Source organism: Actinokineospora auranticolor (assembly GCF_002934265.1).
Lineage (GTDB): Bacteria > Actinomycetota > Actinomycetes > Mycobacteriales > Pseudonocardiaceae > Actinokineospora > Actinokineospora auranticolor.
Map to the genome: position 1 here is coordinate 57,672 of NZ_PTIX01000004.1, position 57,671 is coordinate 115,342.

General features: G+C 73.0%; 37 protein-coding genes and 1 pseudogene (2 of these 38 cut by a window edge). 34 read left to right on the forward strand and 4 right to left on the reverse strand.

The genetic code is table 11. The features are described 5' to 3' along the window. The 14 genes and pseudogenes from CLV40_RS40715 to CLV40_RS08915 all read left to right on the forward strand — a co-directional run. Positions 1–3,041: pseudogene (locus CLV40_RS40715) on the forward strand (amino acid adenylation domain-containing protein); it begins 6,294 nt to the left of the window's first position. Between the two features lie 274 nt (positions 3,042–3,315). Next, the gene (locus tag CLV40_RS08855) at positions 3,316–15,498 is read left to right on the forward strand and encodes a non-ribosomal peptide synthetase (protein WP_104478729.1); all 12,183 of its coding nucleotides are present in this window, start codon (positions 3,316–3,318) and stop codon (positions 15,496–15,498) included. A gap of 20 nt (positions 15,499–15,518) precedes the next feature. Continuing rightward, complete coding sequence (locus CLV40_RS08860) at positions 15,519–21,110, forward strand: non-ribosomal peptide synthetase (RefSeq protein WP_104478730.1); 5,592 nt, start codon at positions 15,519–15,521, stop codon at positions 21,108–21,110. Then, entirely contained in the window at positions 21,107–21,325 is a 219-nt protein-coding gene (locus CLV40_RS08865; protein ID WP_104478382.1) for an MbtH family protein, read from the forward strand. Before CLV40_RS08860 ends, CLV40_RS08865 begins: the two co-directional genes overlap by 4 nt. A 158-nt stretch (positions 21,326–21,483) precedes the next feature. Continuing rightward, positions 21,484–22,629, forward strand: a complete 1,146-nt coding sequence (locus CLV40_RS08870) for a cytochrome P450 (RefSeq protein ID WP_104478731.1) — start codon at positions 21,484–21,486, stop codon at positions 22,627–22,629. A 28-nt stretch (positions 22,630–22,657) separates the two neighbouring features. Further along, the gene (locus CLV40_RS08875; protein ID WP_104478383.1) at positions 22,658–23,854 is read left to right on the forward strand and encodes a cytochrome P450; all 1,197 of its coding nucleotides are present in this window, start codon (positions 22,658–22,660) and stop codon (positions 23,852–23,854) included. 37 nt (positions 23,855–23,891) lie between these two features. Then, on the forward strand, positions 23,892–24,929 hold the full coding sequence (aroF, locus tag CLV40_RS08880) for a 3-deoxy-7-phosphoheptulonate synthase (protein WP_104478384.1): 1,038 nt from the start codon (positions 23,892–23,894) through the stop codon (positions 24,927–24,929). Positions 24,930–25,061: 132 nt separating this feature from the next. Next, a complete protein-coding gene (locus CLV40_RS08885) occupies positions 25,062–26,282 on the forward strand; it encodes a cytochrome P450 (RefSeq protein ID WP_104478385.1) in 1,221 nt (406 codons plus the stop codon). A 100-nt stretch (positions 26,283–26,382) separates the two neighbouring features. After that, positions 26,383–27,855 carry a tryptophan halogenase family protein gene (locus CLV40_RS08890; RefSeq protein WP_104478386.1) on the forward strand — a complete coding sequence of 491 codons (1,473 nt, stop codon included), beginning with the start codon at positions 26,383–26,385 and terminating at the stop codon, positions 27,853–27,855. 43 nt (positions 27,856–27,898) lie between these two features. Then, on the forward strand, positions 27,899–29,080 hold the full coding sequence (locus tag CLV40_RS08895) for a glycosyltransferase (RefSeq protein WP_104478387.1): 1,182 nt from the start codon (positions 27,899–27,901) through the stop codon (positions 29,078–29,080). Between the two features lie 37 nt (positions 29,081–29,117). Next, positions 29,118–30,350, forward strand: coding sequence for a glycosyltransferase (locus tag CLV40_RS08900; RefSeq protein ID WP_104478388.1), 1,233 nt, complete (start codon positions 29,118–29,120; stop codon positions 30,348–30,350). Positions 30,351–30,387: 37 nt separating this feature from the next. After that, positions 30,388–31,608 (forward strand): glycosyltransferase, encoded by a 1,221-nt coding sequence (locus tag CLV40_RS08905; RefSeq protein ID WP_104478389.1) that lies wholly within the window; start codon positions 30,388–30,390, stop codon positions 31,606–31,608. A 58-nt stretch (positions 31,609–31,666) separates the two neighbouring features. Then, positions 31,667–32,491: a PIG-L deacetylase family protein gene (locus CLV40_RS08910; protein WP_104478390.1), complete on the forward strand. Its 825-nt coding sequence runs from the start codon at positions 31,667–31,669 to the stop codon at positions 32,489–32,491. Between the two features lie 60 nt (positions 32,492–32,551). Beyond that, positions 32,552–34,327 (forward strand): ArnT family glycosyltransferase, encoded by a 1,776-nt coding sequence (locus tag CLV40_RS08915; RefSeq protein WP_104478391.1) that lies wholly within the window; start codon positions 32,552–32,554, stop codon positions 34,325–34,327. A gap of 94 nt (positions 34,328–34,421) precedes the next feature. Here the strand turns inward: CLV40_RS08915 and CLV40_RS08920 are convergent, their stop codons facing one another. After that, on the reverse strand, positions 34,422–35,708 hold the full coding sequence (locus CLV40_RS08920) for an aminotransferase-like domain-containing protein (protein WP_104478392.1): 1,287 nt from the start codon (positions 35,706–35,708) through the stop codon (positions 34,422–34,424). Positions 35,709–35,978: 270 nt separating this feature from the next. Between CLV40_RS08920 and CLV40_RS08925 the strand changes: the two genes are divergently transcribed. The 16 genes from CLV40_RS08925 (at position 35,979) to CLV40_RS09000 (ending at position 54,388) form a co-directional block, all read left to right on the forward strand. Continuing rightward, on the forward strand, positions 35,979–36,809 hold the full coding sequence (locus CLV40_RS08925; RefSeq protein WP_104478732.1) for an alpha/beta fold hydrolase: 831 nt from the start codon (positions 35,979–35,981) through the stop codon (positions 36,807–36,809). Then, positions 36,806–38,569, forward strand: a complete 1,764-nt coding sequence (locus CLV40_RS08930) for a non-ribosomal peptide synthetase (protein WP_104478393.1) — start codon at positions 36,806–36,808, stop codon at positions 38,567–38,569. Before CLV40_RS08925 ends, CLV40_RS08930 begins: the two co-directional genes overlap by 4 nt. Positions 38,570–38,583: 14 nt before the next feature. After that, positions 38,584–39,774: a cytochrome P450 gene (locus CLV40_RS08935; protein ID WP_104478394.1), complete on the forward strand. Its 1,191-nt coding sequence runs from the start codon at positions 38,584–38,586 to the stop codon at positions 39,772–39,774. Between the two features lie 32 nt (positions 39,775–39,806). After that, entirely contained in the window at positions 39,807–40,871 is a 1,065-nt protein-coding gene (hppD, locus tag CLV40_RS08940; RefSeq protein WP_104478395.1) for a 4-hydroxyphenylpyruvate dioxygenase, read from the forward strand. Further along, the gene (locus tag CLV40_RS08945) at positions 40,868–42,004 is read left to right on the forward strand and encodes an alpha-hydroxy acid oxidase (RefSeq protein WP_104478396.1); all 1,137 of its coding nucleotides are present in this window, start codon (positions 40,868–40,870) and stop codon (positions 42,002–42,004) included. The genes hppD and CLV40_RS08945 overlap by 4 nt, the downstream gene beginning before the upstream one ends. Positions 42,005–42,121: 117 nt before the next feature. Beyond that, complete coding sequence (locus CLV40_RS08950; protein WP_104478397.1) at positions 42,122–43,501, forward strand: cation:proton antiporter; 1,380 nt, start codon at positions 42,122–42,124, stop codon at positions 43,499–43,501. A gap of 119 nt (positions 43,502–43,620) precedes the next feature. Then, a complete protein-coding gene (locus tag CLV40_RS08955) occupies positions 43,621–45,045 on the forward strand; it encodes an NDP-hexose 2,3-dehydratase family protein (protein WP_104478398.1) in 1,425 nt (474 codons plus the stop codon). 1 nt (position 45,046) lies between these two features. Further along, the gene (locus CLV40_RS08960) at positions 45,047–46,024 is read left to right on the forward strand and encodes an NAD-dependent epimerase/dehydratase family protein (protein ID WP_104478399.1); all 978 of its coding nucleotides are present in this window, start codon (positions 45,047–45,049) and stop codon (positions 46,022–46,024) included. Further along, a complete protein-coding gene (locus CLV40_RS08965) occupies positions 46,021–47,130 on the forward strand; it encodes a DegT/DnrJ/EryC1/StrS family aminotransferase (protein ID WP_104478400.1) in 1,110 nt (369 codons plus the stop codon). The genes CLV40_RS08960 and CLV40_RS08965 overlap by 4 nt, the downstream gene beginning before the upstream one ends. Before the next feature lie 70 nt (positions 47,131–47,200). After that, positions 47,201–47,818 carry a dTDP-4-dehydrorhamnose 3,5-epimerase family protein gene (locus CLV40_RS08970; protein ID WP_104478401.1) on the forward strand — a complete coding sequence of 206 codons (618 nt, stop codon included), beginning with the start codon at positions 47,201–47,203 and terminating at the stop codon, positions 47,816–47,818. A gap of 23 nt (positions 47,819–47,841) precedes the next feature. Next, on the forward strand, positions 47,842–48,906 hold the full coding sequence (locus CLV40_RS08975) for a glucose-1-phosphate thymidylyltransferase (RefSeq protein ID WP_104478402.1): 1,065 nt from the start codon (positions 47,842–47,844) through the stop codon (positions 48,904–48,906). 112 nt (positions 48,907–49,018) lie between these two features. Further along, positions 49,019–50,119: a 3,5-dihydroxyphenylacetyl-CoA synthase DpgA gene (gene dpgA, locus CLV40_RS08980; protein WP_104478403.1), complete on the forward strand. Its 1,101-nt coding sequence runs from the start codon at positions 49,019–49,021 to the stop codon at positions 50,117–50,119. Next, on the forward strand, positions 50,113–50,769 hold the full coding sequence (gene dpgB / locus CLV40_RS08985) for an enoyl-CoA-hydratase DpgB (protein WP_104478404.1): 657 nt from the start codon (positions 50,113–50,115) through the stop codon (positions 50,767–50,769). The genes dpgA and dpgB overlap by 7 nt, the downstream gene beginning before the upstream one ends. 35 nt (positions 50,770–50,804) lie before the next feature. Continuing rightward, positions 50,805–52,061 carry a (3,5-dihydroxyphenyl)acetyl-CoA 1,2-dioxygenase DpgC gene (gene dpgC, locus CLV40_RS08990; protein ID WP_104478733.1) on the forward strand — a complete coding sequence of 419 codons (1,257 nt, stop codon included), beginning with the start codon at positions 50,805–50,807 and terminating at the stop codon, positions 52,059–52,061. 72 nt (positions 52,062–52,133) lie between these two features. After that, on the forward strand, positions 52,134–53,642 hold the full coding sequence (locus CLV40_RS08995; protein WP_104478405.1) for a hypothetical protein: 1,509 nt from the start codon (positions 52,134–52,136) through the stop codon (positions 53,640–53,642). A gap of 35 nt (positions 53,643–53,677) precedes the next feature. After that, positions 53,678–54,388 carry an SDR family oxidoreductase gene (locus CLV40_RS09000; RefSeq protein ID WP_104478406.1) on the forward strand — a complete coding sequence of 237 codons (711 nt, stop codon included), beginning with the start codon at positions 53,678–53,680 and terminating at the stop codon, positions 54,386–54,388. Here the strand turns inward: CLV40_RS09000 and CLV40_RS09005 are convergent. Beyond that, a complete protein-coding gene (locus CLV40_RS09005) occupies positions 54,355–54,840 on the reverse strand; it encodes a winged helix-turn-helix transcriptional regulator (RefSeq protein ID WP_104478407.1) in 486 nt (161 codons plus the stop codon). The genes CLV40_RS09000 and CLV40_RS09005 overlap by 34 nt on opposite strands. An 80-nt stretch (positions 54,841–54,920) precedes the next feature. Here CLV40_RS09005 and CLV40_RS09010 point away from each other — a divergent pair, with 80 nt between their 5' ends. Beyond that, entirely contained in the window at positions 54,921–55,568 is a 648-nt protein-coding gene (locus tag CLV40_RS09010; RefSeq protein ID WP_104478408.1) for a DUF899 domain-containing protein, read from the forward strand. Here the strand turns inward: CLV40_RS09010 and CLV40_RS09015 are convergent. Then, positions 55,562–55,933 carry a winged helix-turn-helix transcriptional regulator gene (locus CLV40_RS09015; RefSeq protein WP_245931177.1) on the reverse strand — a complete coding sequence of 124 codons (372 nt, stop codon included), beginning with the start codon at positions 55,931–55,933 and terminating at the stop codon, positions 55,562–55,564. The two genes, CLV40_RS09010 and CLV40_RS09015, sit on opposite strands and share 7 nt — an antisense overlap. A 4-nt stretch (positions 55,934–55,937) precedes the next feature. Between CLV40_RS09015 and CLV40_RS38765 the strand changes: the two genes are divergently transcribed. The 3 genes from CLV40_RS38765 to CLV40_RS09025 are packed head-to-tail and all read left to right on the forward strand — an operon-like array spanning position 55,938 to position 57,255. Next, complete coding sequence (locus CLV40_RS38765; protein ID WP_219823951.1) at positions 55,938–56,306, forward strand: Rossmann-fold NAD(P)-binding domain-containing protein; 369 nt, start codon at positions 55,938–55,940, stop codon at positions 56,304–56,306. Beyond that, positions 56,303–56,683, forward strand: coding sequence for a hypothetical protein (locus CLV40_RS38770; protein ID WP_219823936.1), 381 nt, complete (start codon positions 56,303–56,305; stop codon positions 56,681–56,683). The genes CLV40_RS38765 and CLV40_RS38770 overlap by 4 nt, the downstream gene beginning before the upstream one ends. A gap of 32 nt (positions 56,684–56,715) precedes the next feature. Continuing rightward, on the forward strand, positions 56,716–57,255 hold the full coding sequence (locus CLV40_RS09025; RefSeq protein ID WP_146107973.1) for a hypothetical protein: 540 nt from the start codon (positions 56,716–56,718) through the stop codon (positions 57,253–57,255). A 37-nt stretch (positions 57,256–57,292) separates the two neighbouring features. Here the strand turns inward: CLV40_RS09025 and CLV40_RS09030 are convergent, their stop codons facing one another. After that, a protein-coding gene (locus tag CLV40_RS09030; protein ID WP_245931178.1) for a lamin tail domain-containing protein crosses the window boundary here: on the reverse strand, positions 57,293–57,671 show its end. Its footprint extends 998 nt past the window's final position; only the last 379 of its 1,377 coding nucleotides appear in the window; its start codon lies beyond the right edge, outside the window; it ends in the stop codon at positions 57,293–57,295.

Genomic DNA, 57,671 nt, shown 5'->3' on the forward strand with positions numbered 1-57,671 from the left:
AGATCACCCAGCAGACGCAGTTCGTCGACGGGCCCCTGGACGCGCGGCGGTTCCGGGCGTCGTGGCAGGCGCTGCTGACCCGGCACGCGGCGCTGCGGGCGTGCTTCCACCCGCGCAAGTCCGGCGAGCCGGTGCAGCTCGTGTTCCGCGAGGTGCCGCTGCCCTGGACCGAGGTCGACCTGTCCCACCTGCCCGAAGCGGACGCGCTGGTCGAGGTGACCGCGATCGCGGAGCGCGAGCGCGCGAGGAACTTCGACCTCGCGAAACCCCCGCTGCTGCGGCTGGCGCTGGTCCGGCTCGGCCCGCTGCGGCACTGCCTCGTGACGACCGCCCACCACCTGGTCATGGACGGGTGGTCGCGCGCGATCCTCGAGTCGGACCTGCTCGCGATCTACGCGGCGGGCGGCACCGCCTCGACGCTGGGCGCCCCGGGCTCCTACGGGGACTACCTGGCCTGGCTGGACCGGCAGGACAAGCAGACCGCCCGGGAGGCGTGGCGCGCCGAGCTGGCGGGTGCCGACGGCGCGGCCCTCGCCCTGCCGGACCGGCCGGGTGGGGCCCCGGCACGCCACGCCCTGGCCCGGGTCCGGCACTCCCCGGAGTTCACCGCCACCCTCACCGAGTTCGCCCGCGGTCGCGGGTTGACGCTGAACACGCTGGTGCAGGGGGCCTGGGCAGTGGTGCTGGCCCGGTTGACGGGTCGGACCGACGTGGTGTTCGGCGCCGTCGTCTCGGGGCGCCCGGCGGAGCTGCCCGGTGTGGAGCAGACCGCGGGGCTGTTCATCGGCACCGTGCCCGTGCGGGTGCGGTTGGCGGGCGGGCAGTCGGTGCTGGGGCTGCTGGCGGAGATCCAGGAGCGGCAGTCCGCGCTGATCTCGCACCACCACCTCGGGCTGCCGGAGATCCAGAAGCTCGGCGGGGCGAACTTCGACACGGTCGTGGGGTTCGAGAACTACGCCGACCCGGCCGCCGCCGCGGCGTCCCCCGGCGACCTGCGCCTGACCCTGCGGGAGTACCACCAGGCGACGCCGTACGCGATCACGCTGGTGGTCGTCCCCGGCGCGGGCCTGGGGATCGACCTGCTGCACCGCACCGACGCGGTCGACGCCCGGCTCGCCGAGCGCCTGCACCGCGGGCTCACCCGCGTGCTGGAGCGGGTGGTCGCCGAGCCCGACGCGCTGGTCGGCGCGCTGGACGTGTTCGGTGACACCGTGCCCGAGCCCGGGCCGGTCGAGGCGGCGGTGCCCGGTTCCGCGCTGGAGCTGTACCGCGCGCAGGTGGACCGGGCGCCCGACGCGCCCGCGGTGCTGGCCGGGGGCCGGGTCTTCTCGTACGCGGAGCTCGACGAGTGGGCGGGCAGGCTCGCGGGCGCACTGGCGGCCCGGGGCGTGCGGCGCGGTGACCGCGTCGGGGTGGTGCTGGAGCGGTCGGTCGAGCTGCTGGTGACCTGGATCGGCGTGTGGCGGGCGGGTGCGGTGTTCGTGCCGGTGTCGCCGGACTACCCGGCGGACCGGGTGGCGTTCATGCTGACCGACGCCGCGGTCACCGCGGTGGTCTGCGCGGCGGACACCGAGCGGGCGGTGCCGGAGGGCTACTCGCGGCTCGTCGTCGACGAGGCCGTGGCGGGCGAGGCGCCTTCGGTTCCCGTCGGGGCGGACGACCCGGCCTACGTCATGTACACGTCCGGGTCGACCGGAACGCCGAAGGGCGTTGTGGTCCCGCACGGGGCCGTGGCGTCGCTGGCCGCCGACCCGGGATGGGGCGTGGGGCCCGGGGACACGGTGCTGGTGCACGCACCGCACACCTTCGACGCGTCGGTGTTCGACGTGTGGGTGTCGCTCGCCCTGGGGGCGCGGATGGTCGTCACCGGGCCGGGGCCGGTCGACGCGGCGCGGCTGGCCGCGCACGTGGCGGAGGGCGTCACCGTGGCGATGTTCATGCTGGGGCAGTTCCGGACGCTGGCGCTGGCGTCACCGGAGTCCTTCGCGGGGCTGCGCCGGGTGTGGACCGGTGGCGACGTCGTGGCGCCCGAGGTGGTGGACCGCGTGCGCTGGGTGTCCCCGGGCCTGCGCGTCGACCACATCTACGGCCCGACGGAGAACACGGTCATCGTCGCCTGGTGGCCGATCGAGCCGGGTGACCGGCTGGGGCCGGTGCTGCCGATCGGCGGGCCGTTGGCGGGCAGGCGGTTGTACGTGCTGGACGCCTTCCTGCGCCCGTTGCCGCCGGGCGTCCCGGGTGAGCTGTACATCGGGGGCGCGGGCATCGCGCTCGGCTACCTCAACCGCCCGCCGCTGACCGCGCAGCGGTTCGTCGCCGACCCGTTCGCCGCGGGTGCGCGGATGTACCGCACCGGCGACGTCGTGCACTGGAACGAGGACCGCGAGCTGGTGTTCGTCGGTCGGGCCGACAACCAGGTCAAGATCCGCGGCTTCCGCGTCGAGCCGGGCGAGGTGGAGGCGGTGCTCGGGGGCCTGCCGGGCGTCGACCACGCGGTGGTGGTGCCGCTCGACGGCCGCCTGGTCGGCTACGCGGTGTCCGATGTGGACCTGGACCCGGCGGCGCTGCGCGAGCGGCTCGTCGAGGTGCTGCCGGAGTACATGGTGCCCTCGGCGGTGGTGGTGCTCGACTCCCTGCCGGTGACGCGGAACGGCAAGATCGACCGGGCGGCGCTGCCCGCCCCGGACTTCAGCGGGCTCGTGTCGGACCGCCTGCCCGCCACCGAGGTCGAGCAGGCGCTGTGCGCGCTGTTCGCCGAGGTGCTCGGTCTGGACCGGGTCGGCGCGGATGACAGCTTCTTCCAACTGGGCGGTGACTCGCTGCTGTCGATGCAACTGGCGGCGCGGGCACGGCGCGACGGGTTGACCTTCGGCGCGCGGGAGGTGTTCGAGCACCGGACGCCCGCGGGGATCGCGCTGGCCATCGACGCGGCCGTGAACGGCGCGGCGCGGGTGCGAACCGCCACGTCCGACGTCGCGCTCCTCGACCTGGACCAGGCCGAGATGGACGAGTTCGAGGCGGAGTTCGACGACACCCGCTGACTTCGCGGGGCGGTGGCGGTCTGGACGAGCCGGATCGCCGATTTGTCCGACCGCACAAGGCTTTGCGCGCGATCACGGCGGGCGCGTTGGACATGTTGTCCGCGCCCGCCCGGCGGGCGGATGATTCCGGCACGGGGATTTCCCGCGTCCGCCTTCGGCCCGTTCGGCCCGCCACAGCGGACGCGCTCGACGGGCTCGACGGGATCGAGATCGAGGGATTCGAGGCCGGGTCCGCTGGTGGACTCCTGGCCCTTCGCTGATCAGGGAGATGTTGATGGCTCAGTCGCGGATCGAGGACATCTGGCCGCTGTCGCCGTTGCAGGCCGGGTTGCTCTTCCACGCGGTCTACGACGGCGAGGGCCACGATGTCTACATCGGACACTGGATCCTGGACCTGGACGGTCCGGTGGACACGGGGCGGCTGCGCGCGTCGTGGGCGGCGCTGCTGGACCGGCACGCCCCGCTGCGCGCCTGCTTCCGGCAGCGCAAGTCCGGTGAGACGGTGCAGATCATCGCCCGGCGCGTCGAGCTGCCGTGGCGCGAGGTCGACCTCGCCCACCTCGACGACCCCGCGCCCGCCGTGCGCGAGCTGGCCGAGGCGGACCGCACCACGAGGTTCGACCTGGCCACCGCGCCGCTGCTGCGGCTGACCCTGGTCCGCCTCGCCGACGACCGCCACCGCCTGGTCCTGACCTGCCACCACACCGTCGTCGACGGCTGGTCGCTGCCGGTCATGATCGACGAGCTGGCGAAGCTCTATGCCGCGGGCGGCGACCCGGCGGTCCTCCCCGCGGTGACCTCGTACCGCGACTACCTCACGTGGCTCGGCGCGCAGGACAAGGAAAAGGCCTTGTCCGCCTGGGAAACCGAGCTGCGCGGCGTCGACGAGCCGACCCTCGTGGCGCCCGCCGACCCGGGCCGGGCGCCCGGCGTCCCGGAGAGCGTCGAGGTCGACCTGCCCGCGGACCTCACGCGGTCGCTCGGCGAACTGGCCCGCGGCAACGGGTTGACCCTGAACACGGTCGTGCAGGGCGCGTGGGCGCTGGTGCTGGCGCAGCTGGCCGGGCGCGCCGACGTGGTGTTCGGCGCGGCGGTGTCGGCGCGCCCGCCGGACCTGCCCGGCGTGGAGGGGATGGTGGGGCTGTTCCTCAACACCGTGCCCGTGCGCGTGCGGCTGCGCGGTTCGACACCGGTCGTCGACCTGCTGGCGGAGTTGCAGGAGCGGCAGTCGGCGCTGATCCCCGACCAGTTCGTGGGGCTGTCCGACATCCAGCAGGCGGCGGGCCCCGGCGCGGTCTTCGACACGCTGATCGTCTTCGAGGGCTTCCACCACGCGCCCGCCGAGTCCGCCGACACCTTCGGCATCCGGGTCAACCAGGGCCGGATCGCCGCCCACTACCCGTTGACGCTGGTCGCCGTCCCCGGCGAATCGATGCTCATCAAGCTGGACTACCTGACGGAGCTGTTCGACCAGGCCGCCGCGCTCGCCATCGTCGAGCGGTTCACCGGTGTGCTGCGCGCGTTGACGGCCACGGGCGACGCCACGGTGGCCGACATCGAGGTGACGACGGCCGCCGAGCGCGGGCTGGTGCTCGACGAGTGGGGTGCGTCGTCCACCGCGGCCCCGGCCGTGCCCGCGCTGGAGCTGTTCGGCCGCCAGGTCGCGAACCGCCGCGACGAGGTCGCGGTCGTCGACGGCGACCAGGCGCTGACCTACGGGGAACTGGCCGAGTACGCCGAGCGGCTCGCGGGGTGGCTGAGCGGTCGCGGCGTCCGGCCCGGTGACCGGGTGGCCGTGGTGATGGACCGGTCGCCCGACCTGATCGCGACGCTGCTCGCGGTGTGGCAGGCGGGTGCGGCGTTCGTGCCGGTGGACCCCGCGTACCCCGTGGAGCGCGTGAAGTTCATGCTCGCGGACGCCGAACCCGCCGCGGTGGTGTGCGTGAAGGCGTACCGGGACACCGTGCTGGACGGCGGCCTCGACCCGGTCGTCCTCGACGACCCCGAGACGCGGCAGGCGGTGGCGCGGTGCGCGCGCCTGTCGGTCGGTGCGAGCGCCGATGCCTTGGCGTACGTGATGTACACGTCCGGGTCGACGGGCACGCCGAAGGGCGTCGCGGTGTCGCACGCGGCTGTCTCGGCGCTGGTCGGGGAACCGGGTTGGCGGGTGCGGTCCGACGACGCGGTACTGGTGCACGCCTCGCACGCGTTCGACATCTCCCTGTTCGAGATCTGGGTGCCGCTGCTGTCCGGTGCCCGGCTGGTGCTGGCCGGTTCGGGTGCGGTCGACGGCGCGGCGCTGGCCGGGTACGTGGCGCGCGGCGTCACGGCCGCGCACCTGACCGCCGGTGCTTTCCGGGTGCTGGCCGAGGAGTCGCCGGAGTCGGTCGCCGGTCTGCGCGAGGTGCTGACCGGTGGTGACGCGGTGCCGCTGTCGGCGGTGGAGCGGGTCCGGCTGGCCTGCCCCGGCGTGCGGGTGCGGCACCTCTACGGGCCGACGGAAGCCACGCTGTGCGCGACGTGGTGGCTGCTCGAACCCGGTGACGAGACGGGGTCCGTGCTGCCGATCGGACGGCCGTTGGCGGGTCGGCGCGCCTATGTCCTCGACGCGTTCCTGCGTCCTGTGCCCGCGGGGGTCGCGGGTGAGCTGTACGTGGCCGGAGCCGGTGTGGCGCGGGGATATCTGGGCCGCCCGGTGCTGACGGCCGAGCGGTTCGTCGCCGACCCGTTCGCCCCCGGTGCGCGGATGTACCGGACCGGCGACCTGGCGTACTGGACCGACCAGGGCACCCTGGCGTTCGCCGGTCGGGCCGACGACCAGGTGAAGATCCGCGGCTACCGGGTGGAGCCCGGCGAGGTGGAGGTGGCCCTCGACCGCCTGCCGGGTGTCGGTCAGGCCGTGGTGGTGGCGCGGGCCGAGCAGCTGATCGGCTACGTGGTGGCCGAGGCCGGTCGCGTCGTCGACCCGGCCGGGCTGCGCGAACAGCTCGCCGAGACGCTGCCCGAGTTCATGGTCCCGGCCGCGGTGCTCGTGCTGGACGAGTTGCCGTTGACGGTCAACGGGAAGGTGGACCGGCAGGCGCTGCCCGAACCCGACTTCGCCTCGAAGGCCGTCGGCCGGGAGCCCGCCACCGAGGCGGAGAAGGTCCTGTGTGGAGTGTTCGCCGAGGTGCTCGGGCTGGACCGGGTCGGGGTCGAGGACAGCTTCTTCGAGTTGGGTGGCGACTCGATCTCGTCGATGCAGGTGGCCGCTCGCGCGCGTCGTGACGGCATCTCGCTGACCCCGCGTCAGGTGTTCGAACTCCGGACCCCGGAGCGCTTGGCGGTGCTGGCCCAGGAGGACCGCGCGACCCAGGACTCCACAGTGGACTCCGGGGTCGGGGAGATCCCGTGGCCGCCGGTGATGCGCGCCATCGGGGACGACGCCGTGCGCCCCGGTTTCGTGCAGGCGCGAGTCGTCGTCACCCCGGCGGGCTTCGACCCCGACGCGCTGGTCACCGCCCTGCGGGCCGTGATGGACGCGCACGACCTGCTGCGGGCGCGGGTGGAGTCCGACGGGCGGCTGGTCGTGGCCGCGCGGGGTACGGTCGACGCGGCGAGCCTGGTCACCCGGGTCAAGGCCGCGGACGGCGACCTCGACGAGTTCGCCCACCGGCAGGTCGGCGCGGTCGCAGGCACGGTGGACCCGGCAGCGGGAACCGTCGTCCGGGCCGTGTGGGTCGACGCGGGGGACACGGGCCGGTTGGTGCTGGTCGCGCACCACCTGGCGGTCGACGCGGTCTCGTGGGGGATCCTGCTGCCCGACCTGCGCGCGGCCTACGACCAGGTGGTCTCCGGCGGCACCCCCGACCTCGACCCAGCGACGACGCCGTACCGGCAGTGGGCGCGGCGGCTGGCCGATCAGGCGTCGAGCGCGGGCACGGTGGCCGAGATCGACCACTGGGCTGCCACCCTCGACGGCGCCGACACCGAACTGGCGCAGCCCACCGGCCAGTCCCACTCGTGGTCGCGGACCGTGTCCGGCGTCGAGGCGTGGAACCTCGTCGGTCACCTGCCGAGCGCCTTCCACTGCGGTGTCCAGGAAGTCCTGCTCGCCGGGCTCGCGGGCGCGGTGGCGCGGTGGCGCGACGCGCCGGCCGGGGTGTTGGTCGACGTGGAAGGCCACGGCAGGCACGCCGTCGACGGTGAGGATCTGCTGCGCACCGTGGGCTGGTTCACCAGCGTGCACCCGGTCCGCCTCGACGTCACCGGTATCGACCTGGCGGGCGCGGCGGTGGGGACGGCAGCGGCCGGAGAGCTGCTGAAGTCCGTCAAGGAGCGGGTCCGCGCCGTCCCCGGTGACGGTCTCGGCTACGGGCTCCTGCGGCACCTCAACCCCGACACCGCGGGCAGGCTCGCCGACCTGCCGTCCGCGTGGATCGGGTTCAACTACCTAGGCCGGGCGGCCACCGCCACCGCGGACACCGCGTGGCAGCTCAGCGAAGGACCGCTCGGCGCGGGCTCGGACGTGGTCTTGGCGCACTCGCTGGAGATCGGCGCGGACGTCCGGGACACGCCGGACGGGCCCCGGCTGCGGCTCACCATCGACAGCCGGGGCCTCGACCCCGCCGAGGTGGAACGGCTCGGCGCGGCCTGGCTGGAGCTGCTGACCGGCCTCGCCGCGCACGCCGAGGACCCCGCCGCGGGCGGCCACACGCCATCCGACTTCGACCTCGTCGAGGTGACGTCGCGGGACCTGGCCGAGCTTTCGGTCGCCGTCCCCGCGTTGGCGGACATCTGGTCGCTGTCCCCGTTGCAGGCGGGCATGCTCTTCGAGCGGGCCGTCGCCGAGGACGGCGTCGACGTCTACCAGAGCCAGCGGATCCTCGACCTCGACGGGCCGCTCGACGCGGCACGGCTGCGCGCGGCCTGGAACCAGGTCCTCGCCCGGCACGAGTCGCTGCGGGCGTCCTTCCACCAGCTGGGCTCCGGCGAGGCGGTCCAGGTGGTCGCGGCCGACGTCGACGTCCCCTGGCGCGAGGCGGATGTGTCCGGTCTCGCCACGGTGGCTGCGGAAGCGGAGGTCAACCGGCTGCTCGCGACCGACCGGGCGGAGCGGTTCGACGTGACCGCGGCGCCCCTGCTGCGGCTGCTGCTGATCCGCGTCGCCGCGAACCGGCACCGGCTCGTGCTGACCTCCCACCACATCCTCCTCGACGGCTGGTCGACCCCGCTCGTGCTGGGCGAGGTGTCGACCGCCTACGCCGGTACGCGCATCCCGTCGACGGCACCGTCCTACCGGGACTACCTGACCTGGCTCCGCCGCCGAGACCAGGACGCGACCCGGTCGGCGTGGCGGGCCGCACTCGAGGGTTCTGACGAGCCGACCGTGGTCGACGTCGACGCGGACAAGTCGGCGGTGATGCCCGACAACCACGCCGAATCGTTGTCCGAGGACGCGACCCGGGCCCTCACCGACTTCGCCCGCGGCCACGGCCTCACGCTGAGCACCGTCGTGCACGGCGCCTGGGCGCTCGTGCTGGCGCGGCTGGCGGGCCGCACCGACGTGGTCTTCGGGACCGTGGTGTCGGGGCGGCCCGCGGACGTGCCGGACGTCGAGCGGACGGTCGGCATGTTCATCAACACCGTCCCGGTCCGGGTGCGGCTCGACGCGGGCACGCCGGTGCTGGACCTGCTCCACGACCTGCAACGCGGCCAGGTGGCGTTGACCGAGCACCAGTACCAGGGGTTGCCCGAGATCCAGAAGGCGGCGGGCCCCGGCGCGGTCTTCGACACCATCGTCATGATCGAGAACTACCCGCACACCGCCGCCGGGCTCGGCGACGGCGGCCCCGCGATCAGCGCGGTCGTCACCCGCACCGGCACCAGCTACCCGCTGACCATGAACGTCAGCCCCGGCGAGCGGCTGCGGGTCAACGTGGCCTACCGGCCCGACCGGATCACCCCGGGCACGGCGGCCGAGGTCGCCCGGCAGGTCGTGCGGGTCATCGAGCGGGTGGTGGCCGAACCCGGACTGCCCGTCGGCCGCCTCGGCGTGACCAGCGACGCGACACGCGCTTCGGTGGTGAAGCACTGGAACGCGACCGGGCGCGCCAACCGCGGTCCGTCCGTGCTGGAGCTGTTCCGGCGCCAGGTCGGCGCGTCCCCGGACGCCGTGGCTGTCGTGGACGGGAACCGCACCCTGACCTACACCGACCTGGACCGGGAAGCGGACCGGCTCGCCGGGCACCTGGCGGCCGTGGGCGTGCGGCGGGGAGACCGCGTCGGCGTGGTGCTGGAACGCGGCGCGGACCTGTTCGTCGCGCTGCTCGCGGTCTGGAAGGCCGGGGCCGCGCAGGTTCCGGTGAACGTGGACTACCCGGCGGAGCGGATCGCGCGGATGCTGGCCGACGCGCGCGCCTCGGTGGCGGTCTGCGTGACCGCGACCCGCGACGCGGTGCCGGACGGTGTCGAGCCGGTCGTCGCCGACGGCCCGGCGATCGACGGCGTTGCGCCTGTGGTCGCGGTCGGGGCGCACGACGTGGCCTACGTGATGTACACGTCCGGATCGACCGGTGTGCCCAAGGGCGTCGCGGTGCCGCACGGCAGCGTGGCGGCCTTGGCGGGCGACCCGGGGTGGTCGCAGGGCCCCGACGACCACGTGCTGCTGCACGCCTCGCACGCGTTCGACGCGTCGCTGGTCGAGATCTGGGTGCCGCTGGTCAACGGCGCCCGCGTGGTGGTCGCCGAACCGGGCGCGGTCGACGCGCAGCGGCTGCGCGCGGCCGTCGCGAACGGCGTGACCACCGTCCACCTGACGGCCGGGACCTTCCGCGTGGTGGCCGAGGAGTCGCCCGAGTCCTTCCGGGGGCTGCGGGAGATCCTGACCGGCGGCGACGCGGTCCCGCTGGCCTCCGTCGAACGGCTCCGCCGCGCGTGCCCGGACGTCCGCGTGCGCCAGCTCTACGGCCCCACCGAGATCACCCTCTGCGCCACCTGGCTCGTCATCGAGCCGGGCGTCGAAACGGGTGCCACCCTGCCGATCGGCAAGCCGCTGGCGGGCCGCCAGGCGTTCGTGCTCGACGCGTTCCTCCAGCCGGTGGCGCCGAACGTGACCGGCGAGCTGTACTTGGCGGGCGCGGGCCTGGCGCACGGCTACCTGGGCGCGGTCGCGGCGACCTCCGAGCGGTTTGTCGCCAACCCGTTCGCCGTAGGTGAGCGGATGTACCGCACCGGTGACCTGGCGCGTTGGACGGACCAGGGCGAGCTGCTGTTCGCCGGGCGGGCCGACTCCCAGGTGAAGATCCGGGGCTACCGCGTCGAACCCGGCGAGATCGAGGCCGCGCTGGTCGCCGTTCCCGATGTCGCGCAAGCGGTTGTCGTGGCGCGGGAAGGCCGGCCCGGCGAGAAGCGCCTGATCGCGTACGTGACCGCGGAAGCGGGGCAGGCGCTGGATTCCGAGGCCGTTCGCACGCACCTCGCGGCGCGGCTGCCGGAGTTCATGGTGCCCGCCGTGGTGCTCGTGCTGGACACCTTCCCGTTGACGCTCAACGGGAAGATCGACCGCGCGGCCCTGCCCGCCCCCGACTTCACCGGCAGGCCAACGGGCCGCGAACCGCGCACCGAGGCCGAACGGGTGCTGTGCGACCTGTTCGCCGAGATCCTCGGGCTGGACCGGGTCGGCCCCGACGACGGGTTCTTCGAGCTGGGCGGCGACTCGATCCTCTCGATGCGGCTGGCGGCCCGCGCGCGCCGCGAGGACTTCGTCTTCGGTGCCAAGCAGGTCTTCGAGCAGAAGACACCGGCCGGGATCGCGGCCGTCGCCGAACGCGGCGGGCCGACGCGGGCCGACTCCGCCGACGGCGTCGGCGAGGTCCCGTGGACGCCGGTTGTGCGGGCACTGCTGGAGAACGACCCCGGCGCGATGAGCCAGGGCACCCTTTCGCAGTGGGTGACCGTGGGCGCCCCCGCCGACCTGTCGGTGGCGGCGCTGATCGCCGGGTTCCGCGCGGTGATCGACGCGCACGACATGGTGCGCAGCCGAGTCGAGACCGACGGCGAAGGGCCCCGGCTGGTCGTGGCCGAGCGCGGGGCGGTAGACGCGGCGAGGCTGGTCGACCGCGTCGAGGCCGGTTCCGGCGACCTCGACGAGATCGCGGACCGCTGCGCGCACGACGCGGCCAGGCGATTGGACCCGACCGCGGGCGTGATGATCCGTGCGGTCTGGGTCGACGCGGGACCCGGCCGCCTCGGGCGGCTCGTGGTCGCGGCGCACCACCTGCTCGTCGACGTCGTGTCGTGGCGGATCCTGCTGCCGGACCTGCGAGTGGCGTACGAGGCCGTCGCCGCGGGCAGGCAACCGGCGCTCGACCCGGTCGGCGTCTCGTTCCGGCGCTGGGCCCGGACACTGGCCGACCAGGCGACGATCCGGACCGGCGAACTGGAGATGTGGACCGGGATCCTCGACGACCCGGGATCGCGGCTGGGCGAGCTGGACCCCAAGCGCGACAACGTGTCCACGGCCGGACGCAAGTCCTGGACCCTGCCCCGCGACAAGGCGGGCGCACTCGTGGAGAAGGCCACCGCGGCCTTCCACTGCGGTGTCCACGAAGTGCTCCTGGCGACCCTCGCGGGCGCGGTGGCCCACTGGCGCGGCGGATCCGCTGTGGTGGTGGACGTCGAAGGCCACGGCCGCCAGTCCATCGACGAACTGGACCTGTCCCGCACCGTCGGCTGGTTCACCGACATCCACCCGCTCCGGCTGGACGTGACCGGGGTCGACACGGCCGCCGTGATCGCGGGCGGCAACGCGGCCGGCCAACTCCTGATGCGCGTCAAGGAGAACGTGCGCGCGCTGCCCGACGGCGGCCTCGGCTACGGGATGCTGCGGCACCTCAACGACGACACGCGGCAGATCCTCGCGGCACTGCCCAAGGCGGAGATCGGGTTCAACTACCTCGGTCGCTTCCCGTCCCGTCCCGAGGGCGAGGCGCGGCCTTGGGAGCTGATCGGCACCATCGGCGGCGCGGCGGAGCCGGACACGGCCCTGCGGCACGTCGTGGAGATCGACGTCGCCGTGCTCGACGGCGCCGACGGACCCGAGATCAGCCTGACCGCGACCTGGGCGCGCCGGATCCTCGCCGACGCCGACGCGGACGCGCTCGGCACCGCGTGGCTGGCCGTGCTGGCCGGTCTCGCCGCGCACGTCGACGCCGAAGGCGCGGGCGGGCACACGCCGTCGGACTTCCCGCTCATCCCGCTGACCCAGCTGGACGTGGCGGAGGTCGAGGCCGCCGTGCCGAGCCTGCTCGACATCTGGCCGCTCTCGCCGCTGCAGGAGGGCCTGCTCTTCCACGCCGCCGACGAGCGCGGCCCGGACGTCTACGCGGGCATGCGGAAGTTCGCCCTGGACGGTCCGCTGGACGTGGCCCGCTTCCGCGCGTCTTGGCAGGTCCTGCTCGACCGGCACCCCGCCCTGCGGGCCAGCTTCCACCAGCTCGGGTCCGGTGCCGCCGCGCAGGTGATCGCCCGCGAGGTGACGCTGGACTGGTGGGAGACCGACCTGTCCCACCTGCCGGAGGCTGAGGCGCTGGCCGCGTTCGACGACCTCGCGACCCGGGTGCACGCCGAGCGGTTCGACCTGACCTCGGCGCCGCAGCTGCGCCTGCACCTGGTGCGCATCGGCGACCGCAGCCACCGGCTCGTCCTGACCTCGCACCACATCGTGGCCGACGGCTGGTCGCTGCCGCTGATCATCGTCGACGTGCTCACCGCGTACGAGGCGGGCGGTGACGGCGGGTCGTTGCCCGCCGTGACGTCCTACCGCGACTACCTCGCCTGGATCGCCCGCCAGGACAAGGCGGCGGCCCGGGAGGCGTGGCGCACCGAACTCGCCGGTCTCGACGAGGCGACGCACGTCGTGCCGCCGGAGTCGATCATCACGCCGCTGGATCCGGAGCGGGTCGCCTTCGAGCTCGACGACGAGCTGAGCGGGCGGCTGGTGGAGTTCACCCGTCGCCACGGCGTCACGGCGAACACGCTGTTCCAAGGGGTCTGGGCGCTGTTCCTGGCCCAGCTCACCGGTCGCCGGGACGTGGTCTTCGGCGCCGCGGTGGCCGGGCGCCCGCCCGAGATCCCCGGTGTCGAGTCCGCGGTCGGCCTGTTCATGAACATGCTGCCCGTCCGGGCCCGGCTGACCGGTGCCGAGCCGGTCGTCGAGATGCTCAGGGACCTGCAGGAGCGGCAGGTCGCGCTGATCCCGCACCAGCACATCGGCCTCGCGGAGCTGAACCAGCACGCGGGTCCCGGCGCGGCGTTCGACACGATCGTCGTGTTCGAGAACTACCCGCCCCCGCCGCCGAGGTCCGACGGCCCCGACGCGCTCGTCATGCGCCCCGCCGGGATCCCGAACGACACGGGGCACTACCCGCTGTCCATCCGCGGGTCCGTGGCCGGTCGCGTGCACGGCGAGTTCATCTACCGGCCGGACGTGGTCGACCGGTCCGGGGCCGAGGAGATGGTCGCGGCCATCCTGCGCGCACTGGAACAGGTGGTCGCCGAGCCGCGGACACCGATCGGGCGGATCGCGCTGATCGGCCCGGCGCAGCGCCGCCTGGTCGTGGACGAGTGGAGCGGTACCGCGGTGCCGTTGGCGGCCGAAGCGCTGCCGGTGCTGTTCCGCAAGCAGGTCGAGCAGTCGCCGGACGCGGTGGCGGTGCAGGACGCGGCGCGGAGCCTGTCCTACGGCGAGGTGCTCGACGAGGTCGAGTCGTTGGCCCGGCTGCTCGTCGGGCTGGGTGTGCGGCGCGAGACCCGCGTGGGTGTGCTCGTGGAGCGCTCGGCCGAGCTGGCGGTGACCCTGATGGGGGTGCTGTTCGCGGGCGGGGCGTTCGTGCCGGTGGACCCGGAGTACCCCACCGAGCGGATCGAGCTGATGCTGGCGAGTTCCGTGCCTGAGGTGCTGGTCTGCACGACCGCGACCCGCGCCGTGGTGCCCGCCGACTTCGCGGGCACGGTCCTGGTGCTCGACGAGCTGCCCGCCGCCGACCCGTCGGTCGACTTGCCGCCGGTGGCGCCGGAGGACGCGGCGTACGTGATCTACACGTCCGGGTCGACCGGGGTGCCCAAGGGCGTCCTGGTCACGCATTCCGGGCTCGCCAACCTGGCCTACGCGCACATCGAGCGGATGGCCGTGACGTCGTCGTCGCGGGTCTTGCAGCTGTCCGCGATCGGGTTCGACGCCATCGTCTCCGAGCTGTACATGGCCCTGCTGGCGGGCGGGACCCTGGTGCTGCCCGACGCGGCGAGCATGCCGCCCCGGGTGACGCTGGGCGACACGCTGCGCCGGTGGGGGATCACCCACCTCACGGTGTCGCCGAGCATCCTGGCGGTCGAGGACGACCTGCCGGACACCCTGCGGACCGTGCTGACCGGCGGCGAGGTGCTGCCGCCCGCGCTGGTGGACCGCTGGTCGCCGGGCCGCCGGATGATCAACGCGTACGGGCCGACCGAGACCACGATCTGCTCGACGATGAGCGCCCCGCTGTCCCCGGGGCACGAGGTGGTCCCACTTGGTGGCCCGATCCACAACGTGCGGCACTACGTGCTCGACGCGTTCCTGCAGCCGGTGGCGCCGGGGGTGGCGGGCGAGCTGTACATCACCGGTGTCGGTCTCGCCCGCGGCTACCTCGGTCGCCCGGGCCTGACCGCCGAGCGGTTCGTCGCCAACCCGTTCGCCCCCGGGGAGCGGATGTACCGCTCCGGAGACCGGTTCCGCTGGAGCCGGGACGGCCAGCTGGTCTTCGTCGGCCGGGCTGACACGCAGGTCAAGGTGCGTGGGTACCGGGTCGAGCCCGCCGAGGTCGAGGCCGTGCTCGCCGACCACGCCGGGGTTTCCCAGGTGGCCGTCGCCGTGCGCCGGGACGGGCCGGGGGAGAAGCAACTGGTGGCCTACGTCGTCCCGACGGCCGAGGCGGCGGTCGCGGCGGTCGCGCTGATGACCACCCTGCGCGCACTGGCGGCCGAGCGCCTGCCGGAGTACATGATGCCCGCGGCGTTCGTACCGCTGGACCGGATGCCCTTGACCCCCAACGGAAAGCTCGACAGCCGGGCGTTGCAGGCGCCGGACTTCGCGGGCCTTTCGTCCAAACGGGACCCGCGCACGGCCATGGAGGCGCGGCTGTGCGAGCTGTTCGCGGAGGTGCTCGGCCTCGACCGGGTGGGTGCCGAGGACAGCTTCTTCGAACTCGGCGGCGACTCGATCACCTCGATGCAGCTGTCCGCCCGCGCCCGCCGGAAGGGCCTGGAGCTGTCCCCGTGGCAGGTGTTCGACGAGCGGACCCCGGAGCGGCTGGCGCTGCTCGTCACGGAACTGGCGGCCGACGGCGCCGCGGCGGCGCCGCAGCCCGAGGTGGGCATGCTCGTCGACCTCTCCGCCGACCAGATGGACCAACTAGAGGCCGGGCTGGCCGGCGAATGACCCGCCAGGAGGAGCAGATCGTGACCGTTGACGACACCCGCGCGAAGCCGCGCTCCAGCGTGGAGGACGTCTGGCCGCTCTCGCCGTTGCAGGAGGGCATGCTCTACCACTCCGCCCTCGACACGGACGGCCTCGACACCTACACCGTGCAGACCGTCTACGGCATCGACGGCCCGCTCGACGCCGCGCGGCTGCGGGCGTCGTGGCAGGCGCTCGTGGCGCGGCACGCCGCGCTGCGGGCCTGCTTCCGCTACGTCAGCGGCGCGCGGATGGTGCAGGTCATCGCGCGGGACGCCGAGATCCCCTGGCGCGAAACGGATCTCTCCGGGCTGCCGGAGGACATCGCCGACGGCGAGGTGGACCGGCTGGCGGCCGCGGAGCTGGCCGACCGGCTGCGCATCGACGCGGCGCCGCTGACCAAGCTGCACCTGGTCCGGCTCGCCCCGGACCGGCACCGGCTCGTGCACACCCTGCACCACGTGCTGGTCGACGGCTGGTCGATGCCGATCATCCACCGCGAGCTGGCCGCGATCTACGCGGCGGGCGGCGACGCGTCCGGGCTACCCGACACGGTGTCCTATCGGGACTATCTGGCCTGGCTGGCCAGGCAGGACAAGGAAGCCGCCAAGGCCGCCTGGCGGGCCGAACTGTCCGGTGTGGACACACCGACCACGGTCGCCTCGGTCGACCCGACCCGCGTGCCGGACATCGACACCGCGATCGTCGAGCTGCCCGAGGAGCTGACGGAAGGCCTGGCGCGCCTGGCGCGCGGCCAGGGCCTCACGCTGAACACCGTCGTGCAGGGCGCGTGGGCCGTCGTGCTGGCGCACCTGGCGGGCCGCACGGACGTGGTGTTCGGCGCGACCGCGTCGGGGCGGCCCGCCGAGCTGCCCGGCGTGGAGTCGATGGTCGGCCAGCTGCTCAACACCCTGCCCGTGCGGGTCCGGCTCGACGGCGCGCGGCGGGCCGTCGACCTGTTCGCCGACCTCCAGCGGACCCAATCGGCACTGATGGCCCACCAGCACCTCGGCCTGCAAGAGGTGCAGACCGCCGCCGGTCCCGGGGCGTCGTTCGACACGCTCGTCATCTACGAGAACTTCCCCCGCAAGGGATTGGGGCGGCCCGAGGGCGGTGGCCTGGCGCTGCTCCCGGTGAAGCGGGGTCGCAACTCCTCGCACTACCCGCTCACCCTGATCACCGGTCCCGGCGACCGGATGCCGCTCATCCTCGACTACGACCAGGGCGTGTTCGACCGGACCGCCGCCGAGTCGGTCGTCGGCTCGCTGGCCCGCGTGCTGGCGCGGCTGGTCGCCGAGCCGGACGTGCTCATCGGCCGCCTGACGCTGCTGAGCGAGGCCGAACGCGCCCTGGTGGTGGACGAGTGGAACGCGACCGAGGGCCCGGTGCCCGGGGACTCGGTCGTCGAGCTGTTCGCGCGGCGGGTGGCCGCCGCGCCGGACGCCGTGGCGATCACCGACGCCGCGGGCGCGGACCTGACCTACGCCGAGGTCGACCGGGCGTCGAACCGGCTGGCGACCCACCTCGCCGGTCGCGGCGTCGGCCGCGGTGACCGCGTCGGCGTGGCCATGGAGCGGTCGCCGGACCTGCTGATCACCTTCCTGGCGATCTGGAAGGCGGGCGCCGCCTACGTTCCCGTGGACGTCGAGTACCCGGCCGAGCGGATCGCGTTCATCCTCGCCGACTCCGAGATCTCGCTCGTCGTCTGCACCGGGGCCACCAGCGGGGTCGTGCCGGACGGCGCGATCGTGCTCGACGCGCCGGACACCCGCGCCGCCATCGATGGCAGTGCTGCCACGGTATCCGGGGTCCCGATCGGCGCCGACGACCTGGCGTACGTCATGTACACCTCGGGCTCCACCGGTGTCCCCAAGGGCGTGGCCATCCCGCACGGCGCGGTGGCCGGTCTGGCGGGCGACGCGGGCTGGCAGCTCGGCCCCGACGACGGCGTCCTGATGCACGCGACGCACGTCTTCGACCCCTCGCTCTACGCGATGTGGGTCCCGCTCGTCACCGGCGGCCGGGTCCTGCTGACCGAGCCCGGGATCCTCGACGCGGGCGGGGTGCGCCAAGCCGTCGCGCGGGGCGCGACCGCCGTCCACCTCACCGCCGGGACCTTCCGCGCGCTCGCGGAGACCTCCCCGGAGTGCTTCACGGGTCTGGTCGAGATCGGGACCGGCGGGGACGTCGTGCCCGCGCAGTCCGTGGCGAACCTGCGCCGGGCCCAGCCCGACCTGCGGGTGCGCAACACCTACGGGCCGACCGAGACCACGCTGTGCGCGACGTGGCTGCCGATCGAACCCGGTGACGTGGTCGAGCGGGAGCTGCCGATCGGCCACCCCATGGCCAACCGCATGATCTACATCCTCGACGCGTTCCTGCGCCCGGTCGCGCCGGGTGTGGCGGGTGAGCTGTACATCGCGGGCACCGGACTGGCTCGCGGGTACCTCGCCAAGCCGGGCCTGACGGCCGAGCGGTTCGTGGCGTGCCCGTTCCGCGCCGGTGAGCGCATGTACCGCACCGGCGACCTGGCGCGCTGGACCCGTGACGGCGAGGTGGTGTTCCTCGGCCGCACCGACGAGCAGGTGAAGATCCGCGGCTACCGGGTGGAACTCGGCGAGGTGGAGGCCGCGCTGGCCGCCCAGCCGGGCGTGGTCGAGGCCGTCGTCCTGGCGCGCGAGGACCAGCCGGGGGAGAAGCGCCTGGTGGGCTACGTCGTCTCCGACGGCGGCGACGCCGGGCCGGAGGAGATCCGGCGGCAGCTGGGGTTGGCCCTGCCCGAGTACATGGTGCCGATCGCGGTCGTCCTGCTGGCGGGCCTGCCGGTCACCCCCAACGGCAAGGTCGACCGACGGGCCCTGCCCGCCCCGGACCTCGCCGGGCGCGCGTCGGACAAGTCGCCGGAGAGCGAGGCCGAGAAGGTGCTCTGCGCGCTCTTCGCCGAGATCCTCGGCGTCGAGCGGGTCGGGGTCGACGACGCCTTCCACGACCTGGGCGGGAGTTCGGCGCTGGCCATGCGGCTCATCGCCCGGATCCGCGAGGAGTTGGGTGCTGACCTGCCGGTCCGGCAGCTGTTCTCCTCGCCGACCCCGGCCGGTGTCGCCCGGGCGCTCGCCGCGAAGTCGCGGCCCGCGCTGGAGGCCGCCGAGCGGCCCGAGCGGGTGCCGCCGACGGCCCGGCAGTTCCGCGCCTGGCTGCTGGCCCAGCCCGGCGAGGAGACCGCGGGCCACCACATCGTGGTCGCGCTGCGCCTGCGCGGCAGACTGGACGTGCCCGCGCTGGCGGCGGCGCTCGGCGATGTCGCGGCTCGGCACGAGATCTTCCGGACGAGCTTCCCGGGCCACGGGCAGCACGTCCACCAGCACGTCCACGACACCCTGACCGTCGACCTGACCGCGACCCCGGTCACCGAGGACGACCTAGCGGGCGCGCTCGCCGAACGGCGCGACCAGGTCTTCGACCTCACCCGGGACGTGCCGTGGCGGTGCGACCTGTTCGCGCTGTCGGAGAAGGAGCACGTGCTCCAGCTGCGGGTGCACCGGATCCTCGCCGACGACGACTCGGTGGACGTGTTCTTCCGCGACCTGGCCGCCGCCTACGGCGCGCGCCGCGAAGGCCGGGTGCCCCAGCGCGCACCGCTCGCCCTCCAGTTCGCCGACTACGCGATCTGGGAGCGGCGGCTGCTGGCGGACGAGCGCGAACCGGGCAGCCTGATCAACGAGCAGCTGGTCTTCTGGCGGGACGCGCTGGCGGGCGTCGACGGGGAGACCGTGCTCCCGGTCGACCGGCCGCGATCCGCCGTCCCGTCGCGGCGGGCCGGTGCGGTCGCGCTGCGGCTGGGCGCGGAACCGCACGCCCGCTTGCTGGCGGCGGTGGACTCGACGGCCGCGGACACGTACCAGGTGGTGCACGCCGCGCTCGCCGTGCTCTTGGCGGCGCTCGGCGCGGGCCACGACCTGGTGATCGGTACGACGCTGCCGCGCGACGAGGACCTCATCGACCTCGAACCGATGATCGGGCCGTTCGCCCGGCCGCTGCCCCTGCGCACGGACCTCTCGGGTGACCCGACCTTCCTGGAGGTCCTGACGCGGGTGCAGGAGGCGGTCCAGGCCGCGCAGGAGCACCCCGATGTGCCGTTCGAGCGGATCGCGGAGCTGCTGGACCTGCCCGCTTCGCTCTCCCGGCACCCCGTGTTCCAGGTGGGGTTGCGGGTGCTGGAGGAGGACCTGGCCGGGTGGGGCGCGACGGAACTGCCCGGACTGCGCAGCGACGTCGAATCCGCCGGGCACGAGACCACCGAGCTGGACCTGGCGTTCCGGCTCACCGAGCGCCGCGATGACGACGACAACGAGGACGGCATCGACGGCACCCTGCACTACGCCGCCGACCTGTTCGACCGGGACACCGCCGAGTCCGTGGCCCGACGGCTGGTCCGGGTGCTGGAGCAGGTGGCGGCGGACCCCACGCGGCGGATCGGCGAACTCGACGTCTTCCTCGACGACACCGAGCGCGCGCGTCCCCCCATCGCCCCGGCGCGGTGGTCCGGCGCCGCGCCCGCGGCGGTCACCGACCTGGTCGGCGACGGCCCGCTCGGCGCGCTCCTGCTCGACGACCGGCTGCGGCCCGTCGTCCCCGGGGGCGTCGGCACCCTCTACGTCACCGGCGAGGCCGTGGACGCGGGCGACCTGCCGACCGTTCCGTGTCCATTCGGGACTCCCGGGCACCAGATGCTGAACACGGGCCTGTTGGCGCGCAAGACTTCCGCCAAGAAACTGGTCGTCGTGGGCGAGCGGCGGCGGTCGAGTGCGTCGGTGAAGACCGGGGACTACGAGATCCTGCTGCCGTTGCAGGCGGGTGGCGGTCGTCCGCCGCTGTTCTGCGTCCACGCGAGCGGTGGCCTGAGCTGGAATTACGCGCCGCTGGTGCGGCACCTCCCGCCGGACCAGCCGGTCTACGGCGTGCAGGCGCGCGGCTTGGCCCGCACGGAACCCTTGCCGGGCAGCGTCGACGAGATGGCGCGCGACTACCTCGCACAGATCCGCGCCGTGCAGCCGAATGGGCCGTACCACCTCCTCGGGTGGTCGCTCGGCGGCCGGATCGCGCAGGCGATGGCCAAGCTGATCGAGGCGGACGGCGAGCAGGTCGGCCTGCTCGCGCTGCTCGACGCCTACCCCGTCTACATGGGACGGAAGGCGACCGGCACGCCGAGCGAGGAGGCCGCGCGCGAGGAGGACGCGCTGGAGAAGCGCAACCAGCAGGACCTGGAACTCGCGGGCCAGCTGGTCCAGGGCGCCGGTGCCCGTGCCCGCCTGGAGGCGGTCATGCGCAACCTCTGGGACGTCGGCCCCGGCCACACCGCGGAGCCCTTCGCGGGCGACGTCCTGCTCTTCGTGGCCACTGTGGACCGTCCCGCGCACCTGCCGGTCGAGGTGGCCACGGCTAGCTGGACGGCCTACACCAGCGGGACGATCGAGTCCCACGAGATCGAGACCGACCACTACCAGATGGTGCAACCCGCGGCCATGGCCCAGATCGGGGCCATCGTCGCCGAGAAGCTCCGGTCGCGGCCGGAGAGCGAGAGGACGCAGCGATGACCAACCCCTTCGACAACGAAGACGGCGCCTTTTTCGTGCTGGTCAACGACGAGGGCCAGCACTCCATCTGGCCGACCTTCGCGGAGGTGCCCGCGGGCTGGACCCGCGCGTACGGCGAGGCCACCCGCCAGGAGTGCCTCGCCTACGTCGAGGAGCACTGGACGGACCTGCGGCCCAAGAGCCTGATCCAGGAAACCCAGGAGATCGGCGCCTGATCGCGAGGTGTCCGACTGCTCGACGCGGGCGGTTGGACGAGCCCGTCGCTCGTCCGACCGCCCGCCGACCACCCGGATGACGTGAAAGGACCTGTGCGGTGGCCGACGAGAACGACGTTGTCCGGGACACGTTCGAGGAGATCAACGTGAGCCGGGGCATGGACCTGCACCGGCGGGACCGGTTCGACCCGGTCCCCGAGCTGCGGGCGCTGATGGCCGAGGGGCCGATGAGCGTGCTGGGCGTCGAGGACGCCCCCGAGGGGCGGACCGCGTGGCTCGCCACCGGGTACGACGAGATCCGGCAGGTGCTCGGCTCGGACCGGTTCAGCGCCAAGCTGCTCTACGGCGGGACCGCGGCGGGCCGCACCTGGCCCGGTTTCCTCACCCAGTACGACCCGCCGGAGCACACCCGCCTGCGCCGGATGGTGACGCCGCCGTTCACCGCGCGGCGGATGCAGCGGTTCCGGCCGCGGGTCGAGAAGATCGTCGCCGCGGTGCTCGACGACATCGAGGACACCGGTGGCCCGGTGGACTTCGTCCCGCGCTTCGGCTGGCCCATCGCCACAACGGTGACCTGCGACTTCCTCGGCATCCCCCGGGACGACCAGGTGGGCCTCTCCCGCGCGCTGCACGCGAGCCGGTCAGAGCGGTCCGGCAAGCGGCGCGTGGCGGCGGGCAACAAGTTCTGGACCTACATGGAGCAGATGGTCGCCCGCACCCGCCGCGACCCCGGCGACGACATGTTCGGCGTCGTGGTGCGGGAGTTCGGCGACGACATCACCGACGCGGAGCTCAAGGGCGTGGCCGCGTTCGTCATGGGCGCGGGCGGCGACCAGGTGGCCCGCTACCTCGCGGCGGGCGCGTGGCTGATGGTCGAGCACCCGGACCAGTTCGCGCTGCTGCGCGACGACCCGGACGCCGCCCCGGACTGGTTGGACGAGGTGACCCGGTACCTGACCAGCGACGAGAAGACCACACCGCGCGTCGCGCTGGAGGACGTGCGCATCGGCGGCTGCCCCGTCAAGGCGGGTGACACCGTCACCCCCTCCTTCCTGGCCGCGAACCGCCGCGACTTCCCCGGCCCCGAGGACGGGTTCGACATCACCCGGGTCAAGCCCGCGCACGTCGCGTTCGGGCACGGCGTCCACCACTGCCTCGGCAGGCCGCTGGCCGAGCTGGTGTTCCGGGTGGCGCTCCCGGCGCTGGCGCACCGCTTCCCCGGCTTGCGGCTGGCCGAACCCGACCGCGAGATCCGGCTGGGGCCACCGCCGTTCGACGTCGAAGCCCTCCCGCTCGACTGGTGACCCCCGGACCGGCAGAAAGGACCTCCCGTTGAGCGACGACGACCCGCGCCCCCTGCACATCCGCAGGCAGGACCTCGACCCGGCCGACGAACTGCGCGCCGCGGGCGCGCTGACGAGGGTCACCGTCGGCACCGGCGCGGACGCCGAGACGCACTGGATGGCCACCGGGCACGCGCTGGTCCGGCAGGTGTTCGGCGACCACAAGCGGTTCAGCACCCGGCGCCGCTGGGACCCGCGCGACGAGATCGGCGGGCAGGGCACGTTCCGGCCGCGCGAGCTGGTCGGCAACCTCATGGACTACGACCAGCCCGAGCACACCCGGCTCCGGCAGAAGCTGACCCCCGGGTTCACCGTGCGCAAGCTCAAGCGCCTGGGGCCCGCCATCGAGCAGATCGTCGAGGAGCGCCTCGACGCCATGGCGTCCGCGGGCTCCCCGGCAGACCTGGTCGAGCACGTCGCCGACCAGGTGCCCGGCGCCGTGCTGTGCGAGCTGATCGGCGTGCCCCGGGACGACCGCGCCATGTTCCTCCAGCTGTGCCACGCGCACCTCGACGCCTCGCGCAGCCAGAAGCGGCGGGCCGCGGCCGGGGAGGCGTTCTCGCGGTACCTGCTGGCGATGATCGCCAGGGAGCGCGCGGAGCCCGGCGAGGGGCTGATCGGCGCCGTCATCTCCGAGTACGGCAGCACGGCCACCGACGAGGAGCTGCGGGGCTTCTGCGTGCAGGTGATGCTGGCGGGTGACGACAACATCTCCGGCATGATCGGGCTCGGCGTGCTGGCGCTGCTGCGCGAGCCCGAGCAGGCCGCCGCCTTCCGCGCCGACGACCAGTCGGCGGACCGGGCGGTCGACGAGCTGATCCGGTACCTGACCGTCCCTTACGCGCCGACGCCGCGGACCGCCATGGAGGACGTCGTCCTCGGCGACCAGCTGGTCAAGCAGGGGGAGACCGTCATCCTCGTGCTGCCCACCGCCAACCGCGACCCCGCGCTGGTGCCGGACCCGGACCGGCTCGACGTGACCCGCGAGTCCGTCCCGCACGTCGCGTTCGGGCACGGCATCCACCACTGCCTGGGCGCCGCGCTGGCCCGGCTCGAACTGCGCACGGTCTACACGGCCCTGTGGCGGCGCTTCCCCGCGCTGCGGCTGGCCGATCCCGAGCGGGAACCCCGGTTCCGGCTCACCACCCCGGCCTACGGGCTGACCGAACTGCCGGTCGCCTGGTGAGTCGCCGGGGCACGCACACTTTCCCAGGGAGAAGCGAATGGTCATCGTGATGGCGCCCGGTGCGTCCGACGAGGAAACCGACGCGGTCGTCTCGATCGTGGCGAAGGCGGGCGGGTCGGCGTTCATCAGCCGGGGCGTCAGCCGGACGATCGTCGGGCTGGTCGGCGACATCGACCGGTTCCAAACACTCGGCCTCGACGGCAAACCCGGTGTCGCGGAAGTGCTCCGGGTCTCGGTGCCGTACAAGCTGGTGAGTCGGGAGAACCACCCGACGCGCTCGGTGATCCGCGTGGGCGGGGTGCCCATCGGCCCCGGCACCATGACCTTGATCGCCGGGCCCTGCGCGGTCGAGACCCCTCAGCAGACCCTGGCCGCCGCGCGGATGGCCCAGCGGGCGGGCGCGGCGCTGCTGCGCGGCGGCGCCTACAAGCCGCGCACCTCGCCGTACGCCTTCCAGGGGCTCGGCGAGGACGGGCTGCGCATCCTGGCCGACGTGCGCGAGGCGGTGGGGATGCCCGTGGTGACCGAGGTCGTCGACGCGCACGACGTGCCGCTGGTGAGCCGGTACGCGGACATGCTCCAGGTGGGCACCCGGAACATGCAGAACTTCGCGCTGCTGCAGGCGGTCGGCGGCTGCGGCAAGCCGGTGCTGCTCAAGCGCGGCCTGAACGCCACGATCGAGGAGTGGCTGATGGCCGCCGAGTACGTCGCCCAGCGCGGCAACCTCGACATCGTGCTGTGCGAGCGGGGCATCCGGACGTTCGACACGACCACCCGCAACACCCTCGACATCTCCGCTGTCCCGGTCGCGCAGGGGCTGACCCACCTGCCGGTGATCATCGACCCGTCGCACTCCGGCGGCAGGCGCGAACTCGTGCTGCCGCTGTCGCGCGCGGCGATGGCGGTCGGCGCGGACGGCCTGATCATCGACGTGCACCCCGCCCCGGAGGAGGCGCTCTGCGACGGTCCGCAGGCGCTGGTCGCCGACGACCTCGCCGAACTCGCGCACGCGGTCCGCGCGTTCCCGCCGATGATCGGCCGCCAGCTCGCCGCGGCCGCGAGCCTGGTGGCGTGATCGCGTGCTTCGCCTGTCCGGCAAGGGAACGCGCACCGCGTTGTCCACGGCGCGGTGCTGGACGTCCCGCGTGACCGCGGGTGAGACTGGATCGCCGGAGAGGTCGGGTCGATGAAGGGGCTTCCGCTCGGTATGGATCACGGCAGCAACGCGGTCGCGCCGCTGGTGCGGGAGCCCGCGAACTTCCAGCACCGGACGAACTGCGACCCGCACGCGGACAACGTGGGACTCCGCGCGCACGGCCCGCTGTTCCGGATCGTCGGCGAGGCGTCCGCCCAACTGGGCCGGGACTACGTCTGGCAGGCCTTCGGCTACGACGTCGTGCGGAAGGTGTTGGGAGACCACGAGAACTTCACCACGCGACCCCGGTTCACCCACGGCGACTCGGGTGCGCACGTGGAGACCCAGTTCGTCGGGCAGATCTCGACCTACGACCCGCCCGAGCACACGCGCCTGCGGCGGATGCTGACACCGGAGTTCACGGTCCGGCGGATCCGCGCGATGGAACCCGCGATCCAGCGCCTCATCGAGGACCGGTTGGAGATGATGGAGGCGGCCGGACCGCCCGCGGACCTCCAGGGCCTCTTCGCCGACCCGGTCGGCGCGGGCGTGCTCTGCGAACTGCTCGACATCCCGCGCGACGACCGGGGCGAGTTCGTCCGGCGGATCCGGCGCAACGTCGACCTCGGTCGCGGGCTTAAGGCGCGGGCCGCCGACAGCGCGGCGTTCAACCGGTACCTGAGCGGTCTCATCGCGCGCCAGCGGGCGGAACCCGACGAGGGTTTCCTCGGCGGGCTCGTGCGCGAGCACGGCGACAACGTCACCGACGACGAGCTGAAGGGCCTGTGCACGGCCCTGGTCCTCGGCGGCGTCGAGACCGTCGCGGGGATGATCGGGTTCGGGGTGCTCGCGCTGCTGGGGCAACCGGACCAGATCCCGCTGCTGTTCGAGGGCCCGGAGAAGGCGGACCGCCTGGTCAACGAACTGGTGCGGTACCTGTCGCCCGTGCAGGGGCCGAACCCGCGCCTGGCGCTCAAGGACGTCGTCATCGACGGGCAGCTGATCAAGGCGGGGGACTACGTCCTCTGCTCGGTGCTCATGGCCAACCGCGACCCGGCGCTGACGCCGAACCCCGACGTCGTCGACGCCAACCGCGGCTCGGTCTCGGACGTCGGCTTCGGGCACGGCATCCACTACTGCGTCGGCGCCGCGCTGGCGCGGGCGATGCTGCGCCGGGCGTACCAGACCCTGTGGGAGCGGTTCCCCGGGCTGCGCCTGGCCGTGCCCGTCGAGGAAGTGAAGTACCGCAACGCGTTCGTCGACTGCCCGGACCGGGTCCCGGTCACCTGGTAGTGGACGGACCGGTATTCGGGGAAGCTCCCGTCGGCGCCTGAGCGCGGGCGGTTTGCCGTCGGCCACAACGGATTCGCACTCGATCGAGGAATGGTGGGATATGTCGGTGGAAGAGTTCGACGTGGTGGTGGCCGGTGGCGGGCCGGGCGGCTCGACCGTGGCGGCGCTGGTGGCCATGCAGGGGCACCGGGTGCTGCTGCTGGAGAAGGAGGTCTTCCCCCGGTACCAGATCGGTGAGTCGCTGCTGCCCGCCACGGTGCACGGGGTGTGCCGGATGCTCGGCGTCGCCGACGAGCTGGCCGCCGCCGGGTTCCCGATCAAGCGCGGTGGCACGTTCCGCTGGGGCGCCCGCCCGGAGCCGTGGACGTTCCACTTCGGGCTCTCCGCGAAGATGGCGGGCGCGACGTCCTTCGCCTACCAGGTCGAGCGGGCGCGGTTCGACGAGATCCTGCTGAACAACGCCAAGCGCAAGGGCGTCGAGGTGCGCGAGGGCTGCGCGGTCGCCGCCGTGCTGGAGGAGGGCGACCGGGTCACCGGCCTGCGCTACACCGACCCCGACGGCGTCGAGCGGGAGGTGTCGGCGCGCTTCGTGATCGACGCGTCCGGCAACAAGAGCAGGCTGTACCACAGCGTCGGCGGTACCCGGAACTACTCGGAGTTCTTCCGCAGCCTGGCGCTGTTCGGCTACTTCGAGGGCGGCAAGCGGCTGCCCGCGCCGACCTCGGGCAACATCCTCAGCGTCGCCTTCAAGAGCGGCTGGTTCTGGTACATCCCGCTGAGCGACACGCTGACCAGCGTCGGCGCGGTGGTGCGCCGGGAGGACGCCGAGAAGATCCAGGGCGACCAGGAGAAGGCGCTCACCGCGCTGATCGCCGAGTGCCCGCTGATCTCGGAGTACCTCGCCGACGCCACCCGGGTCACCACCGGCGAGTACGGCGAGCTGCGGGTCCGCAAGGACTACTCCTACCAGCAGACGACCTTCTGGCGGCCGGGCATGGTCCTGGTCGGCGACGCCGCGTGCTTCGTGGACCCCGTGTTCTCCTCCGGGGTGCACCTGGCGACCTACAGCGCGCTGCTGGCCGCCCGGTCGATCAACAGCGTGCTCGCGGGCGACCTGGACGAGAAGACCGCGCTCAACGAGTTCGAGGCCCGGTACCGCCGCGAGTACGGCGTGTTCTACGAGTTCCTCGTGTCCTTCTACCAGATGAACGTCAACGAGGACTCGTACTTCTGGCAGGCCAAGAAGGTCACCAACAACACCAGCACCGAGATCGAGTCCTTTGTGGAGCTGATCGGCGGCGTCTCCTCCGGTGAGACGGCGCTGACCGCCGCCGACCGGATCACCGAGCGCAGCGCGGAGTTCGCCGCGGCCGTCGACCAGATCGCGGGCGGCGAGGACAGCATGGTGCCGATGTTCAAGTCGCAGGTGGTCCAGCAGGCCATGCAGGAGGCGGGCCAGGTGCAGGTGCGGGCGCTGCTCGGCGCGGACGCCGAGCCCGAGGTGCCGCTGTTCCCCGGTGGGCTGGTGACCTCGCCCGACGGGATGAAGTGGCTGCCCTACCACCCGGCCTGACACCGGCGCGTCGGCCGATGACCTACCGAACAGGGGATGCGACATGCGCGTGCTGATCACCGGGTGCGGGTCACGCGGGGACATCGAACCGCTGGTGGCGCTGGCGGTGCGGCTGCGGGAGCTCGGCGCGCAGGTGCGTACGTGCCTGCCGCCGGACTACGCGCAGCGGTGCGCCGAGGTCGGCGTGCCGATGGTGGCGGTCGGCAGGCCGGTGCGCGCGGGCGCGCGCGGTCCGGGTGAGCCGCCGCCCGGGGCGGTCGAGGTGGTGGCCGAGGTCGTCGCCGAGTGGTTCGACGCGGTCCCCGCGGCGGCCGAGGGCTGTGACGTGGTGGTGTCGACCGGGTTGCTGCCCACCGCGGTCGTCGCCCGGTCGGTGGCCGAGAAGCTGGGCGTGCCCTACTTCTACACGATCTTCAGCCCGGACCACCTGCCGTCGGCGCGCAGCCAGGAGCAGCGGGACCTGTACAACGAGGGCGCCGACCGGCACTTCGGCGACCCGGTCAACGCCGGTCGGGCCGCGATCGGGCTGCCGCCGGTGCGCGACCTGTTCGACTACGGCTACACCGACCACCCGCTGCTCGCCACGGACCCGGTCCTGGCCCCACCCGCCGCGGGTCTGGACGCCGTGCAGACCGGCGCGTGGGTGCTGCCCGACCAGCGGTCGCTGCCTGCCGAACTGGAGGCGTTCCTGGCCGCGGGCCCGCCGCCGGTGTATGTGGGGTTCGGCAGCTCGTCCGGATCGGCGGACGCCGCGCGGGCGTCGGTCGACGCGGCCCGCGCCCACGGTCGCCGGGTCGTCCTGTCCCGCGGCTGGGACGAACTGGCCCTGGACGACGACCGGGACGACTGCCTCGCCATCGGCGAGGTCAACCTGCAGGCGCTGTTCGGCCGGGTGGCCGCCGCCGTGCACCACGACAGCGCGGGCACGACGTTCGTGGCCACGCTGGCGGGCGTCCCCCAGGTCGTGCTGCGCCACGTCATCGACAACGACGTGGCGCAGGTCTACTACTCGGACCGGGTGGCGGAACTGGGCGTCGGGGTCGCGCTCGACGGTCCGATCCCGGACCCCGAGGCGCTGTCGGCCGCGTTCGCCACCGCGCTCACCCCGGACACCCGCGACCGGGCCGCCGCCGTGGCGGCCACGATCCGCACCGACGGGACGTCCGTGACCGCGGCGCTGCTGTTCGCCGCGGCGGGCGTGGACCAGCCGCCGGTTCCCGCGTGAACCGCGGACCACGACCCACGGAAGCGGGGAACGCCTGATGCGGGTGCTGCTGTCGACGTCCGGGAGCCGGGGTGACGTCGAACCGCTGCTGGCCCTGGCCGTGGGACTGCGGGATCTCGGCGCGGAAGCCCGGGTGAGCGCGCCACCGGACTGCGCGGACCGGCTGGCCGAGGTGGGTGTGCCGCACGTGCCGGTCGGCCCGCCCGCACGGCCGCCGGTGCGCGCGGCGGACCGGAAGCCGCCCACCCCCGAGGACATGCTCCGGTTCAACGCCGAGGTCATCGCCACCCAGTTCGACCGGCTCCCGGCGGCCGCCGAGGGGTGCGACGCGGTGGTGGCGACCGGAGTGCTGGCCGCCGCCGTCGGCGTGCGGTCGGTCGCCGAGAAGCTGGGTATCCCGTACTTCTACGCCTTCCACTGCCCGATTTACCTCCCGTCGCCGCACTACCCGCCGCCGCCACCCCTGGGCGAACCACCCGCGCCGGAGGGCACCGACATCGCGGCGCTGTGGCACCGCAACGGCCAGAGCGCCTTCCGGCGCTTCGGCACCCCGCTCAACGAGCAGCGGGCCGCGATCGGCCTGCCGCCGGTCACCGACATCTACGGGTTCGGCTACACCGACCACCCCTGGCTGTCGGCGGACCCCACCCTGGCCCCGTTGCTGCCCACCGACCTCGACGCCGTGCAGACCGGCGCCTGGGTCCTGCCCGACGACCGGCCCCTGCCCGCCGACCTGGCGGCGTTCCTGGCCGCGGGTCCGCCGCCGGTGTACGTCGGTTTCGGCAGCATGCGCGCGCACGCGGACGCCGCCCGGGTGGCGGTCGACGCGGTCCGCGCGCGGGGGCACCGGGTCGTCCTTTCCCGTGGCTGGGCCGATCTGGCCCCGCCCGACGGCCAGGACGACTGCTTCGCGGTCGGCGAGGTGAACCACCAGCTGCTGTTCGGCCGGGTGGCCGCCGTCGTCCACCACGGCGGCGCGGGCACGACGACCACGGCCGCCAAGGCGGGCGCGCCCCAGGTCCTGGTGCCCCAGATCGCGGACCAGCCCTACTTCGCCGCCCGGGTCGTCGAACTGGGGATCGGCGCGGCGCACGACGGCCCGACCCCGACCCCCGATTCCCTCGAGGCCGCGCTCACCACGGCCCTGACCCCCGAGACCCGGGCGCGCGCCGCGGCCGTGGCGGACGCCGTCCGCGTCGACGGGGCGCGCGTGGCGGCCGCCCTGGTGCTCGCCGCGGTCGACCGGGAGCAGCGGCCCGCCTCGGCGTGAACCGCCCGGGACGCCCCACCTGAACAGGAGATGCGAGATGCGCGTGTTGTTGTCGACGTCCGGGAGCCGCGGCGATGTCGAACCGCTGGTGGCACTGGCGGTGCGCCTGCGGGCACTCGACGCGCGGGTGCGGGTGTGCGCGCCGCCCTTCGCCGCGGAGCGGCTGGCCGAGGTCGGCGTGCCGCACGTGCCCGTCGGCCTCCCGCAGCGCGTGGTGCTGCGGGACGGGACGCCGCCGCCGTCCCCCGAGGAGCAGCGCAGGCTGGAGGCCGGGGCGGTCGCCATGCAGTTCGAGCGGGTCCCCGCGGCCGCCGAGGGGTGCGACGTGGTGGTGGCGACCGGGGAACTGGCTGCCGCCGCGGCGGTCCGGTCGGTCGCCGAGAAGCGGGGCATCCCGTACTCCTACGCCGCCTACAGCCCGGTCTACCTGCCGTCGCGGCACCACGTGCCGCCCGTGGACGAGCGGACCGAGCCGGGCGTGACCGACAACGGGGTGCTGTGGGCGCAGCGCAGGCTGCGCTTCCACAGCCGCTTCGGCGAGCCGCTCAACGCCAACCGGGCCGCGATCGGCCTGCCGCCGGTGGACAACGCCTTCGACCACGCTTACGCCGACCGGCCGTGGCTGGCCGCCGACCCGGTCCTGGCCCCGCTGCCGCCGGACCTCGACGCCGTGCAGACCGGGGTGTGGGTACTGCCGGACGAGCGGCCGCTGCCCGGTCCGCTGGTGGACTTCCTCGACGCCGGTGAACCGCCGGTGTACCTGGGTTTCGGCAGCACGACCGGGACCGACGACGCCGCCGGGGCGGCCATCGAGGCGATCCGCGGCCACGGCCGCCGGGTGATCCTCTCCAGCGGCTGGGCCGACCTGGCCCGACCGGACGACGGCGCCGACTGCTTCGTCGTCAGCGAGGTGAACCTCCAGGTGCTGTTCGGCCTGGTGGCCGCCGTCGTGCACCCGGGCAGCGCGGGCACGACGCACGTGGCCACGCGGGCGGGCGTCCCCCAGGTACTGGTGCCCCGCAGCACCGACCAGCCGTACCACGCGGGCCGGGCGGCGGAGCTGGGGATCGGGGTGGTGCACGACAGCCTGACCACGACGGTCGAATCCCTGTCGGCCGCGCTCGCCGCGGCACTGGCCCCCGAGACCCGGGACCGCGCGGCGGCCGTCGCGGGCACGATGCGCACCGACGGCACCTCCGTGGCCGCGCGGCTGCTCTTCGACGTGGTCAACCGGGAGAAGCCGACAGTCTCCGCGTGAGCGGCTGTCCAGGTCGCGCCTGTTGTAACGCGGCACCGCGATCACCAAGGTGGTGGCCATGTCTCAAGCTTCCGGCCAGGTCCGGTTCCTGGCGGTATCCCCCCATTTGGACGACGCGGTCCTGTCCTACGGCGCGGGTCTCGCCCAGGCGGGGCGGGATGGCGCGGACGTGCTCGTGCACACCGTGTTCGCGGGCAGCGCGTCGCCGCCGTATTCCGCCGCGGCACAACGGCTGCACGAACTCTGGGGCCTCGCCCCGGACCAGGACGCGTCGCTGGTCCGCCGGGCGGAGGACGCCGCCGCCCTCGACCACCTGGGCGCGGCGCACCGGCACGGCCGGTTCCTCGACTCGATCTACCGCAGGCTGCCGGACGGCCGGTGGTTGGCGGAGAACGTGGCGGGCAAGGCGAAGCTGCGCATCGACGAGCACTCGCCGGAGCACGAGCGCGAGCTGCGCGCGGCGGTCGAGGACGACATCCGAGCGGTCGTCGCCGAGGTCGTGCCGACGCTGGTCGTCACCTGCGCGGCCATCAACGCCCACGTCGACAACCGGATCACCCGGGACGCCGCGCTGGCCGTGGCCGGGGAGCGCGGCATCCCGGTGCGGCTGTGGGAAGACCTCCCACATGCGACATTCGGCTCGGACGAGGTGGAACTCCCCGCGGGTTTCCACCTCGGCGACGCCGAATTCGGTGCGGTGGAGGAAGAATCGCGGACCCGCAAGTTCGAGTCCCTGAAGTACTACACGTCCCAGCTGCTGATGCTCGACGGGCCGAACAAGGACCTGTTCGCGCTGCTGGACGAGCACGCTCGGAAGAGCTCGCCGCGCGGTGGGTACGGCGAGACGACCTGGCCGGTTTCGCGCGGCGCGGGCGACAGCTGAGCACCGCCACCGCAGGACCCGACCGATGACACTCGCACCCCGCGCTCCGGAGGTACCGGGATGACCGAAACACTCGTTGACCGGCCCGCGCCGGACCAGGACCCCGCGCCAGGCGGTCGGAGCAGCCGCTGGGCGGTGTGGCGCTCGCCCGCGGACCAGCCGCCGTGGGCGCGGCCCGCGCTGCTGGGGATCGCGGCGGTGGCGGCGGTGCTCTACGGCTGGAACCTGTGGCGCGCCGACTACGCGCCGCTGTACTCCGACGCCGTGCGGGCCATGTCCGAGAGCTGGAAGGCGTTCTTCTACGGCGCCGTCGACGCGAACTCGACCCACACCCTCGACAAGCTCGCCGGATCCTTTGTGCCGCAAGCCATCTCGGCCCGGATCTTCGGCTACCACGAGTGGTCCCTGGCGCTGCCGCAGGTGATCGAGGGCGTGGTCTCGGTGCTGGTGATGTACCGGGTCGTGCGGCGGTGGGCGGGCGTGGCGCCCGGCCTGCTCGCCGCGGGCGTCCTCACCATCACCCCGGTGTGCGCGTCCCTGTTCGGCCGTGGCATGGAGGACGCCGCGCTGATCATGTGCCTGCTGCTCGCCGCCGACTGCTACCAGCGGGCCGTGCTCGAGGGGCGGCTGCGTTCCCTGGTGTGGTCGGGTGTCTGGATCGGCGTGGGGTTCCAGGCGAAGATGGGGCAGGCGTGGGTGGTCCTGCCCGCCCTGGCGCTCGGCTACCTGCTGACCGCGCCGGGCGCGGTGAGCCGCAGGCTCAAGCACCTGGGGGTCGCCGGGTTGGTGACGCTGGTGGTGTCGGTGTCGTGGGTCGCGCTGTACACCCTCACCCCGGCGAGCGACCGGCCCTACATCACCGGCAGCACCAACAACAGCGCCATCGCCATGGTGTTCGGCTACAACGGACTCGGGCGCGTGGGCATCCAGCTGCCCGGCGCCGAGGTCGCCAGGACCGGCCCGGTGATCAACGGCCTGCCCGAGGACGGGGACTCGTCGGGTGAGGGTGGCGAACCGGCTCAGGAAGGCGGGCCGGGTCCGGAAGCCGGGCAGGCCCAAGAAGGTGGGCCGGGTCAGGAAGGCGCGCAGGGCGGTCAGGAGGGCGGGCCGGGCCAGGAAGGCGGGCAAGGTCAGGAGGGCGGCGGAGAAGGGGGACCGCAGGGGTCGCCGGGCCAGATGGCGGGCGGTACCCCGGACCACCCGTCCAAGGCGGAGAGCAGGCCGGACCCGGCGCTGGAGTGGTACAAGCTGTTCGACGGCCACCTCGGCGTCGCGATCGCCTGGCTGTTCCCGCTGGCGCTGTTGACCCTGGTGTTCGGGTTCCGCTGGTCGCGCCGGGCCGAGCGCACCGACGCGGCGCGGGGCGGTCTGGTGGTGTGGGGCGTGTGGTTGCTGACCTTCGGCGTCATCCTCAGCCTGAGCTTCGTCCCGCACACCGCCTACGCGGCCTCGCTCGCGCCCCCGATCGCCGCCCTGACCGGCTACGGGCTCGTGCTGTTCTGGCGGGCCTACCGGAGCGGTGGTGCCCGAGCGTGGGTCCTGCCCGCCGTGGTCGCCGTTCAGACAGCCTGGGCAGGCTGGCTCTGGTCGCACTACCCGAAGTTCCTGACCTGGGCGTTGTGGATCATGGTGGCGCTCGGCGTGTTCGCCGTCGCCGCACTGGTCCTCGGGCGGGTGCGCCGGACGGCGTCCGGCGGTCTTGTCAAGGCCGGGCTCGTGCTCGGGGTCGCGGCCGTGCTGGCCGCGCCCGCGACCTACGCGTTCTCGGTGCTCGACGCCGAGTACTCCGGGAACTCCTTCGACGCCAACGCCGGGCCCGCCTCCGGTTCCGTGTAGGCGGGCCCTTCCTCCGGGACCGCAGCGGTCCCGGAGGAAGGGGCGACCGGGTGGCGGACCGATCGGTTCAGGTCAGTCAGGGCAATCGGGTCAGTCAGGGCAGGTGCGCGGTGATGAGGTCGGTGAGCCGCGAGACGCCCTCCTCGATCAGGTCCGGGGTGAGCAGGCTGATCGACAGCCGCAGCTGGGTGAACCCGCCCTTCCCGCCGTAGAAGTGGTGCATCGGCGTGAACAGCACGCCGTGGTCGCGGGCAGCGAGCGCCAGCAGCTCGTCGTCCACGGCGAACGGCACGGTGACCGTGACGAAGAACCCGCCGGTCGGGGTGTTCCAGCCGACACCGGGGCGCCCGCCCAGCCCCCGCTCCAGCGCGGCCAGCGTCAGGCGCAGGTTGCGCTGGTAGACCGCGATCTCCCGGGCGTTGGCCTGCACCAAGCTGAAGTCGTTGAGCAGCAGCTTGCCCGCGATCACCGCCTGGGCGATGGGGGAGGTGTTCACCGTCAACATGCCCTTGAGCTTCGAGAGCTGGTCGGCGAGCAGCCCGCCCCCGGCGACCCGCTGGTCCGCCACCGCGTAGCCGACCCGCGCGCCGGGCATGCCGGTCTTGGCGAACGATCCGATGTAGACGACCGTCCCCGACCGGTCGAGGGACTTCAGCGACGGCAGGCGGTCGGTGCCGAGCAGCCCGTACGCGTTGTCCTCCAGCAGCAGGATGTCGTGCGCCGCGGCGACTTCGAGGAGCCGCAGGCGCGCGGGCACGTCCATGCTGGTGCCGGTGGGGTTGGCGAAGTTGGGCGTCACGTAGCAGGCCCGTACCCGCTTTCCGTCCTCCTCGGCGCGCTTGAGCTGGAGTACGAGGTCTTCCGGGTCGATGCCGTTCGCGGTCGACCGGACCGGACGGACGGGCATGTCGGTGAGCAGCGCCGCCCCGGTCAGGCCGACGTAGGTGGGGGCGGGCGCGAGCAGCACGTCCCGCTCGTCGGCGCGCAGCGCGCGCAGCACCAGGAACATCGCCTCCTGGGCGCCCACCGTGACGACCACGGACTCCGGCGCGGCCTCGATGTCCTCGTCCACGGCGAGGTTGCGGGCGATCAGGTCGGCGATGACGCCCTTGGTGGTGCCGTACTGGAAGAGCGTGCGGGTGACCGCCGCGTCGTCGAGGCCCCGGTCGCGCCGCAGGTGGTCGCAGTAGGCGTCGAGGTACTCGTGGATCAGGCGGACGTCGAAGAACTCCTCGTACGGTCGGCCCGCCGCCATGGAAATGGCCTTCGGGTAATCATCGATCAACTCGTTGAGCAGGTTCATCGATGAGATGGCCGGATCTGTGAGTGATCCGTGCAGTGTTTCTGTGCTTAACTGGGCGGACAGCGCATTCGGGTCCATGTACGTGAGGATTTCCGTACACCGTCGAAGTGTCAAGGCCGCTGCACGCGGCTTTTCGGCCACACCGCAAGGAATTCACGGAATCGCCGATGGACACCGACGACGACCGCGGATACCGGAGGTAGTCTTGGTCGAGTGCGCCACCGCACGCGGGGAGGACCGGTCCGCCGAATTCAAGTCCGGGGTGGACGTCCTATTCAGACATCATTTGTGTCCCTGGCCGCGCCGCTCGCGCAGGCGGACGCCGAATCCGCGGGGGGAAGGACCAACATGCTCATGACAACCGAGAACGGGATCCGGTTGTCCTACCACGACCACGGCGGCGGTCCACCGGTGCTGCTGCTGACCGGGACCGGGGCCGCGGGCTCCGTGTGGGACCTGCACCAGGTGCCCGCGTTGCGCGCCGCCGGGTTCCGGGTGATCACCATGGACAACCGCGGGATCCCGCCCAGCGACGACGGCGCGGCGGGCTTCACCATCGATGACCTCGTCGCGGACGTGGTCGCGCTCATCGACCACCTCGGGGTGGCGCCGTGCCACGTGGTCGGCACGTCGATGGGCGCCTACATCGCCCAGGAGCTGGCCCTGGCCCACCCGGAGCTGGTGGACGCGGTCGTGCTGATGGCGGCGTGCGGCCGCAGCAGCCTGGTCCAGCGGGTGCTCGCCGAGGGGGAGGCGGAGCTGATCGCGCGGGGAACCGCGCTGCCGCCGGGTTTGCACGCCGCGATCCGGGCGATGCACAACCTGGGGCCGGACACGCTCGCCGACGACGACCTCGCCGCCGACTGGCTCGACCTGTTCGCCGCGTCGGGCTCGTGGGGCCCGGGCGTGCGGGCGCAGCTGCTGCTGAGCGCGCTGCCCGACCGCCTCGACGCGTACCGCGCGATCAAGGTGCCCAGCCACGTCATCTCGTTCGAGCACGACCTGGTGGCGCCGCCCGCCGCCGGGCGGGAGCTGGCCGCCGCGATCCCCGGTGCGACGCACCGCACGGTCCCGGGATGCGGGCACTTCGGCTACCTGGAGAACCCGGACGCGGTGAACCGCGAGGTGGTCGAGTTCCTGCGCGCCGAGTCCGACCCGCGACCGGGGGAGTTCGCATGACCGGCACGATCGCACTGGTGGAGCACGCCATCCCCGCGGCGCGCACCACGCCCGCGCTCTTCGAGGCGATCGCCGCCGCGGTGCCCGACCGGCCCGCCGTGGCGATGGGCGGCACCTCGCTGACCTACGCCGAGCTGAACGCGGAGGCCAACCTCCTCGCCCGCAGGCTGGTGGCGCACGGGGTCGGCCCGGAGCGGCTGGTCGCCCTGGCGATGCCGCGGTCGATCGAGTTCGTCGTCGCCATGCTGGCCGTGCACAAGGCCGGTGGCGCGTACGTGCCCGTCGACCCGAACTACCCGGAGGAGCGCAAGCGGCACATGCTGGACGACACGTCCGCGCACTGCCTGCTGTGCCTGCCCGGGCAGGACGTGGCGGGCGCGCCGGTCGTCATGGCCGTGGTGCGGGAGGCGGGCGGGTCCGAGCCGAACCTGGACGACCGCGACCGGATCCGCCCGCTGCGGCCCGAGCACCCCGCGTACGTCATCTACACCTCCGGCTCCACCGGGACGCCGAAGGGCGTGGTGGTCACGCACCAGGGCATCCCGAACCTGGCGGCGGACTACGTGCGCCGCCAGCGGCTGCTGCCGGACAGCAGGCTGCTGGCCTTCGCCTCGCCCAGCTTCGACGCCGCTGTCGCCGAGTTCTGGCCGATGTGGGCCGCCGGTGGCTGCCTCGTGCTGGCCCCCGCGCCCGACCTGGTGCCGGGGGAACCGCTGGCCCGGCTGGTCCGGGAGCAGGAGATCACCCACGTCACGCTGCCGCCGTCCGCGCTGGCGCCGCTGGCGGAGGCCGGTGGCCTGCCCGCCGGGCTGACCCTGCTGGTCGCGGGCGAGGCGTGCCCGGCCCCGGTGGCGAAGCGCTGGTCCGCCGACCGGGTCATGATCAACGCGTACGGGCCGACCGAGGCCACGGTCGCGGTGACCGCGAGCGAACCGCTGACCGGCGACGGCACGCCCCCGATCGGCCGGGCGATCACCGGTGTCCACACCTACGTGTTGGACGACCGGCTGCGCGCGGTCCCGGACGGCGACGTCGGCGAGCTGTACACGACCGGCCCCGGCCTGGCCCGCGGCTACCTGCGCAGGCCCGCCGCGACCGCGCAGCGGTTCCTGCCGGACCCGTTCGGCGTCCCGGGGTCGCGCATGTACCGCACCGGCGACCGGGTGCGGGTGCGCCCGGACGGCCAGCTCGTCTTCGTCGGCCGCGTCGACGACCAGCTGAAGGTGCGCGGCCACCGGATCGAACCGGGTGAGGTCGAGTCCGCGCTGCTCGCGGTGGCCGGGGTGGCCCAGGCGGTCGTCACCGAGCACGACAACCGGCTCGTCGCCTACGTCGTCGGCACCGCCGGTGCGCGCGTGTCGACCGAGAACCTCCTGCTGCCGCTGCGCAAGCGGCTGCCCGCCTACCTCGTCCCCGACGTGGTCGTCGACCTGCCGAGCCTGCCGACCTCGCCGAACGGCAAGGTCGACCGCGCCGCCCTGCCCGCCCCCGACGGGGTGGCCACCGAGCGCGTGCTGACCGGTCGGGCGCCGAGCACGCCGACGGAGATCCGGCTGGCCGAGCTGTTCGCCGAGGTGCTCGGCGTGGGCAGCGTCGGCGTCGAGGACAGCTTCTTCGAGATCGGCGGCCACTCGCTGCTCGCGACCCGCCTGGTGAGCCGCATCCGCGAGCACCTGCGCATCCGGCTGCGGGTGCAGGCCTTCTTCGACGCGCCGACCGTGGCGCAGCTCGCCAAGGTGCTCGACGGCGCGCAGACGTGACCTGGAGACCGCAGATGCAGACGACGAAGGCCATCGATCTCGGCGACCCGGACCTCTACACGACTCTCGACCGGCACGACCGCTGGCGCGCGTACGCGGCCGAGGACGCGGTGGTGTGGAGCGGGCCGGGGAGTTCGCCGACCGGTTTCTGGTCGGTGTTCTCCCACCGGGCGTGCGCCGCCGTCCTCGCGCCGTCCGCGCCGTTCACCTCCGAGTACGGGATGATGATCGGCTTCGACCGCGACCACCCGGACACCTCGGGCGGCCGGATGATGGTCGTGTCCGAACAGGAGCGGCACCGCAGGCTGCGCAAGCTGGTCGGCCCGCTGCTGTCCCGGGCGTCGGCGCGCAAGCTCGCCGACCGGGTGCGCGACGAGGTGCGCGGTGTGCTCGACGGGGCGCTCGACGGCGGCGTGTGCGACGTGGCGACGGCGATCGGTCCGCGCATCCCCGCCGCGGTCGTGTGCGACATCCTCGGTGTGCCCGAGGAAGACCAGGACATGCTCATCGACCTGACCAACCACGCGTTCGGGGGCGAGGACGAGCTGTTCGACGGGATGACCCCGCGCCAGGCGCACACCGAGATCCTCGTCTACTTCGACGAGCTGATCAGCGCGCGCCGCGCGCGCCCCGGCGACGACCTGGTCAGCACGCTGCTCACCGACGAGGGCCTCGACCTCGACGACGTGCTGCTCAACTGCGACAACGTGCTGATCGGCGGCAACGAGACCACGCGGCACGCGATCACCGGCGCGGTGCACGCGCTCGCCGAGGTGCCCGGCCTGCTGGCCGGGCTGCGGGACGGCAGCGCGGACGTCGACGCGGCCGTGGAGGAGGTGCTGCGCTGGACCTCGCCCGCCATGCACGTGCTGCGGGTGACGACCGCCGACACCACGGTCAACGGCCAGGACCTGCCGCCCGGCACGCCGGTGGTGGCGTGGCTGCCCGCGGCGAACCGAGACCCCGCCGAGTTCGACGACCCCGAGGCTTTCCGCCTCGACCGGACACCCAACCGGCACATCACCTTCGGCCACGGCGTGCACCACTGCCTCGGTTCGGCGCTCGCTCGGATCGAGCTGGCGGTCGTGCTGCGGGAGCTGGCTGAGCGGGTGTCCACAGTAGAACTCTTGGCCGAACCGACCTGGCTGCGCGCGATCGTCGTGCAGGGGTACAGCCGACTCCAGGTCCGGTTCACCGGTCGATGACCGAAGAACGACCCATCTGAGGGAGGAAAACCATGACTGCCAAGGAAAACACCAAGGACTTCGAGATCGACTACGTGGAGATGTACGTCGACAACCTCGAAGTGGCCGTGTCCGGCTGGCTGGGCAAGTACGCGTTCACCGTCGCCGGGACCGACCGGTCCGCGGACCACCGCAGCGTCACCTTGCGACAGCGGTCGATCACGCTCGTCCTCACCGAACCGATCTCGGACCGCCACCCGGGCGCGGCGTACCTGCAGACGCACGGGGAGGGCGTGGCCGACATCGCGCTGCGCACCACCGACGTGGTCGCCGCCTTCGACGCCGCGGTGCGGGCGGGCGCGGACCCCGTCCGCGAGCCGGAGCGGCGCGTCGACGCCGAGCGCGGTCCGGTCGTCACCGCCACCATCGGCGGCTTCGGCGACGTCGTGCACACCCTGGTCCAGCGCGAGGGCGAGGCCGCGTCCGGTCCCGGTGGCGCGGACGTGGACCTGCTGGGCATCGACCACTTCGCGGTCTGCCTGACCGCGGGCGACCTCGGCCCCACGGTCGCGTACTACGAGCGCGCGCTCGGGTTCCGGCAGATCTTCGAAGAGCACATCGTGGTCGGCGCCCAGGCGATGAACTCCACGGTCGTGCAGAGCGCGTCGGGCGCGGTCACGCTGACCCTGATCGAGCCGGACACGCGCGCCAACCCGGGGCAGATCGACGACTTCCTCAAGGAGCACCACGGTCCCGGCGTGCAGCACATCGCCTTCAACAGCAACGACGCGGTCCAGGCGGTCCGCGCGCTGTCGCGGCGCGGGGTGGAGTTCCTGAAGACCCCGGGCGCCTACTACGACCTGCTCGGTGAGCGGATCACGTTGCAGACCCACACCCTCGACGACCTGCGGTCGACCAACGTGCTCGCCGACGAGGACCACGGCGGCCAGCTGTTCCAGATCTTCACCGCCTCCACCCACCCGCGGCACACGATCTTCTTCGAGGTCATCGAGCGGCAGGGCGCGGGCACCTTCGGCAGCTCCAACATCAAGGCCCTGTACGAGGCCGTGGAACTCGAGCGCACCGGGCAGAGCGAGTTCGGCGCCGCTCGGCGATGACCCGCTCCGGCCTGACCAACCACGGCCCGGCCGAGCCCGGCCTGGCCGGTCCCGGCTCGACCCCCCTGTCCCTGGCCGACCTGGCGAGCGCGGCGCGGGACGTGCTCCCCGGCGAGATCTGGGACTTCCTCGCCGGGGGCAGCGGCGCCGAGGCGGCCGTGGCGGCCAACCGCGCCGCGTTCGAGCGGATCCACGTGATCCCCCGGGTGCTGCGCGACCTGACCGGTGGCGGCACCGAGGTCGAGGTGCTGGGTCGGTCCGCCGCGCTGCCGGTCGCGGTCGCGCCGGTCGCCTACCAGCGGCTGTTCCACCCCGAGGGGGAACTCGCGGCGGCGCGCGCGGCGCGGGACGCGGGCGTGCCGTACGTGATCTGCACGCTGAGCAGCGTCGTGCTGGAGGAGGTCGCGGCCGTCGGCGGCAGGCCGTGGTTCCAGCTGTACTGGCTGCGCGACGAGCGGCGCTGCCTGGACCTCGTGCGCCGCGCGGAGGACGCGGGCTGCGAGGCGATCGTGTTCACCGTGGACGTGCCGTGGATGGGCAGGCGGCTGCGCGACATGCGCAACGGCTTCGCGCTCCCGGAGTGGGTGACGGCGGCCAACTTCGACGCCGGGACGGCCGCGCACCGCCGTACCCGGGGCGCCTCGGCCGTCGCCGACCACACCGCGCGCGAGTTCGCCCCGGCCACCTGGGACTCCGTGGCCGCGGTCCGCGCGCGCACGAACCTCCCGGTGGTGCTCAAGGGCGTCCTCGCCGTCGAGGACGCCCGGCGGGCCGTGCAGGCAGGCGCCGACGGGATCGTGGTGTCCAACCACGGAGGTCGTCAGTTGGACAGCGCCGTGCCGGGGGTCGACGTGCTCGGCGAGATCGCCGCCGCGGTCGCGGGCGGCTGCGAGGTGCTGCTCGACGGGGGAGTCCGGTCCGGCGGGGACGTGCTCAAGGCGGTCGCGCTCGGCGCGTCGGCCGTGCTCGTCGGGCGGCCCGTGATGTGGGGGCTGGCCGCGGCGGGCCAGGACGGCGTCCGGCAGGCGCTCGACCTGCTCGCCGCCGAGTTCCGGGACGCGCTGGGCCTGGCGGGCTGCCGCTCGGTCGCGGCGGTCCGCGACCTGCGCACGACGGCGCCCCGGCACCGCTGAGGCGCCGCGGGCGCCCGGCGCATGGACAGTTGCCCGATGTCGATCTCTGCCTGTTCGCTCAGGGTGCGGACCACGCGTCCCGGTCGTGCCCGCAACGGTTTTCCCTGGAGGGGAACGATGCTCCCGTCGCTCGCCGCGCCGATACCGCCGATCGCGGCCCACGGCCTCCTGGTGTTCCTGCTCCAGGTGGGGTTGTTGCTGCTGCTCGCCGTCGTGCTCGGCCGACTCGCGACCCGCTTCGGCATGCCCGCGGTCGTGGGCGAGCTGTTCGTCGGGGTGGCGCTCGGCCCGTCGTTGCTGGCTTGGGCCGCCCCGGCGGTGCACGACTGGCTGTTCCCGGCGGTACCGGAGCAGTACCACCTGCTCGACGCCGTGGGGCAGCTGGGAGTCCTGCTGCTGGTCGGCATCACCGGGATGCAGATGGACCTGGGACTGGTCCGCAGGCGCGGCGCCACCGCGGCCGGGGTCAGCGCCGGCGGCCTGGTCGTCCCGCTCGGTCTGGGGATCGGCGCGGGCTACGCGCTGCCGGGGACGCTGATCCCGGAGGGCACCGACACCACGGTCTTCGCGCTGTTCCTCGGTGTGGCGCTGTGCGTCAGCGCCATCCCGGTGATCGCCAGGACCCTCATCGACATGAAGCTGCTGCACCGCAACATCGGCCAGCTCACCCTCACCGCGGGGGTGATCGACGACGTCTTCGGCTGGTTCATGCTGTCGGTCGTCAGCGCGATGGCGGTAAACGCGGTGTCCACCGGGACCGTGTTCACCTCCCTGGGGTACCTGGTCGCCATCGTCGCCTTCGCGGCCACCCTCGGCAGGCCGCTGGTCCGGGGCGCGCTGCGGGTCGCGGCCAAGGCCGACGGTCCCGGCCCGACCGTCGCCACCGCCGTGGTCCTGCTGGTCCTGGCGGGGGCGGGCACGCACGCCCTCGGCCTGGAGGCGATCTTCGGGGCCTTCGTCTGCGGCATCCTGATCGGTTCGGCGGGCCGGGTGGACCCCGCGAAGCTCGCGCCGCTGCGCACCGTCGTCCTGTCGGTGCTCGCCCCGCTGTTCTTCGCCACGGCCGGGCTGCGGATGGACCTCACCGCACTGGTCCGGCCGGAGGTGCTGCTCACCGGGTTGGCGGTGCTCGCCCTGGCGATCGCCGGGAAGTTCGCCGGCGCGTACGCGGGCGCGCGGCTCAGCGGCCTGAACCGGTGGGAGGGCTTGGCGCTGGGCGCCGGGCTGAACGTCCGCGGGGTCATCGGGATCGTGGTGGCCATGGTCGGCCTCCGGATCGGCATCCTCAGCGTGGAGGTCTACACGATCGTCATCCTGGTCGCGATCGTCACCTCGCTGATGGCGCCGCCGATCCTGCGGTTCGCCATGGCCAGGGTGGAGCACACCGCCGAGGAGGAGGTCCGCGAGGCCCAGCACCAGGCCTGGACCGGTCGGACCGAGGAAGTCCACTCAGGACGGACGGGGCCCGCGCGGCCGTTGGACGAACTGGACCGCTGAGAACGGCCGCGGCTACCTTCGCGAAGTCCGCCGGGAGCGGTGGGTGCGAGGTGGTGGCCGCGCCACGAGGCCGATCGGGTGCCCGCGAAGCAGATCAGAACTTAGGGGTGGGTTCGGCAATGATTCCCTTGACGCGGCAGTACTCTGAGCCACCCGGCGCGGTCCGCGCCCGGGACGACCACCACCACGCGGACCGCGTCGCGCTGTCCGCCGCGACCACCGACGGCGTGCACATGCGCACCGCCGACGTCCGCGCGTGGATCGCCGAACGCCGCGCGGCCAACGTCTTCCACGTCGAGCGCATCCCCTTCGCGGACCTGGACCAGTGGGGGTTCGAGGGGGCGACCGGCAACATCGTGCACCGCAGCGGGCGGTTCTTCACCATCGAGGGCCTGCACGTGGTCGAGCACGACGGACCGCACGGCGACGGCCCCTACCGCGAGTGGCAGCAGCCGGTCATCAAGCAGCCCGAGGTCGGCATCCTCGGCATCCTGGGCAAGGAGTTCGGCGGGGTCCTGCACTTCCTGATGCAGGCCAAGATGGAGCCGGGCAACCCGAACCTGGTGCAGCTCTCGCCGACCGTGCAGGCCACCCGCAGCAACTACACCAAGGCGCACGGCGGCACCAACGTCAAGCTCGTCGAGTACTTCGCCCCGCCCGACCCGGAACGGGTCATCGTCGACGTGCTCCAGGCGGAGCAGGGCTCGTGGTTCTTCCGCAAGACCAACCGCAACATGGTCGTCGAGACGGTGGACGACGTGCCGCTGTGGGACGACTTCTGCTGGCTCACCCTCGGCCAGATCGCGCAGCTGATGCACGAGGACGAGACGGTCAACATGAACGCCCGCAGTGTGCTGTCGTGCCTGCCCTACCACGACTCGGCTCCCGGGGCGCTGTTCACCGACGTGCAGCTGCTGTCCTGGTTCACCAACGAGCGCGCGCGCCACGACGTGCGCGCCCAGCGCATCCCGCTCGCCGACGTGCGCGGCTGGAAGCAGGGCGTCGAGGCGATCGAGCACGAGGACGGCCGCTACTTCAAGGTCCTCGCGGTCGCGGTGAAGGGCGGCAACCGCGAGAAGATCAGCTGGACGCAGCCGCTGCTGGAGTCCGTCGGCCACGGGGTCGTCGCCTTCCTCGTGCGCGAGATCGACGGGGTGACCCACGTCCTGGTGCACGCCCGCGCCGACGGCGGGTTCGTCGACACGGTCGAGTTGGCACCCACCGTCCAGTGCACGCCGACCAACTACGCGCACCTGCCCCCGGAGGACCGCTTGCCCTTCCTCGACTTCGTCCTGGACGCCGCGCCGTCGCGGATCCGCTACGAGGCGGTCCACTCCGAGGAGGGTGGTCGCTTCCTCAACGTCCGGGCGCGGTACCTCGCGGTCGACGCGGACGAGGTCACCGACCCGCCGCCCGGCTACGCGTGGGTCACCCCGGCCCAGCTCACCGCGCTCACCCGGCACGGGCACTACCTCAACGTCGAGGCCCGCACGCTGCTCGCCTGCATCAACGCCGCCGCGGCGCAGCCCCGTGGGGGTGCCTGAGATGGCACTGGTCACCGTCCTCGGTGCGTCCGGCTTCGTAGGCGCCGCGGTCACTCGGGCTCTGGCGCGGCAGCCGATCCGGCTGCGCGCGGTGGCGCGCAGGCCGTTCACCCCCGCGCGCGGCCTGGCCGAGACGACCGTCGTCACGGCCGACCTCACCGACCGCGCCGCGCTCGCCGACGCCGTCGCGGGCTCGGACGCGGTCGTGTACCTGCTGCTGGCCGAGGGCGGGTGGCGCGCGGCCGAGACCCCGGGGGCCGAGCGCGTCAACGTCGGCGTGATGCGGGACCTCGTCGACGTCCTCGGCGCCCACGGCGGGACGCCACCGGTGGTGGTGTACTGCGGCACCGTCTCGCAGGTCGGCCTGCCCCCTCGCGAACCGATCGACGGCAGCGAGCCCGACGACCCGGTGACCCCCTACGACCGGCAGAAGCTGGTGGCGGAGCAGGTGCTGAAGGCGGCCACGGCCGACGGCCGCGTGCGCGGCATCAGCCTGCGGGTGTCCACGGTCTTCGGCGAGGCCGCGGCGGGCAGCGTGAGCCACGACCGCGGTGTCGTCACCGCCATGGCCCGCCGCGCGCTGGCGGGCGAGCCGCTCACCATCTGGGGGGACGGCACCGTCCGCCGCGACCTCGTCCACGTCGCGGACATCGCGTCGGCGGTCACGGCGGCGCTGGCCACGCCGGACCCCCTGGTGGGCGGGCACTGGCTGCTCGGCGCCGACCGCAGCTGCGAGCTGGGCGAGATCTTCGGGCTCGTCGCCCGCGAGATGTCCGACCACACCGGCAGGCCGCCGGTGGCGGTGACCTGCGTGCCACCGCCGCCGCACGCGGCCGCGACGGACTCCCGGAGCATCACCATCGACTCCGGCGCGTTCCGGGAGATCACCGGGTGGCGCCCGGAGATCCCGCTGTCCGAGGGGATCCGGCGCACGGTCGCCGCTTTGACGACACCAATTCACGGAGGGGTACGCACATGACCACGCGGGTTTGGGATTACCTGGCCGAATACCAGGCGGAGCGGCTCGACCTGCTGGACGCGGTCGAGACGGTCTTCAACTCCGGGCAGCTCGTGCTCGGCGCGAGCGTGCGCGGCTTCGAGGAGGAGTTCGCCGCGTACCACGGCGTCGGGCACTGCGTCAGCGTCGACAACGGGACGAACGCGATCAAGCTCGGCCTGCAGGCGCTCGGCGTCGGCCCGGGCGACGAGGTGATCACGGTGTCCAACACCGCCGCCCCGACCGTGCTCGCCATCGACGGCACCGGCGCCACCCCGGTCTTCGTCGACATCCGCGAGGACGACTTCCTCATGGACACGAGCCAGGTCGCCGCCGCGATCACCGAGCGCACCAAGTGCCTGCTGCCCGTGCACCTCTACGGGCAGTGCGTGGACCTGGCCCCGCTGAGGGAACTCGCCACCAAGCACGGCCTGTCCCTTTTGGAGGACTGCGCGCAGGCGCACGGCGCGCGGCAGAACGGCGTGGTCGCGGGTTCGACCGGTGACGCGGCCGCGTTCTCCTTCTACCCCACCAAGGTGCTCGGCGCGTACGGTGACGGCGGCGCCACCATCACCTCCGACGACGCGGTGGAGAAGAAGCTGCGGCGGCTGCGGTACTACGGCATGGACACCACGTACTACACGCTGGAGACCCCCGCCCACAACAGCCGCCTCGACGAGGTGCAGGCCGAGATCCTGCGCCGCAAGCTCAAGCGGCTCGACGCCTACACGGCGGGCCGCCGGGCCGTCGCCCAGCGCTACGTCGACGGCCTCGGCGACACCGACCTGCTGCTGCCGAAGACCGTGCCCGGCAACGAGCACGTGTACTACGTGTACGTGGTGCGCCACCCCCGGCGCGACGACATCATCGAGCGCCTCAAGGCCTACGACATCCACCTCAACATCAGCTACCCGTGGCCCGTGCACACCATGACCGGGTTCGCGCACCTCAACTACGCCACCGGTTCCCTGCCGGTCACCGAGAAGTTGGCCGGGGAGATCTTCTCGCTGCCGATGTACCCCGCGCTCTCCACCGACCTGCAGGACAAGGTCATCCACGCGGTCCGCGAAGTGCTGTCCACCCTCTGACAACCGGTCCCCGGCGGTCCGACCGCCGGGTGGCCCGACCCCGCAGAACACTCCAATCACAGGAGCCGCTGTGCAAGCACGAAAACTGGCTGTCGATGGCGCGATCGAGTTCACCCCCCGCGTCTTCCCCGACGACCGGGGCCTGTTCATCTCGCCGTTCCAGGAAGAGGCCTTCATCGAGGCCCACGGCGGCCCGCTGTTCCCCGTGGCGCAGACGAACCACAGCCTGTCCAAGCGCGGCGTGGTGCGGGGCGTCCACTACACCGTGACACCGCCGGGCGTGGCCAAGTACGTCTACTGCGCCCGCGGTTCGGCGCTCGACATCGTGGTCGACATCCGGGTCGGGTCGCCCACGTTCGGCGAGTGGGACGCGGTGCTGATGGACCAGCGCGACCACCGGGCGATGTACTTCCCCGTCGGCGTCGGCCACGCGTTCGTCGCGCTGGAGGACGACACCGTCATGTCGTACATGCTCTCCGGCGGCTACGTCGCGCAGGACGAGCTGGCCCTGCACGCCCTGGACCCGGCGCTGGGCCTGCCGATCGACCCGGGTGTCGAGCCGATCCTGTCCGACCGGGACCAGGTCGCCATCACCTTCGCCGAGGCGCGGCGGCAGGGCCTGCTGCCGGACTACGCCACCAGCCGGGAGATCGAGCGGCGGCTGTCCGGGACCCCGGTCTCCGCCTGACGTCGCGAAGGAGCGCGTTCGCCATGAAGGCCCTGGTGCTCGCGGGCGGGTCGGGGACCCGCCTGCGCCCGTTGAGCTATTCGACCCCCAAGCAGCTCGTGCCCATCGCCAACCGGCCGGTGCTGGAGCACGTGCTGGCGAACCTGCGGGCGCTCGGCATCACCGAGGTCGGCGTGGTGGTCGACGCCGCGTCGACCCGGATCCAGGAGGCGCTCGGCGACGGGTCCCGGCTGGGCCTGCGCGTCACCGCCATCCCCCAGGTCAGCCCGCTGGGCCTGGCGCACTGCGTGGCGATCTCCCGGGCGTTCCTCGGCGACGACGACTTCGTCATGTACCTGGGTGACAACGTGCTCCCGGACGGGATCGGCGGGCACGCCGAGCGCTTCGCCGCGACCCGCCCGGACGCGCAGGTGGTGGTGCGCAAGGTCGCCGACCCGCGCGCGTTCGGCGTGGCCGAGTTCCGGCCGGACGGGACGCTGGAGCGGTTGGTGGAGAAGCCTGCGCGGCCGCGCAGCGACCTCGCGCTGATCGGCGTCTACTTCTTCACCGCGGCGGTCCACCGCGCGGTCGCGGCCATCGAGCCCAGCGCGCGCGGCGAGCTGGAGATCACCGACGCCATCCAGTGGCTGATCGACCACGGCGGCGCGGTGGACGCCGTCGAGCACACCGGTTACTGGCGCGACGTCGGCCAGGTCGAGGACGTCCTCGAGTGCAACCGGCGGTTGCTCGAAGACCTCGTTCCCGCTGTACACGGCCACATCGACTCCGCCACCGAGCTGCGCGGCCCGGTGGTCATCGAGGCCGGCGCCCGGGTCGTGCGCACCAGGATCGAGGGTCCGGCGCTGATCGGTGCCGGGACCGTGGTCGAGGACTGCCACATCGGCCCGGGCACGTCGATCGGCCGTGGTTGCGCGGTGCGCGGTTCCCGGGTGCGCGACTCGGTCGTCATGGACGACGTGTCCATCGCCGGGCCGACCGACCTGCGGGACTCGGTCATCGGCCACGGCGCGACCATCTCGCTACCGCCGAGCGCGGGCCCGTGCAGCCTGGTCGTCGGCGCCGCGACGCGGATCGAACCCGCGGCGTGAGCCGAGAAGTCCACTGTGTCCACAACCATCCACGAGAGGTGAGGGCGATGACCGCTTCGCAAGTCAGGCTGCTCCTGCGCGGCAAGCACCGGAGCTGGGGGTGGATGTACCGATGACGGCGATCGCCACACCAGCGGCGGACCTTTCCATCCACAGCGGACTGACGGAGATCACCCGTGTCGCGGGCGTGGGGACCGCGGTCTCCGAAACGCCCTACTCGCAAACCGAACTCCTCGACGTGCTCGGGGTGGAGGACCCCCGGATCCGCTCGGTTTTCCTCAACAGCGCCATCGACCGGCGGTTCCTCACCCTCCCGCCGGTCGGCCCCGACGGGCGGCGCGGGTCGGAACCGCAGGGCGACCTGCTCGACAAGCACAAGAAGATGGCCGTCGACATGGGGTGCCGCGCGCTGGAGGCCTGCCTGAAGTCGGCGGGTGCGTCGCTGTCGGACCTGCGCCACCTGTGCTGCGTCACCTCCACCGGCTTCCTGACCCCCGGGCTGAGCGCGCTCGTCATCCGCGAAATGGGCATCGACCCGCACTGCAGCCGCTCGGACATCGTCGGCATGGGGTGCAACGCGGGCCTGAACGCGCTCAACGTGGTGGCGGGCTGGTCCGCCGCGCACCCCGGTGAACTCGGCGTCGTGCTGTGCAGCGAGGCGTGCTCCGCCGCGTACACCCTCGACGGCACCATGCGCACCGCCGTGGTGAACAGCCTCTTCGGCGACGGCTCCGCCGCCGTCGCGCTGGTCTCCGGTGACGGCCGGGTGCCCGGTCCCCGGGTGCTGAAGTTCGCGAGCTACATCATCACCGACGCGCTCGACGCGATGCGCTACGACTGGGACCGCGACCAGGACCGGTTCAGCTTCTTCCTCGACCCGCAGATCCCGTACGTCGTCGGCGCGCACGCCGAGGTCGTCGCCGACCGGCTGCTCTCCGGCACCGGCCTGCGCCGCAGCGACATCGGGCACTGGGTCGTGCACTCGGGCGGCAAGAAGGTCGTCGACGCCGTCGTCGTGAACCTCGGCCTGAGCCGCTACGACGTCCGCCACACCACGGGTGTGCTGCGCGACTACGGCAACCTCTCCAGCGGCTCCTTCCTCTTCTCCTACGAGCGCCTCGCCGAGGAGGGCGTCGCCCGCCCCGGCGACTACGGCGTGCTCATGACCATGGGGCCCGGCTCCACGATCGAAATGGCGCTGATCCAATGGTGAACGGTGAACTGCTGCTGCGCGTCGACGGCTCCCGACCGCTGTCGGCCGCCGCGGTCGAGGAGCTGGCCGCCCTGTGCGACCGCGCCGAGGACCACCGGCAGCCCGGCCCGGTCGCGGTCCACGTCACGGGTGTCCCGGCCGCCGACTGGGCGCGGGAGCTGACCGTCGGCCTGGTGTCCAAGTGGGAACGCGCCGTGCGCCGGTTCGAGCGGCTCGGCCGGGTCACGGTGGCGGTCGCCGCGGGCGACTGCGCCGGGACCGCGCTGGACCTGCTGCTCGCCGCGGACGTCCGGGTCGTCGCCGAGGGGACTCGGCTGCTGCTCTCCCGGATCGGCCGCGCCACCTGGCCCGGGATGACCGTGCACCGGCTCACCCAGCAGGCGGGCGCGGCGGCCATCCGGCGCGCCGTGCTGCTCGGCACCCCGATCGACGCCGACCGCGCGCTCGCCCTCAACCTGGTCGACGAGGTGTCCGCCGACCCCGCGGCGACGCTGGCCGGGCTGGCCGCGGCGGCGGACGGCTTGGACGGCGCGGAGGTGGCGATCCGCAGGCAGCTGATCTTCGAGGCGGGCGCGACCGCCTTCGAGGACGCCCTCGGCGCGCACCTGGCCGCTGCGGACCGGGCCCTGCGCAGGGAAACCGCGTCGTGACGGTGGAAGCCACGCCCCGCGCCCCGCTCGACCGCATGGCCTTGGCGGAGTCGGCCCGCCGCGTCGACGACCTGCTGGCCGACCTGCCCGTGCCACCCGCCCGGGACGTGGCGCAGCGCGCTGCCGCGGCCACGGCGCTCGACGGGATCAGGGCGGCGCGCGCGGCCTACGTCGACGCGCGCGCCGAGGAGATCTACGACGAGCTCACCGACGGACGAACCCGGTACCTGCGGATCGACGAACTCGTCCGAGCCGCCGCGCGCGCCCATCCCGGCCTGGTGCCGACCGACGAGCAGATGGCGGTCGAGCGCGCGCGGCGGCAGGGCGAGAAGGAGGGGCGCGAGATCGACCAGGGGATCTTCCTGCGCGGCGTGCTGCGCTCCCCGAAGGCCGGTCCGCACCTGCTCGACGCCATGCTCCGGCCCACGACCAGGGCACTCGCGCTGCTGCCGGAGTTCACCGAGTCCGGTGTCGTGCGGATGGCAGCGGTCCGGCTGGAGCGCCGGGACGGTGTCGCGCACCTGACCCTGTGCCGGGACGACTGCCTCAACGCCGAGGACGCCCAGCAGGTCGACGACATGGAGACCGCCGTCGACCTGGTGCTGCTCGACCCGGCCACCCGGGTGGCGCTGCTGCGGGGCGGGGAGATGAGCCATCCCCGCTACCAGGGGCGCCGGGTGTTCTGCGCGGGCATCAACCTCAAGAAGCTCAGCTCGGGCGACATCCCCCTGGTCGACTTCCTGCTGCGGCGGGAGCTGGGCTACCTGCACAAGATCGTGCGCGGCGTGCTCGCGGGCGGTTCCTGGCACTCGCCGCTGATCGACAAGCCGTGGGTGGCGGCGGTGGACACCTTCGCCATCGGCGGCGGAGCCCAGCTGCTGCTGGTGTTCGACCACGTGCTGGCGGCGTCCGACGCGTACCTGAGCCTGCCCGCGGCGACCGAGGGGATCGTCCCCGGCGCGGCGAACTACCGGCTCACCCGCTTCACCGGGTCGCGGGTGGCCCGGCAGGTGATCCTCGGTGGCCGCCGGATCCGAGCCGACGAACCGGACGCGCGGCTGGTCGTCGACGAGGTCGTCCCACCGGAGGGGATGGACGCCGCGATCGACAGCGCGGTGACCCGCCTCGACGGGGACGCGGTGCTGGCCAACCGGCGGATGCTGAACCTGACCGAGGAGCCGCCCGACGAGTTCCGCCGGTACATGGCGGAGTTCGCGCTCCAGCAGGCGCTGCGCATCTACGGCGCGGACGTGATCGGCAAGGTCGGCAGGTTCGCGGCGGGTTCGGCTTGAGCCGTGGTCTGCCAGCCGGGGACATCCTGGCGGCAGACCGTTTTCCGTTGGGTTCGCGCGATATCGTCTGGTGTGGATGTCGTGCTGTGGGGGCTCGCTCGCAATCCCGCGTTGCCGTCGAGGCTGCTGGACCGGTTGATCGAGGTCGCGGACGGCCCGGGTGCCGACGACTTGGCTCGGCGCGGGGATTTGGGTGTGGCGCGGGCCGTGCGGCTGGTCGAGCGGTGCCCGGAGACAGCGGTCGTGCTGGTGCGGGCGGGGTTGCTCGCGGCAGACGTCGTGGATCCCCGGGCGCGGCCGTTGGCCGCGTTGGCGTTGTTGGCCGCGGGAACCGGGGCGGAGTGGGCGCCCGGGTTCGCGGCGGACCCGGTCGTCGAGCACCGGGTTCGGCTGGCGGAGTGCCCGGGGCTTCCCGGAGAGGTCGTGGACCGGCTGGCCGCCGACCCCGATCCGCGGGTGGTGGCGGAGCTGGCGCTGTGGACGACGTCGGCGGAGGTGGTGGATCGGCTTGCTCGGCACCCACACGCCGAGGTGCGCGCCGCGGTGGCCTTGAACGAGGCGGCTTCTCCTGCGGTGCTCGCGGGATTGCTCGGCGGAGAAGGGTTTCCGTCCGCGAAGGAGTGTCTTGTCTGTGCGCGGGAGGAAATCCCGTTCCGGCACGAGTCGGGGTGTCAGCGGGTGGGCTGCGACCTGCCTGCTGGGGCGTCCTGCGACGGTTCCCACGAGTCGACGGTGGTGACGACGCGGTGGCGGGTCGTGGGAAACCCGGCCACGCCCGCCGAGGCTGTGATCGGCTTCGTCGACGACCCGTGGCTGCCGGTGCGCGAACAACTCGCGTCCCGCCCGGACCTGCCGCCGTCAACCTACCGGCGGCTGGCGGCGGACCCGATCCCCGGGGTGCGGCGGGCCCTGGCCGAGAACCCCGCGATCGACGAGGACCTGATCCGCGCCCTCGTCCTCGACGACGGCCACGACGTGCGGCGCGGCCTGGCCCACAACCCCCGGGTTCCGCTGGACGTGCTGGCGGTGCTCACCGACGCGGCGCGGATCGGGCCGGTGCTGCTGCCGCGCGTCGCCGCCGCCACCGCCGCCGAGGTGGGGGAGTTGGCGGCCTCCCCGAACCCGGAGCTGCGGATGCTCCTGGCCCAGCGCCGCGACCTCCCCCCGGCGGTGCGGGACGTCCTCGCCGCGGATCCGGATGCCAAGGTGGCCGCGTCGATCGCGGCCCACCCGGGCCTGTCCGAGGCGAGCCTGCGGGCGGTGGTCGACCGCCATGGGATCCGTGTCCACGCCGCCGTGGCCGCCAACCCGGACGCCCCGGCGGCCCTCCTCGAGGAACTGGCCCTCCACCGACCTCCGATCCGCAAGGCCCTCCACGCCATCGCGCGACACCCGAACGCGACGGCCACCGCCCTCCTCCCGTGCCTGGCGGATCCCAAGGCCAAACCACTCGCCGCCGCCCACCCCGCCTTGCCCGCCCCGACCATCACCGCCCTCCTCGCCGCCGACCCGGCAACCGCCATGGCGGCAGCAGGCAACTCGTCGCTGCCCCTCGCGGCGATGGCGTCACTCGTCCCTTGACCTGGTGCGCGCACCAACTCCTAGTGTGCGCGGCCATGACGACAACACTCATCACCGGCGCCAACAAGGGGCTCGGCTACGAGACGGCCCGCAGGCTCAGCGCGGCGGGGCACACCGTGTACCTCGGCAGCCGGGACGCCGAGCGCGGCAGGCAGGCGGCCGAACGGCTCGGGGTGCGGGCGGTCCAGCTCGACGTCACCGACGATGAATCGGTGGCGGCCGCCGCCGGGATCATCGAGGCGGACGGCGGCTTGGACGTCTTGGTCAACAACGCGGGCATCGCGCCGGAGCACCGCGGTGGTGAGGTCGTGGTCGGGGCGGCGGAGCTGACCGTCGAACTCCTGCGCCGCACGTTCGAGACCAACGTCTACGGACCCGTGCGCGTCCTGCGCGCTTTCCTGCCGTTGCTGCGTCGCTCACCGGCCCCGGTCGTGGTCAACGTCAGCAGCGGTCTCGCGTCCCTCGCCCGGGTCGCCACGCCGGGCACTCCCGCGCACCGGTATCCCGGGGTCGCCTATCCGACGTCCAAGGCCGCGCTGAACATGCTCACCATCCAGTACGCCAAGGCGTTCCCCGAGATCCGCGTCAACGCCGTGGAACCCGGCTACACCGCCACCGACCTCAACGGCGGCACCGGGACGCAAACCGTCGAACAGGGCGCCGAGATCATCGTGCGCCTGGCCCGCCTGACCCCCGACGGTCCCACCGGCGGCTACTTCGACGCGGCGGGCCCCATCTCCTGGTGACCCGCCATGCCGGGCCCGGGGAGGACGTCGATGTCGGTGGCGCGCATCGGTTCGGCGCAGACCGCGCAACGCGGCTCGACGTGGCTGATCTGCCCGCACGCGTGGTGCCGGTAGAGCACCGGCGGCCCCTCCGCCCCCGCCAACCACCGGTCGCCCCACCGGACCATGACCAGCAGCAGGTCGCACAACTCCACCCCACGCGCAGTGAGCCCGTACTCATAGCGCGGCGGCTTGCTGGAGTACTCGACGCGGGTCAGGATCTCGCTGTCGACCAGCCACTTCAGCCGCTCGGACAGGACCTTGCGGGAGATCCCCAGGTCCTGCTGGAGCTGGTCGAACCGGTTGATCCCGACGTAGACGTCCCGCAGGATCAACGGCGACCACGGCTCGCCGATGACGTCCAGGGTGCGCGCGATCGAGCACGCCATCTCCGAGAACCGGGTTCGCTGCATGGGGCGAGTCTAACCCAAGAGGGTTCCCTCAGGGGACTCTCTTGGGTTAGAGTTCCCTGACGAAACCAAGGAGGTCGGCCGTGGTCACCCCGAGTGTCGTGCCGCCGTCGCAGTGGCGGCGCGAGCAGGGCCTGATCCTCGCCGAGGAGAAGCGGATCACCCGCGAACTGGACGCGCTGGCGGCCCGGCGGCGCCGGATGCCCGCCATGGCGGTCGAGAAAGACTACGTCTTCGAGGGCGCGGACGGTCCGGTGACGCTGCTGGACATGTTCGAGGGCCGCAGCCAGCTCATCGTCTACTGCTTCATGTGGCACGAGGGCGCGGAGCCGTGTTCCGGCTGCGCGCTGTTCACCGACAACGTCGGCGAACTCGCCCACCTCAACGCCCGCGACACCACCATGGCCTGGTCCTCTCCAGGCCCGTTGGCCGACCTGCACGCCTTCCGCGACCGCATGGGCTGGCAAATCCCCTGGTACTCCGCCCAGGGGAACACCTTCCACGACGACTTCGACGCGGGCACCGGCTTCGCCCTCAACGTCTTCCTCCGCAACGGCAACGACATCTACCGCACCTACTTCACAACCTCCCGCGGCGTCGAACGCCTGGGCAGCACCTGGACCTTCCTGGACCTGACCCCACTGGGCCGCCAAGAAACCTGGGAAGACTCCCCGGACGGCCACCCCCAAACCGCCCCCTACACCTGGTGGCGCCTACACGACGACTACTGACCACCCCGCGCACGCGCCGCCGCGATCTCGTCGTGGTGGGTGGTGGCCCAGTCCGCCAGCGCGGACAAGGGGCCGAGCAGGCTGGTTCCGAGCGGGCTCAGCCGGTACTCCACACCCGGCGGGACGGTCGGGTGCACCTCCCGATCCACCAACCCGTCCTGTTCCAGCGTCCGCAGGGTCCTGGTCAGCATGCGCTGGCTGATGCCTTCGATCGCCCGGTGCAGCTCGTTGAACCGGTACGGGCGGCGCCCCAACAGCACCAGCACGACGAGTGTCCACTTGTCACCCACGCGGCGCAGGACCTCCGTGACCGGACAGGTCTCGTACTCGGCCGCCGGGACGGGTGACGGGAGCTGGGCGGGCACACCGATGTGCGTACCTGACACCGTGATCGTCATCGGCAGCGATCCGGCGAAGGGCCGGGTGCTGGTCGAGGCGGGTGCGCGGTTCCACCAGGCGGACCTGAGTTCGGTCGCCGACACGCGACGCGTGATCGCCGAGATCGGTCGGGAGGTCGACGCGGTGGACGCGCTCCTGTTGTTCGCCAACCGGTTGAGCCCTCGGCGGCGGGAGACGGCCGAGGGGCTGGAGCACACGTTCGCGCTCTACTACCTGAGCCGATACCTGCTGTCCGTGGAGCTGGGGCCCTGCTCGACAAGAGCCCCCATCCGGTCATCGTCAGCGTCGCCGGCGTCGGGACCACCGCCGGGTCGATCCACTGGGACGACCTCCAGTTGACCCGCGGCTACCGCGTCACGACCGCCCAACTCCAGGCCGGTCGGGCCACCGACCTGCTGGGCGTCGCCTACGCCGACCGCTCACTCGGCAAAGCGCGGTACGTCCTCCACCACCCCGGCTTCACCCGCAGCGGCGACCGTTCCCCGCTCAGCCCCCCGATGCGGCTCCTCCTCGCGGCCATCGCCGGGGTGGCCGCCCAACCGGTGGCCAAAGCGATCCACCCCGTCCACGGTTTCCTCGACTCGCCGCCCGCGCACCCGTTGACCGCCGTCGATCGGGGCAAGGCTGTCGACCTGTCCCTGAAATCCCTCGACCCCGCCAACGCCCGCCGCCTCCTGGCGGTAACCGAGGAACTGCTGGGGCGCCGGGCCTGGTAGGCAGAACGGGTACACCGACCCGAGGAGCCGCCGTGCGTTGGAGAAGCCTGGTGATTTGCCTGGCGGCGTTGACCGTCGGCTGCTCGGCCCAGCCACCCGACCTGCTGCCCGCGCCCACCACCATGTGGTCCGCGCCGCCTTCCACCTCCACGCGGGGGAACCTGGTCAAACAGGTCGGTCAACGCGCGGGGATGGAGGCGCCGGATGGCAAGGTGTTGTTCTTCTTCGCCATCGACAAGATCACTATCGATCCCCCGTGCGCCGACGACCCCGCGCACGGCCACCGCGTGGCGCTGGCGATAACCCTCCGCACCACCGACGATTTCAGCCCGGAGGAGTGGGAGGTCCCCATCACCTCCGGCGACTTCGAAGTCACCGCCCCAGACGGCAGCACCGAGACCGAGGTGGTGGAGGTTGGCCCGTGCCTTCGCCCCGAGCAGTACCTGACCCGCGACCGCTACGCGAGAGGCACCGAGTACCGGGGGCTGATCGTCCTCGACACCAAGCACACCAACGGTTTCATCGTGTTCCGGTCGAACCTCGCCGAAGGCGGCGTGGAATGGTCCTTCTAGCAAGCCGTGGCCCCGGCCGAAACCGGGGCCACGAGCCTCAGCAGTTGACCGTTCCCCTGCGCAGCGCGTGGCCGCTGTCGTTGCTGTCGTCGGCCCAGTACACGGGCTTGCTGCCGGAAGCGCACTCGCCCGCGCCCGCGAGGGTGAAGCCCTCGTTGTTGTAGTTCGGCATGCCGCTCGGGCGGTTGTAGACCGCGGCGGTCGCGAACACCCCCGACGCGTTGATCGTGAACGTCCGGTGCTCGCCGTCGCAGGTGTTGTCGCAGACGACCCACAGACGGGACGCCTGGGGCTCCCACTGGAGTTCCATGACGCCGTCCATGCCGCTCGCGATGGTCGCGACCTTGGTGGCGGTGCCGGAGTCCTGGAGCACGTAGCCGTAGACCGTGGCGTTGCCCTCCAACGCGACGAAGAAG

Excerpts from the sequence above, each read along its gene's own strand:
- CLV40_RS08950 (WP_104478397.1), top strand. The coding sequence starts at position 42,122 with ATGCTCCCGTCGCTCGCCGCGCCGATACCGCCGATCGCGGCCCACGGC.
- CLV40_RS38765 (WP_219823951.1), top strand. The coding sequence starts at position 55,938 with ATGTGCGTACCTGACACCGTGATCGTCATCGGCAGCGATCCGGCGAAG.
- CLV40_RS08965 (WP_104478400.1), top strand. The coding sequence starts at position 46,021 with ATGACCACGCGGGTTTGGGATTACCTGGCCGAATACCAGGCGGAGCGG.
- dpgB (WP_104478404.1), top strand. The coding sequence starts at position 50,113 with ATGGTGAACGGTGAACTGCTGCTGCGCGTCGACGGCTCCCGACCGCTG.
- CLV40_RS08900 (WP_104478388.1), top strand. The coding sequence starts at position 29,118 with ATGCGGGTGCTGCTGTCGACGTCCGGGAGCCGGGGTGACGTCGAACCG.
- CLV40_RS08935 (WP_104478394.1), top strand. The coding sequence starts at position 38,584 with ATGCAGACGACGAAGGCCATCGATCTCGGCGACCCGGACCTCTACACG.
- CLV40_RS08865 (WP_104478382.1), top strand. The coding sequence starts at position 21,107 with ATGACCAACCCCTTCGACAACGAAGACGGCGCCTTTTTCGTGCTGGTC.
- dpgC (WP_104478733.1), top strand. The coding sequence starts at position 50,805 with ATGGCCTTGGCGGAGTCGGCCCGCCGCGTCGACGACCTGCTGGCCGAC.
- aroF (WP_104478384.1), top strand. The coding sequence starts at position 23,892 with ATGGTCATCGTGATGGCGCCCGGTGCGTCCGACGAGGAAACCGACGCG.
- CLV40_RS08870 (WP_104478731.1), top strand. The coding sequence starts at position 21,484 with ATGGACCTGCACCGGCGGGACCGGTTCGACCCGGTCCCCGAGCTGCGG.
- CLV40_RS08930 (WP_104478393.1), top strand. The coding sequence starts at position 36,806 with ATGACCGGCACGATCGCACTGGTGGAGCACGCCATCCCCGCGGCGCGC.
- CLV40_RS08915 (WP_104478391.1), top strand. The coding sequence starts at position 32,552 with ATGACCGAAACACTCGTTGACCGGCCCGCGCCGGACCAGGACCCCGCG.
- CLV40_RS08890 (WP_104478386.1), top strand. The coding sequence starts at position 26,383 with ATGTCGGTGGAAGAGTTCGACGTGGTGGTGGCCGGTGGCGGGCCGGGC.
- dpgA (WP_104478403.1), top strand. The coding sequence starts at position 49,019 with ATGACGGCGATCGCCACACCAGCGGCGGACCTTTCCATCCACAGCGGA.
- CLV40_RS09005 (WP_104478407.1), bottom strand. The coding sequence starts at position 54,840 with ATGCAGCGAACCCGGTTCTCGGAGATGGCGTGCTCGATCGCGCGCACC.
- CLV40_RS08960 (WP_104478399.1), top strand. The coding sequence starts at position 45,047 with ATGGCACTGGTCACCGTCCTCGGTGCGTCCGGCTTCGTAGGCGCCGCG.
- CLV40_RS08855 (WP_104478729.1), top strand. The coding sequence starts at position 3,316 with ATGGCTCAGTCGCGGATCGAGGACATCTGGCCGCTGTCGCCGTTGCAG.
- CLV40_RS08895 (WP_104478387.1), top strand. The coding sequence starts at position 27,899 with ATGCGCGTGCTGATCACCGGGTGCGGGTCACGCGGGGACATCGAACCG.
- CLV40_RS08945 (WP_104478396.1), top strand. The coding sequence starts at position 40,868 with ATGACCCGCTCCGGCCTGACCAACCACGGCCCGGCCGAGCCCGGCCTG.
- hppD (WP_104478395.1), top strand. The coding sequence starts at position 39,807 with ATGACTGCCAAGGAAAACACCAAGGACTTCGAGATCGACTACGTGGAG.
- CLV40_RS09000 (WP_104478406.1), top strand. The coding sequence starts at position 53,678 with ATGACGACAACACTCATCACCGGCGCCAACAAGGGGCTCGGCTACGAG.
- CLV40_RS08925 (WP_104478732.1), top strand. The coding sequence starts at position 35,979 with ATGCTCATGACAACCGAGAACGGGATCCGGTTGTCCTACCACGACCAC.
- CLV40_RS08920 (WP_104478392.1), bottom strand. The coding sequence starts at position 35,708 with ATGGACCCGAATGCGCTGTCCGCCCAGTTAAGCACAGAAACACTGCAC.
- CLV40_RS08910 (WP_104478390.1), top strand. The coding sequence starts at position 31,667 with ATGTCTCAAGCTTCCGGCCAGGTCCGGTTCCTGGCGGTATCCCCCCAT.
- CLV40_RS08885 (WP_104478385.1), top strand. The coding sequence starts at position 25,062 with ATGGATCACGGCAGCAACGCGGTCGCGCCGCTGGTGCGGGAGCCCGCG.
- CLV40_RS08975 (WP_104478402.1), top strand. The coding sequence starts at position 47,842 with ATGAAGGCCCTGGTGCTCGCGGGCGGGTCGGGGACCCGCCTGCGCCCG.
- CLV40_RS08905 (WP_104478389.1), top strand. The coding sequence starts at position 30,388 with ATGCGCGTGTTGTTGTCGACGTCCGGGAGCCGCGGCGATGTCGAACCG.
- CLV40_RS08955 (WP_104478398.1), top strand. The coding sequence starts at position 43,621 with ATGATTCCCTTGACGCGGCAGTACTCTGAGCCACCCGGCGCGGTCCGC.